The 54928-nt window shown below is 64.4% G+C and carries 57 protein-coding genes (2 of these 57 only partly in view); 32 read left to right on the top strand and 25 right to left on the bottom strand.

From position 1 onward, the window contains the following. From ACYJ11_RS07875 to ACYJ11_RS07865, 3 genes are all read right to left on the bottom strand, one after another. A protein-coding gene (locus ACYJ11_RS07875) for a tryptophan--tRNA ligase (RefSeq protein WP_461647351.1) crosses the window boundary here: on the bottom strand, window positions 1–1173 show its 5' portion. The gene continues 477 nt to the left of window position 1, outside the view; 1173 of the gene's 1650 nt are visible here — the first part of the coding sequence; its start codon is at window positions 1171–1173; the stop codon falls past the left edge of the window. A gap of 131 nt (window positions 1174–1304) precedes the next feature. Beyond that, a complete protein-coding gene (endA, locus tag ACYJ11_RS07870; protein WP_461647350.1) occupies window positions 1305–2315 on the bottom strand; it encodes a tRNA-intron lyase in 1011 nt (336 codons plus the stop codon). 87 nt (window positions 2316–2402) lie between these two features. After that, window positions 2403–3125 carry a PDDEXK family nuclease gene (locus tag ACYJ11_RS07865; protein WP_461647349.1) on the bottom strand — a complete coding sequence of 241 codons (723 nt, stop codon included), beginning with the start codon at window positions 3123–3125 and terminating at the stop codon, window positions 2403–2405. A gap of 118 nt (window positions 3126–3243) precedes the next feature. On the opposite strand from ACYJ11_RS07865, the gene ACYJ11_RS07860 reads away from it, so the two are divergent. Beyond that, complete coding sequence (locus ACYJ11_RS07860) at window positions 3244–3900, top strand: HAD family hydrolase (RefSeq protein ID WP_461647348.1); 657 nt, start codon at window positions 3244–3246, stop codon at window positions 3898–3900. Between the two features lie 191 nt (window positions 3901–4091). Here the strand turns inward: ACYJ11_RS07860 and ACYJ11_RS07855 are convergent, their stop codons facing one another. Both ACYJ11_RS07855 and ACYJ11_RS07850 read right to left on the bottom strand, forming a co-directional pair. Continuing rightward, the gene (locus ACYJ11_RS07855; RefSeq protein ID WP_229775227.1) at window positions 4092–4331 is read right to left on the bottom strand and encodes a hypothetical protein; all 240 of its coding nucleotides are present in this window, start codon (window positions 4329–4331) and stop codon (window positions 4092–4094) included. 205 nt (window positions 4332–4536) lie between these two features. Then, window positions 4537–6906, bottom strand: coding sequence for a DEAD/DEAH box helicase (locus ACYJ11_RS07850; protein WP_461647384.1), 2370 nt, complete (start codon window positions 6904–6906; stop codon window positions 4537–4539). A gap of 188 nt (window positions 6907–7094) precedes the next feature. On the opposite strand from ACYJ11_RS07850, the gene ACYJ11_RS07845 reads away from it, so the two are divergent. The 12 genes from ACYJ11_RS07845 to ACYJ11_RS07790 all read left to right on the top strand — a co-directional run bounded on the left by ACYJ11_RS07845 (window position 7095) and on the right by ACYJ11_RS07790 (window position 18390). Further along, on the top strand, window positions 7095–7928 hold the full coding sequence (locus ACYJ11_RS07845) for a class I SAM-dependent methyltransferase (RefSeq protein ID WP_461647347.1): 834 nt from the start codon (window positions 7095–7097) through the stop codon (window positions 7926–7928). A gap of 154 nt (window positions 7929–8082) precedes the next feature. After that, window positions 8083–9012 carry a lipoyl synthase gene (gene lipA, locus ACYJ11_RS07840; protein ID WP_461647346.1) on the top strand — a complete coding sequence of 310 codons (930 nt, stop codon included), beginning with the start codon at window positions 8083–8085 and terminating at the stop codon, window positions 9010–9012. 172 nt (window positions 9013–9184) lie between these two features. Next, the gene (gene pdhA, locus ACYJ11_RS07835; protein WP_461647345.1) at window positions 9185–10291 is read left to right on the top strand and encodes a pyruvate dehydrogenase (acetyl-transferring) E1 component subunit alpha; all 1107 of its coding nucleotides are present in this window, start codon (window positions 9185–9187) and stop codon (window positions 10289–10291) included. Continuing rightward, complete coding sequence (locus tag ACYJ11_RS07830; RefSeq protein ID WP_188976064.1) at window positions 10288–11286, top strand: alpha-ketoacid dehydrogenase subunit beta; 999 nt, start codon at window positions 10288–10290, stop codon at window positions 11284–11286. Before pdhA ends, ACYJ11_RS07830 begins: the two co-directional genes overlap by 4 nt. 3 nt (window positions 11287–11289) lie before the next feature. After that, window positions 11290–12936: a dihydrolipoamide acetyltransferase family protein gene (locus tag ACYJ11_RS07825; protein WP_461647344.1), complete on the top strand. Its 1647-nt coding sequence runs from the start codon at window positions 11290–11292 to the stop codon at window positions 12934–12936. Between the two features lie 145 nt (window positions 12937–13081). After that, window positions 13082–13390 (top strand): hypothetical protein, encoded by a 309-nt coding sequence (locus ACYJ11_RS07820; protein WP_461647383.1) that lies wholly within the window; start codon window positions 13082–13084, stop codon window positions 13388–13390. Between the two features lie 39 nt (window positions 13391–13429). Further along, window positions 13430–14848, top strand: a complete 1419-nt coding sequence (lpdA, locus tag ACYJ11_RS07815) for a dihydrolipoyl dehydrogenase (protein ID WP_461647343.1) — start codon at window positions 13430–13432, stop codon at window positions 14846–14848. 142 nt (window positions 14849–14990) lie between these two features. Next, window positions 14991–15620 carry a hypothetical protein gene (locus tag ACYJ11_RS07810; protein ID WP_461647342.1) on the top strand — a complete coding sequence of 210 codons (630 nt, stop codon included), beginning with the start codon at window positions 14991–14993 and terminating at the stop codon, window positions 15618–15620. 85 nt (window positions 15621–15705) lie between these two features. Further along, window positions 15706–16545: an aldo/keto reductase gene (locus ACYJ11_RS07805; RefSeq protein ID WP_461647341.1), complete on the top strand. Its 840-nt coding sequence runs from the start codon at window positions 15706–15708 to the stop codon at window positions 16543–16545. A gap of 104 nt (window positions 16546–16649) precedes the next feature. Next, a complete protein-coding gene (gene pheA, locus ACYJ11_RS07800; RefSeq protein ID WP_461647340.1) occupies window positions 16650–17465 on the top strand; it encodes a prephenate dehydratase in 816 nt (271 codons plus the stop codon). 62 nt (window positions 17466–17527) lie between these two features. Continuing rightward, entirely contained in the window at window positions 17528–17935 is a 408-nt protein-coding gene (locus ACYJ11_RS07795) for an Hsp20/alpha crystallin family protein (protein ID WP_461647339.1), read from the top strand. Window positions 17936–17937: 2 nt separating this feature from the next. After that, window positions 17938–18390: a peroxiredoxin gene (locus tag ACYJ11_RS07790; protein ID WP_461647338.1), complete on the top strand. Its 453-nt coding sequence runs from the start codon at window positions 17938–17940 to the stop codon at window positions 18388–18390. A 32-nt stretch (window positions 18391–18422) separates the two neighbouring features. On the opposite strand, the gene leuS is transcribed toward ACYJ11_RS07790, so the two are convergent. Continuing rightward, window positions 18423–21110: a leucine--tRNA ligase gene (gene leuS / locus ACYJ11_RS07785; protein WP_461647337.1), complete on the bottom strand. Its 2688-nt coding sequence runs from the start codon at window positions 21108–21110 to the stop codon at window positions 18423–18425. Between the two features lie 153 nt (window positions 21111–21263). After that, a complete protein-coding gene (locus tag ACYJ11_RS07780) occupies window positions 21264–22655 on the bottom strand; it encodes a sensor histidine kinase (protein WP_461647336.1) in 1392 nt (463 codons plus the stop codon). A 145-nt stretch (window positions 22656–22800) separates the two neighbouring features. Between ACYJ11_RS07780 and ACYJ11_RS07775 the strand changes: the two genes are divergently transcribed. Genes ACYJ11_RS07775 through ACYJ11_RS07765 form a run of 3 tightly spaced genes read left to right on the top strand, consistent with a single transcriptional unit; the run spans window position 22801 to window position 23418 of the window. Beyond that, window positions 22801–22986 carry a hypothetical protein gene (locus ACYJ11_RS07775; RefSeq protein ID WP_461647335.1) on the top strand — a complete coding sequence of 62 codons (186 nt, stop codon included), beginning with the start codon at window positions 22801–22803 and terminating at the stop codon, window positions 22984–22986. Beyond that, on the top strand, window positions 22986–23153 hold the full coding sequence (locus tag ACYJ11_RS07770) for a hypothetical protein (RefSeq protein WP_005536532.1): 168 nt from the start codon (window positions 22986–22988) through the stop codon (window positions 23151–23153). The genes ACYJ11_RS07775 and ACYJ11_RS07770 overlap by 1 nt, the downstream gene beginning before the upstream one ends. 43 nt (window positions 23154–23196) lie before the next feature. Then, window positions 23197–23418: a DUF7535 family protein gene (locus tag ACYJ11_RS07765; RefSeq protein WP_461647334.1), complete on the top strand. Its 222-nt coding sequence runs from the start codon at window positions 23197–23199 to the stop codon at window positions 23416–23418. Here the strand turns inward: ACYJ11_RS07765 and ACYJ11_RS07760 are convergent, their stop codons facing one another. Then, window positions 23419–24414, bottom strand: a complete 996-nt coding sequence (locus ACYJ11_RS07760; RefSeq protein WP_461647333.1) for an ornithine cyclodeaminase family protein — start codon at window positions 24412–24414, stop codon at window positions 23419–23421. Window positions 24415–24490: 76 nt separating this feature from the next. Here ACYJ11_RS07760 and ACYJ11_RS07755 point away from each other — a divergent pair, with 76 nt between their 5' ends. Next, window positions 24491–25354: a hypothetical protein gene (locus ACYJ11_RS07755; RefSeq protein ID WP_461647332.1), complete on the top strand. Its 864-nt coding sequence runs from the start codon at window positions 24491–24493 to the stop codon at window positions 25352–25354. A gap of 464 nt (window positions 25355–25818) precedes the next feature. On the opposite strand, the gene thsB is transcribed toward ACYJ11_RS07755, so the two are convergent. Next, window positions 25819–27498, bottom strand: coding sequence for a thermosome subunit beta (gene thsB, locus ACYJ11_RS07750; RefSeq protein ID WP_461647331.1), 1680 nt, complete (start codon window positions 27496–27498; stop codon window positions 25819–25821). 174 nt (window positions 27499–27672) lie between these two features. Beyond that, window positions 27673–28062: a DUF7383 domain-containing protein gene (locus ACYJ11_RS07745; RefSeq protein WP_188852210.1), complete on the bottom strand. Its 390-nt coding sequence runs from the start codon at window positions 28060–28062 to the stop codon at window positions 27673–27675. A gap of 117 nt (window positions 28063–28179) precedes the next feature. Between ACYJ11_RS07745 and mutS the strand changes: the two genes are divergently transcribed. After that, the gene (mutS, locus tag ACYJ11_RS07740) at window positions 28180–30990 is read left to right on the top strand and encodes a DNA mismatch repair protein MutS (RefSeq protein ID WP_461647330.1); all 2811 of its coding nucleotides are present in this window, start codon (window positions 28180–28182) and stop codon (window positions 30988–30990) included. Window positions 30991–30999: 9 nt separating this feature from the next. On the opposite strand, the gene ACYJ11_RS07735 is transcribed toward mutS, so the two are convergent. Then, entirely contained in the window at window positions 31000–31716 is a 717-nt protein-coding gene (locus ACYJ11_RS07735) for a helix-turn-helix domain-containing protein (protein WP_188976034.1), read from the bottom strand. Window positions 31717–31836: 120 nt separating this feature from the next. On the opposite strand from ACYJ11_RS07735, the gene ACYJ11_RS07730 reads away from it, so the two are divergent. After that, window positions 31837–32085 (top strand): HalOD1 output domain-containing protein, encoded by a 249-nt coding sequence (locus tag ACYJ11_RS07730; protein ID WP_049944030.1) that lies wholly within the window; start codon window positions 31837–31839, stop codon window positions 32083–32085. A gap of 78 nt (window positions 32086–32163) precedes the next feature. On the opposite strand, the gene nucS is transcribed toward ACYJ11_RS07730, so the two are convergent. Next, the gene (gene nucS / locus ACYJ11_RS07725; RefSeq protein ID WP_005536544.1) at window positions 32164–32883 is read right to left on the bottom strand and encodes an endonuclease NucS; all 720 of its coding nucleotides are present in this window, start codon (window positions 32881–32883) and stop codon (window positions 32164–32166) included. A gap of 9 nt (window positions 32884–32892) precedes the next feature. Continuing rightward, window positions 32893–33468, bottom strand: coding sequence for a DUF6735 family protein (locus ACYJ11_RS07720; RefSeq protein ID WP_461647329.1), 576 nt, complete (start codon window positions 33466–33468; stop codon window positions 32893–32895). 48 nt (window positions 33469–33516) lie between these two features. Between ACYJ11_RS07720 and ACYJ11_RS07715 the strand changes: the two genes are divergently transcribed. The 7 genes from ACYJ11_RS07715 to ACYJ11_RS07685 all read left to right on the top strand — a co-directional run bounded on the left by ACYJ11_RS07715 (window position 33517) and on the right by ACYJ11_RS07685 (window position 38426). Continuing rightward, complete coding sequence (locus ACYJ11_RS07715; RefSeq protein WP_005536546.1) at window positions 33517–33804, top strand: DUF7577 domain-containing protein; 288 nt, start codon at window positions 33517–33519, stop codon at window positions 33802–33804. 109 nt (window positions 33805–33913) lie between these two features. After that, window positions 33914–35209, top strand: a complete 1296-nt coding sequence (locus tag ACYJ11_RS07710; protein ID WP_461647328.1) for a hypothetical protein — start codon at window positions 33914–33916, stop codon at window positions 35207–35209. A gap of 30 nt (window positions 35210–35239) precedes the next feature. Next, window positions 35240–36223 (top strand): Gfo/Idh/MocA family protein, encoded by a 984-nt coding sequence (locus tag ACYJ11_RS07705; protein ID WP_461647327.1) that lies wholly within the window; start codon window positions 35240–35242, stop codon window positions 36221–36223. Window positions 36224–36340: 117 nt separating this feature from the next. After that, the gene (locus tag ACYJ11_RS07700) at window positions 36341–37135 is read left to right on the top strand and encodes an aldo/keto reductase (protein ID WP_188976151.1); all 795 of its coding nucleotides are present in this window, start codon (window positions 36341–36343) and stop codon (window positions 37133–37135) included. Window positions 37136–37141: 6 nt separating this feature from the next. After that, window positions 37142–37327 carry a hypothetical protein gene (locus tag ACYJ11_RS07695; protein WP_461647326.1) on the top strand — a complete coding sequence of 62 codons (186 nt, stop codon included), beginning with the start codon at window positions 37142–37144 and terminating at the stop codon, window positions 37325–37327. A 74-nt stretch (window positions 37328–37401) separates the two neighbouring features. Continuing rightward, complete coding sequence (locus ACYJ11_RS07690) at window positions 37402–37539, top strand: hypothetical protein (RefSeq protein ID WP_004516449.1); 138 nt, start codon at window positions 37402–37404, stop codon at window positions 37537–37539. 170 nt (window positions 37540–37709) lie between these two features. Continuing rightward, on the top strand, window positions 37710–38426 hold the full coding sequence (locus ACYJ11_RS07685) for a type 1 glutamine amidotransferase (RefSeq protein ID WP_461647325.1): 717 nt from the start codon (window positions 37710–37712) through the stop codon (window positions 38424–38426). Between the two features lie 23 nt (window positions 38427–38449). On the opposite strand, the gene ACYJ11_RS07680 is transcribed toward ACYJ11_RS07685, so the two are convergent. The 3 genes from ACYJ11_RS07680 to ACYJ11_RS07670 form a co-directional block, all read right to left on the bottom strand. Next, complete coding sequence (locus tag ACYJ11_RS07680; RefSeq protein ID WP_461647324.1) at window positions 38450–38917, bottom strand: cupin domain-containing protein; 468 nt, start codon at window positions 38915–38917, stop codon at window positions 38450–38452. 101 nt (window positions 38918–39018) lie between these two features. After that, a complete protein-coding gene (locus ACYJ11_RS07675) occupies window positions 39019–39183 on the bottom strand; it encodes a DUF6757 family protein (protein ID WP_004516452.1) in 165 nt (54 codons plus the stop codon). 54 nt (window positions 39184–39237) lie between these two features. Then, the gene (locus ACYJ11_RS07670; RefSeq protein WP_461647323.1) at window positions 39238–40014 is read right to left on the bottom strand and encodes a PHP domain-containing protein; all 777 of its coding nucleotides are present in this window, start codon (window positions 40012–40014) and stop codon (window positions 39238–39240) included. Window positions 40015–40160: 146 nt separating this feature from the next. Between ACYJ11_RS07670 and ACYJ11_RS07665 the strand changes: the two genes are divergently transcribed. Continuing rightward, a complete protein-coding gene (locus ACYJ11_RS07665; protein WP_004516454.1) occupies window positions 40161–40448 on the top strand; it encodes a DUF5789 family protein in 288 nt (95 codons plus the stop codon). Window positions 40449–40563: 115 nt separating this feature from the next. Here the strand turns inward: ACYJ11_RS07665 and ACYJ11_RS07660 are convergent, their stop codons facing one another. The 4 genes from ACYJ11_RS07660 to ACYJ11_RS07645 all read right to left on the bottom strand — a co-directional run bounded on the left by ACYJ11_RS07660 (window position 40564) and on the right by ACYJ11_RS07645 (window position 43394). Further along, window positions 40564–40974 carry a hypothetical protein gene (locus tag ACYJ11_RS07660; protein ID WP_421640573.1) on the bottom strand — a complete coding sequence of 137 codons (411 nt, stop codon included), beginning with the start codon at window positions 40972–40974 and terminating at the stop codon, window positions 40564–40566. Next, window positions 40971–41657, bottom strand: coding sequence for an RAD55 family ATPase (locus ACYJ11_RS07655; RefSeq protein ID WP_170096435.1), 687 nt, complete (start codon window positions 41655–41657; stop codon window positions 40971–40973). Before ACYJ11_RS07655 ends, ACYJ11_RS07660 begins: the two co-directional genes overlap by 4 nt. Window positions 41658–41730: 73 nt before the next feature. After that, window positions 41731–42438, bottom strand: coding sequence for an Nmad3 family putative nucleotide modification protein (locus ACYJ11_RS07650; RefSeq protein WP_461647322.1), 708 nt, complete (start codon window positions 42436–42438; stop codon window positions 41731–41733). Between the two features lie 50 nt (window positions 42439–42488). Further along, window positions 42489–43394 carry an acyltransferase gene (locus tag ACYJ11_RS07645; RefSeq protein WP_461647321.1) on the bottom strand — a complete coding sequence of 302 codons (906 nt, stop codon included), beginning with the start codon at window positions 43392–43394 and terminating at the stop codon, window positions 42489–42491. 138 nt (window positions 43395–43532) lie between these two features. On the opposite strand from ACYJ11_RS07645, the gene ACYJ11_RS07640 reads away from it, so the two are divergent. Together ACYJ11_RS07640 and ACYJ11_RS07635 are read left to right on the top strand one after the other, a co-directional pair. Continuing rightward, the gene (locus ACYJ11_RS07640; RefSeq protein ID WP_461647320.1) at window positions 43533–44546 is read left to right on the top strand and encodes a lysostaphin resistance A-like protein; all 1014 of its coding nucleotides are present in this window, start codon (window positions 43533–43535) and stop codon (window positions 44544–44546) included. Window positions 44547–44570: 24 nt separating this feature from the next. After that, the gene (locus tag ACYJ11_RS07635) at window positions 44571–45623 is read left to right on the top strand and encodes an aldo/keto reductase (RefSeq protein ID WP_461647319.1); all 1053 of its coding nucleotides are present in this window, start codon (window positions 44571–44573) and stop codon (window positions 45621–45623) included. 422 nt (window positions 45624–46045) lie between these two features. Here ACYJ11_RS07635 and radA read toward each other — a convergent pair whose 3' ends face one another. From radA to htpX, 4 genes are all read right to left on the bottom strand, one after another. Beyond that, complete coding sequence (gene radA, locus ACYJ11_RS07630; RefSeq protein WP_421640576.1) at window positions 46046–47095, bottom strand: DNA repair and recombination protein RadA; 1050 nt, start codon at window positions 47093–47095, stop codon at window positions 46046–46048. Between the two features lie 141 nt (window positions 47096–47236). Continuing rightward, window positions 47237–47695 (bottom strand): hypothetical protein, encoded by a 459-nt coding sequence (locus tag ACYJ11_RS07625; protein WP_461647318.1) that lies wholly within the window; start codon window positions 47693–47695, stop codon window positions 47237–47239. A gap of 1 nt (window position 47696) precedes the next feature. Continuing rightward, window positions 47697–48314 carry a PspA-associated protein PspAB gene (gene pspAB, locus ACYJ11_RS07620; protein WP_461647317.1) on the bottom strand — a complete coding sequence of 206 codons (618 nt, stop codon included), beginning with the start codon at window positions 48312–48314 and terminating at the stop codon, window positions 47697–47699. A 316-nt stretch (window positions 48315–48630) separates the two neighbouring features. Continuing rightward, window positions 48631–49509, bottom strand: a complete 879-nt coding sequence (htpX, locus tag ACYJ11_RS07615; protein WP_461647316.1) for a zinc metalloprotease HtpX — start codon at window positions 49507–49509, stop codon at window positions 48631–48633. 128 nt (window positions 49510–49637) lie between these two features. On the opposite strand from htpX, the gene ACYJ11_RS07610 reads away from it, so the two are divergent. The 3 genes from ACYJ11_RS07610 to ACYJ11_RS07600 all read left to right on the top strand — a co-directional run bounded on the left by ACYJ11_RS07610 (window position 49638) and on the right by ACYJ11_RS07600 (window position 52793). Further along, the gene (locus ACYJ11_RS07610) at window positions 49638–50531 is read left to right on the top strand and encodes an NAD-dependent epimerase/dehydratase family protein (RefSeq protein WP_461647315.1); all 894 of its coding nucleotides are present in this window, start codon (window positions 49638–49640) and stop codon (window positions 50529–50531) included. Window positions 50532–50614: 83 nt separating this feature from the next. Next, window positions 50615–51760: a 60S ribosomal export protein NMD3 gene (locus ACYJ11_RS07605; protein WP_461647314.1), complete on the top strand. Its 1146-nt coding sequence runs from the start codon at window positions 50615–50617 to the stop codon at window positions 51758–51760. Further along, window positions 51753–52793, top strand: a complete 1041-nt coding sequence (locus ACYJ11_RS07600) for a class I SAM-dependent methyltransferase (protein WP_461647313.1) — start codon at window positions 51753–51755, stop codon at window positions 52791–52793. The genes ACYJ11_RS07605 and ACYJ11_RS07600 overlap by 8 nt, the downstream gene beginning before the upstream one ends. Window positions 52794–53036: 243 nt before the next feature. On the opposite strand, the gene ACYJ11_RS07595 is transcribed toward ACYJ11_RS07600, so the two are convergent. Next, window positions 53037–54928: the 3' portion of a S9 family peptidase gene (locus ACYJ11_RS07595; protein ID WP_461647312.1), read on the bottom strand. Its footprint extends 235 nt past the window's final position; only the last 1892 of its 2127 coding nucleotides appear in the window; its start codon lies beyond the right edge, outside the window — the gene reads right to left on this strand; the stop codon is at window positions 53037–53039.

Here is a 54928-nt window from a genome sequence, read left to right as displayed (position 1 = left end):
CTCGGCCTCGGCGTGGTCCAAGTCGAAGGTGTCGATGTGCTCGTCGTACACCCGCTTTTCGCCGTCGATAGCCTCGATGAGCGCCTCGAAAGCCTCGTCTGTGGCGTTACGGTCGAGGAATCGGATCCGTGGTCGGAGCGGTTCCTTCCCGGCTTCGTCGAGTTTCGCGACGACGGACTCACGGGCGTTGGCGGGCGCTGGCTGGTGCTCGCGCAGCCAGTCGGCGGCCTCGCCACACCGAGGTCGGTCGGCGTCCTCGGCGTAGTCCTCGCGGGCGTCGTAAGCCTGCCGGAGCAGTGTCCGCTCGACCCCGTCGGCCTCGAAACTGGCGAAGGCTTCCGTCACGCCGAAGTACCGCATCCGCGCGGCGAGGTCCCGTGCCAGCCGCATGTGCGGGTCCTGATCCGGGCCGACGGGGATGACCGTTGGCTTGGGCTCGTCCAGTTGCGGATAGAGGATGTCGGCCATCTGCGTGACGACCGATTGCATGTGCGAGACATCCGTCTCGCCGTCGAAGTCGTAGATGGCCTGCAGCTCCGAGAAGTTCGCCTCCGCGCCGAGTTCAAAGGCGAGGTCCTGCACCTCACGGTTGTCGGACTGGCGGTACAGCGTGCCCTCGTCGGGGTCGAACCCGAGCGCGAGCAGCGACAACAGGTAGTTCGTCGCGTGCTCGTCGATTTCGTCCCACGACAGCCCGCGGGCGCTGTGGGCTTCAAGGTCCGCGATAAGTGCGTAGGCGTCCCCGCCCTGCTGTTGATGCCAGATGATCTCGTCGAAGACGAGCTTGTGCCCGATGTGCGGATCGCCAGTCGGCATGAACCCCGACAGCGCGGCGAAGGGTTCGTCGTTGCGCATCGCCTCGGCGACCGGTCGGTAGTCCCGGTGGCCGAAGATGACGCCCCGCCGCATCAGGTAGTGAGGGTTGGGGACTTCGGGGAGCACCTCGTCGAACTCCTCGATGCCGAACTGCTCGAACAGCTTACGGTAGTCGGCGATAGTCGAGGAGCCCCATGGGTCGAGCGTCGCCTCGTCGGCCCCTTCGGCCTCAGTGCCGCCGTCCGGTAGCACCGGGTCGCCGCCGGAGCGGGTGTCAGGCTCCCGCCACGCTCCGCCCGACTGGCGGCGGTCCTCGTCGGGCGATGCGTCGTCGTGGTGGGAGTCGTCCGTTGTCATGGGTGTGGTCGGCTCGCGGTGAGCCACGTTACAGGTGCTTTGGTTCCGGTCGGCGCAAAAAGGGTTCGTTTCGGTGCGCCGACCGGACCGGCGGACAGACACCAACCGGCCGACCACGGCGCTTGGTCAACTCAGGGGGTCAATCGCTCGACTGCGATCCACTCGATGTCGCCGTCACCGTCGTCCGTCGTGAGCGCGAACACCATCGTCTTCCGGACGCCGTGGGCGAGCCGCACGTCCAGTGCGAGATCCCGCGGCTCGAAGCGGTGATCGGCCGGCAGCACCCGCACCAGTAGCTCCGAGTGCCCGAGGTTGTCGGCACTTTCGACGTCAGCGTAGGTCCGGAAGTCCGCGCCGAACTTGAAGCCGGTCTTCGGCGCGACACCGCTCGCTCGCAGCGCCGCATAGACGGCCAGCCGGCGGTCGAAGCGGTCACCTTCGACCTCGCGGCCCCGCTCAACGACAGCGTCAGCCCCGCCATCGACCGTAAGCAAATCCTCCTGTGCGAGATACGCGGCCTCGACAAGCGAGAGCTGGACCGCGCCGTCGTCGCCGAGTCGCTGGCCGTAGAACGCCTGGTCGTACAGCTCCGCCGGCGGTTCCCAGCACACCACCCGCTCGGCGAGCAGCTCCCCCTCCGTCGTCGGGACGACAGCGTCGCTGGTCCCGTCGACATCTCGCCGGTCGGTATCGAGATAGGTGACTTCGCTCTCCTCATCGACGACCGCTAGCACGCAGTCGCCCAGCGCCGCGGCATCGGCGGTGTCGCGCTCGCCGATAACCCGGACGCGGTAGGCGACCTCGTCGTCCCACGGCCCCTTCCCGCGCGGGTAGACCACGAAGTCTGTGCCTGCGGCGTCATCGACCCATCCCTCGCGGGCCGGCGTGAGGTAAAAACCGCGATCACGGAGGTCTTTGTAGACGGCAAAGTCGACCTCAGAGACGGCCGCCGACCCGAGGAACGCCCGGAAGTCCATGCCGTCGATGCTCTCGATATCCCCGCGGTAGAGGAGGTGTGCGGCCTCCACCGGAGCCAGGTCGATGTCGCCGTTGCGGACCTTCCCGTACCCGCGCGAGTCGTAGAACCGCTCGCGCGCCTCGTAGCCGGCCCGCACGACATCGCCCTCAAGCGTCAGTTCCATGCTCTGACGTGACCCCCGCGGCGACAAAGCCCCTACGGGTCCGAGCCGTCAGCGAAACTGGATGGTACAGGTGTGGAGGCCCAGCCTTCACCCCCGTGCTTCGCAGGAACTGTCCAAACAGCGCGTGCCGCCAGCGGTTTCGAACAGCGGCAGGCCGCAGTCACAGTCGCCGACGACCACGCCGGACGGCATCGAGAAGCCGGTGTCACAGTCGGGATAGTGCTCACAGCCGGCGAGCAGACCGCCACGGCGGAGAATCAGCAGGTCGCCATCACAGTTGGGACAGTCCCACTCGCGGTCGAAGGCCGCGGTGACGGCGTCGTCCAGTGAGTCACACTCCCGGTCGAGGCACAGTTCGAAGGCTCGGCCACGTTCCACCCGAAGTGTCGGGAGTCCGCAGTCGTCACAGCGGCCGCCAGTGACCGCGGCATCGCTCGGAATCCCGTAGGCGGCGTCACAGCCGGTACAGGTGACCTCGCTTCGGGCACGGACCAGCGTCCCGGCACAGTCGGGGCAGTCGCGTACCGGGACACCGGCATTCGAGGCCGGGTAGCGGGCGCTACCGTGTTCCTCGTGAGTGACCACCCGGAGGAGTTCGTCGCCGTCGCGGGCAGTCACCGCTCCGTTGTCGATGGTGACGCTTTCGGCGCGCGTGAGCCACGCGACCGGCTGATATCCTTCGGCATCGTGAACGAGAACAGTGTTGTCCGGTTTGACGACGACGAGCACGTCGCCGCGCTGCTCTCGCTCGCGTGTTCCCTCGAAGACAGTCGTACACTCGCCAGCAATCACACGGGTTCCGTCGTGCATGGACCGTCCTGCCCGGGTTCCGGTACTTAAACCCTCAGTCGGTGAGCGGGGCTTCGTAGCGTGGTCGTCGCTGCCGGAGTCGCAACAGCCAAAGCCGTCGCCGGGCGACAGGGAGGCAATGAGCAAACCACCGGCCGCGGTCTGTTTCGATATGGACGGCGTGCTCGTCCAGTCCGAAGATCACTGGGTCCGTGCACAGCGCGAGGAGATCCTCCCAACGGCCGCACCGAACGACGATATCCCCCTGTCCGCGATTACCGGTCGGAACTACCGAGAAGTGTATCCGGACCTCGCCGCGGAGTACGACCTCGAAATCGGCCAGGAGGCATTCGAGAGACTGTTCGAGGAGCACGGCGAGCGGATTTACAGCGAAGAAGCAACCTTCCTCGACGGGGCACACGAACTGCTCGACGACCTGCGGGACGCCGGCGTGGCGCTAGCGCTGACGACCTCCGCACCGTGGGCCTGGATCGACGTGGCCGACGGGCGCTTCGACCTCCTCTCGAAGTTCGACGTCGCCATCAGCGCCGGCGACATCGACGGCCCCGGCAAGCCGGAGCCGGATATCTACGAGCGAGGTGCGGCGGAACTGGGCGTCACGCCTGAGGACTGCTGGGCCGTCGAAGATTCCACCGCGGGCGCACGTGCCGCCGTCGCCGCTGGGATGACGACTGTCGGGTTCCGCGGTGACGGTGACGAGACTGACCTGTCGATGGTCCACGAGATCGCGGACGACACCGCGTCGCTGCGACAGGTGCTGTTAGGCGGTGTGTAACAGCCGGTATAGCGTTTTTTCGGACATGGGGAGAGGGTCAGAGAAGGTGGGTGATCCGATACGGAACTGAACCAGAGACCGAGGGACAATACCGGGCAGGTGTTAGTACGGTGGGCAGAGATTCAAGGGCACGAAACCAGAAAGCTGCGTGCCGGAAATGCCAGCATGGAGGGGAGGAAGTCCCGGCCAGGTCAGGCGGGATCACCGTATCCTCGGCCCGCCAGCAGGCCGAAGACGTTGAGGGCAACGACACCCACGAAGATGAGGAAGCTCTGGCTGTCCAGTCCGCCCAGCAGCAGCGGCGGGTACGCCAGTGGCGTGACGATAGCCAGCCAGAACGCGATGAACTGTAGGGGACGAGTGAGCGATCGGAGGGCGGCGCTACTGGGGGCAGCTTCCATCGGGGAACGGAAGGGCGATGCACTGGACATGGTGGGCTTCCTCAGTTCTTCGTAAGAACCCAGACCCCCATATAAACGCCAGACCCTTGGGGAAAATTCGAACTCTTTTCGGAATATTAACCGGATTTCAGCACCTTTCAGCGATGTTTCACGGAGGAGAATAACGCTTCGAGAAGTGTTTATAAATTTTATCGAGAGTTCTAAGTTCGTTTCAGAGTGGCAATCGAAACGGCCGTTACCGAACGAGAACTGACCGAGTTTCGGTAATCGTCGGAAGCGGCAGCGCGGGGAACGCGACTTCGACAGTAAAGGTGAGTTCGTCGGCATCCGCGCCGAAGACAGCAACCGGAAGCGTGGCCTGACCGAGATACGACGGTTTGGCGGTCATCTCACGCCCGTTAACCGTGACCCGAAGGCCCGCGCGGGCGCTGCCGCCGGTGTTTTCGACCGTTACCTCCCGCATATCGTTGTCGCCGGGCGCGATTGTCTCGGGGAAATCGCCCCAGTCGATGGAGACGACAGGGAGGTCGCGGGCGTTGGCAAGCACTTGCTCGGCAACGCCCTCGGAGAGGCCGGCACGGACGAGGCCGTCTTCACCGGCTTCGACCACATCAGCGGGCGACGTGAGGCCCGCCGCGGCGAGCTTGCCCGCACGGCCGCTGGCAACACCGTCGATGGCTGTCAGCCCCACCGCGTCGGCGCTGATGCCGTGTTCGACGCGAGCTTCGACCCGACACGCGAGGTTTGCGTAGCGGGCCGGGCCCAGCGTGTCGACGAACTCCCGCATCGCGGCTAGCAGGCGAAGGGCGTTTTGGCGGATGACCCACGCGTCGCTTTTGAGTTCTGTGGGCGTCGTCCCGGTCATACCCGAGCGGAGGATGGCCAGCACCTTGCGCTGGCCGGCGTCGAGGCTGTCGTCGACGCTGTCTCCCAGAACTGCGTGGACGGCGTCTTCCTCGTCGGAGCGGGCACTGACACTATCGAACTCGGTTGCGCCGGCCACCGCAGTCAGCAGGTCGTCAGCGTCCACAGAGACGGCGGAATTCGGGTCTGCGGCGTCCTGACAGCGTTCGGCGACATCCGCAAACCGGCGTGCGGTCGACAGCCGGAGGTAGAACTTCGATGCTAGCTGGCCGAGCCGCGTCGGCTCGACGTTGAGGCCGTCCTGTTCGACGAAGCCCTCGTCGACGAGCGCCGAGAGCGTGTCGCTGACCCGGTTTCGGAGGTCGCTCCCGGCGTCATACTCGTCGGGAGCCGACTGCGAGCGGGCGTAGTAAAACGTGGTCGCGAGCCAGTCCATCACGTCGTCCACATCGTCGATGGTCCCGAGTGCGATTTCGGCGTTCAGGTGGGCGTCGAGTTCGGCGGCCAGCCGTGACTCAATCTCCTTGCCGTCCCGGAGCAGGCGGCGATACTTGTCGGCGTCCGAGCGGTCACAGACGACCCAGGCGTAGCCCATGTCGTCGTAGCCGGGCCGGCCCGCGCGACCGAGCATCTGGAGCACGTCGAGCGGGCTCATGTCGACCTCGCCTTCGAGCGGATCGTGCAGTTTGGTGTCGCGGATGACGACACAGCGGGCGGGGAGGTTCACACCCCACGCGAGCGTCGAGGTCGAGAAGAGGAGCTGAATCTTGCCCTCCTTGAACCACTGCTCGACTCTGTTCTTGTCCTCGCGCGCGAGGCCGGCGTGGTGAAAGCCCACGCCGTCCAGTACGGACTGGCGGAGCGTGTCGTTCGAGAGATCGGCGGCGTCGTTGTGGAAGTCGTAGTCCCCGCGTGCGCCCATGGGGATGTCGCGTTCGGTAATCTCGTCGCGGGCCTTCTTGGCGGCCTGCACCGTGTCTTGACGCGAGGAGACGAAGACGAGCGCCTGCCCCTCCTCACGGATGTGTGGCTCGGCGAGGTCGAGTGCCCGGTAGAGCCGCCGGTACTTGTCGGCGAAGGCGTTCTCACCGTGGGAGTAGGTCTTCACGTCGGCGTTGAGTGGGACCGGACGGTACTTCTCGCCGAAGGCGAACGTGGTTTCATCGGGCGCGTCGAGCCAGTCGGCCACGTCGTCGATGTTCGGCATCGTCGCCGACAACGCCACCACGCGCGGGTCACAGAGCCGACGGAGCCGCGAGACGGTGACTTCGAGCACCGCCCCCCGACGGTCCGAGTCCAGCAGGTGGACCTCGTCGATGACACAGCAGTCCACGTCAGTAATAAAAGAGTAGCGGCTGGTCTCGTGTTTCCGGGTGGCCGAGTCGGCTTTCTCCGGCGTCATCACGAGGATGTCGGCCCGCTCGGCGCGGCGGGGGTTCAGATCCCGCTCGCCGGTGACGACGTAGACGGAGTAGCCCAAGTCTTCGAACCGCTCCCACTCGCTTTCCTTCTCATTTGTGAGCGCGCGCAGCGGTGCGAGAAAGAGCGCGGTCCCGTCCTCGGCGAGCGTCTTGCAGATGGCCAGTTCCGCCAGCGCGGTCTTCCCGCTGGCCGTCGGCGCGCTGACGACGACGTTGTCGTCGCGGTTCAGCAGGGCCGGCAGGGCCGCCGACTGCATCCGGTTGAACTCCTCGAACGGGAACGCGTCGGCGAACTCGGGGAGCACCTCCGCGACCGCCACAGTCGGCTCGCTGTCGGTTCTGGATGACACGTCACAGTCGCAGTTCCGCGACGGCAAAGGCGTTTCTATGGGGGAGCGAACGTGTGCGAGAAGCGAGTCCATTCGCTGGTTTCGAAACATGGCCCCTCGATGCGAGCATCCCACACGGCTGCCCAAAAATTAACTCAGCCGGCTGATAGTGCGCAGGTATGCCTATCAGCGACCCCGAGAGCTATTACGACGAGAACGACGAGAGCGAGTGGGACCGCCTGACAGCCACGCTACACGGGCAGTTGGAGTGGTCGGGGACCGTTGCACAGCTCGAAGCAAACCTCCCCGACGCGGGACACGTCCTCGACGTGGGCGGCGGTGCTGGTCGGTACGCTGTCTGGCTGGCCGAACAGGGGTACGACGTCACACTCGTCGATCCCAGCGAGGGTCAGCGAGCTATCGCACAGGAAAAAGTCGCCGAGCACGGGTACGAAGGACGAGTGGCCGTCGAGGCGGGCGACGTACGCAATCTCGGGTTTGACCGGGACGTATTCGACGCGACGCTGTGTCTGGGTGGGCCGCTGTCACATGTACTCGACGCTGACGAACGGACGGCCGCTGTGCGGGAGCTTCACCGGGTGACAAAAGCCGAAAGTCCGGTGTTCGCCTCCGTCATGGGGCGGCTCAACTGGCTGGTGCTCTCGCTGGTCGGCAGGTCGGAACACCTCGTCAACGCGGACGAACTCGCCGAAACGGGCGATTACGACCGTTCGTTCGTGGCGCAACTCGATCACAATGCGGCGTTCACCGAGACCCATTTTTTCCGCGCCGACGAGTTCGAGGCACTGCTGGAGGCGGGCGGGATAACCGTCGAGACGCTGGTCGGACTGGAGGGGCTGGCGTCAGTACTCGCCGCTCCATCGCTCCGAGAGACCGCTGCCGAACTGTCAGCACACGAGCGGGCCGGTGTTCAGGCGCTCGTAGACGAACTCCGGACGGACCGAACGGTCGTGGATATGTCCGCACATATGCTTGCGGTCTGTCGTGCCTGAGGTGGGCACGCGGGCAGTAGCGGAGACATCCTTGAGTACGCAGGTGGCAGTCGTTTCGGCTGGGCCGTCTGACCGCCCGATTGTCCTTCCACACGGGTGTGACAGAGGACAGGACCCCCGCACGTTTTTGACCGACCCAACCTAACTCCCGGTAATGAGTCGTTCGCGCAAGCCTGACTGGCTGAAGATGCGGCCACCGTCGGGCGAGCGGTTCACCGATATCAAGCAGACGCTCCGGGATCGAAACCTCAACACGGTCTGTGAGGAAGCCAACTGCCCCAACCTCGGGGAGTGCTGGAGCGGACGCGACGGACCGGGGACGGCCACGTTCATGCTGATGGGCGACCGCTGTTCGCGGGGCTGTAACTTCTGTGACGTGGAGACGGGCGGGATGGACCCGCTGGACTCCGACGAGCCACAGCAGGTGGCCGACGCCGTCGCGGAGATCGGACTGGACTACGTGGTGCTGACCAGCGTCGACCGCGACGACCTGCCCGACCAAGGTGCAGGTCACTTCGCGGAGACGATACGGGCCATCAAAGAGCGTGACCCATCAATCCTCGTCGAGTGTCTCATCCCCGATTTTCAGGGTGAGCCGTACCTCGTCCGGAAAATCATCGACGCCGACCCGGACGTCATCGCCCACAACATCGAGACGGTCGACCGGCTCCAGTGGCCGGTCCGGGACCGCCGGGCGGGCTACGAGCAGTCCCTCTCGGTGCTTCGGCAGGTCAACCGCGAAAGCGACTGCTACAGCAAGACCAGCCTGATGCTGGGTGTCGGCGAGTACGCCCACGAGGTGTACCAGACGCTGTCGGATCTCCGGCAGGCCGGCGTCGACGTGGTGACGTTCGGCCAGTACCTCCAGCCCTCCCGCTCGCATCTGGAGGTCTCGGAGTACGTCCATCCGGACGCCTTCGACACCTGGCAGCGGGTCGCCGAGGAGGAGTTCGACTTCCTGTACTGTGCCTCGGGTCCGATGGTCCGGTCGTCCTACCGCGCCGGCGAACTGTTCGTTGAGAGCGTCCTGCGCGAGGGGCGAAGTGCCGACGAGGCGCGGGCAGAAGTGCGTGCGAACGACTGATACATCGGAGTTATCACTGATAAATTGGGTAGAATTAAAACCGGCTTAGCGCCGCTAAAACATCTATATGCTCAGTAATACCCACGTCGGATATATTTTTCAGCGCCGCGAAAGCTCTAAAGGTAGTGCGAGTGAACAGTCGTCGTATGCCACTTCGAGGGAGGCGGTTTCTATGAGTGTCCTCCAGCGCGACCCAGCGGACAAGGTACAGATTCTCGATGAAGACGGGACAGTGGTCGACGGCGCAACGATACCGGACCTCTCGGACGACGAACTGGTGGAGATGTACCGGTATCTCAAACTCGGCCGGCACTTCGACCAGCGGGCGGTGAGTTTGCAACGACAGGGCCGGATGGGGACCTACCCCCCGATGTCGGGACAGGAGGCCTCGCAGGTCGGCAGCGCCTACGCGCTGCGAGACGGTGACTGGGCGTTCCCGAGCTACCGGGAACATCTCGCGATGTACGTCAAGGGATGGCCCCTGTCGGACGACCTGTTGTACTGGATGGGGTCCGAAGCGGGTAATTCGCCGCCAGAAGACGTCCAAGCATTCTCGTTTGCGGTCCCGATTGCAACACAGATTCCACACGCGACCGGGGCCGCGTGGGCATCGAAACTCAAGGGCGATGACACCGCTGCCCTCGTGTACTTCGGTGACGGCGCGACCTCGGAGGGCGACTTTCACGAGGGACTGAACTTCGCGGGCGTGTTCGACGTGCCAGCGGTGTTTTTCTGTAACAACAATCAGTGGGCGATCTCAGTACCACGGGAGCGCCAGACGGCCAGCGAGACGCTCGCCCAGAAGGCTAACGCCTACGGCTTCGACGGCGTCCAGGTCGACGGAATGGACCCGCTGGCGGTGTATCAGGTGACCCGCGAGGCCGTCGACAAGGCACACGACCCACCAGAGGGTGAACTCCGCCCGACGATGATCGAAGCGGTGCAGTACCGCTTTGGCGCACATACGACTGCTGACGACCCATCGGTGTACCGCGACGACAGCGAAGTCGAGCGCTGGAAGCAAAAAGACCCAATCCCGCGGATGGAGGCATTCCTCCGGGACCAGGGCCTGCTCGACGACGAGCGGGTCGACGCCATCGACGAATCGGTTCAGGACGAGGTAGCCACGGCCATCGACGAGGCTGAGGCGACCGAGCGGCCGAAACCGGAGGAGATGTTCGCGGACGTGTACGCGGAGATGCCACAGCGACTCGAACAGCAACTGGACTACCTCGAAGACCTATGCGAGCGACACGGCGACGAGGTGCTACTGGAATGAGTACACAGGACGCAGACACACAAAATTTGACGCTCGTACAGGCCGTCCGTGACGGGCTCTACGGCGAGATGGAGCGGAACGAAGATGTGGTCGTGATGGGTGAAGACGTCGGGAAAAACGGCGGCGTCTTCCGGGCGACACAGGGGCTCCACGAGGAGTTTGGTGACGACCGGGTCATCGACACGCCGCTCGCGGAGGCCGGCATCGTCGGGACAGCCATCGGCATGGCCGCCTACGGGCTCCGGCCGGTGCCGGAGATGCAGTTCTCCGGGTTCATGTACCCCGCATTCGACCAGATTGTCAGTCACGCCGCCCGGCTTCGGAACAGGAGCCGCGGCCGATACAACTGCCCGCTGACTGTTCGCGCACCATACGGCGGCGGCATCCGTGCGCCGGAACACCACTCCGAGTCCAAGGAGGCGTTTTACGTCCACGAGGCGGGATTGAAGGTTGTCGTCCCGTCGACGCCAAAGGAGACGAAGGGGCTGTTGACGGCGGCTATCCGCGACCCGGACCCCGTTATCTTCCTCGAACCGAAGCTCATCTATCGATCGTTCCGCGAGGAGGTTCCCGACGACCCATACACGGTCGAGTTGGGTGAAGCGAAGACCCGCCGTGAAGGAAGCGACGTGTCCGTGTTCACCTGGGGTGCGATGACCCGGCCGACGGTCGAGGCTGCCGAGGAACTGGCCGAGGAGGGCATCGACGCCGAGGTGATCGACCTGCGAACGCTGTCGCCGATGGACACCGACGCCATCGTCGAGTCGTTCAAGAAGACCGGGCGAGCGACCGTCGTTCACGAAGCGCCCAAAACCGGCGGGCTGGCCGGCGAGATTATCGCCACCATTCAGGAGGAGGTTCTGCTGTATCAGGAGGCCCCCGTTACCCGAGTGACGGGCTTCGACGTGCCCTACCCGCTGTACGCGTTAGAGGACTACTACCTCCCAGAACCCGCCCGCATCAAAGACGGTATTAGAGAAGCAGTGGAGTTCTGACGCATGTTCGAATTCAATCTCCCAGACCTCGGTGAAGGGGTCGCAGAGGGTGAGGTGCTCACCTGGCGTGTCTCGCCGGGCGACACCGTCACCGAGGATCAGGTCCTCGCGGAGGTGGAAACCGACAAGGCCGCCGTCGACGTCCCGTCGCCGGTCAACGGCGTCGTACGGGAACTGCACGCTGAAGTCGGCGAGATGGTACAGACCGGCGAGGTACTCATCACCATCGAGGAAGAAGGCGACGCCGAAGCGGCTGACGCGGCGGCGGACAGTACGGACGAAGCCGAGTCGGCGGGAGGCGACACAGCGCAGTCCGATAGCGATGCGGACAAAGCCACAGCAGCCGCGACATCAGAACAGTCGGAGGCGAGCACAAGCACGGCCGACGGCCGTGTGTTCGCCTCGCCGAGCGTACGCCGACTCGCCCGTGAAGAGGGGGTCGACATCGCGGCCGTCGACGGGAGCGGACCGGGCGGCCGCGTCACCGAAGGAGATGTCGAGGCGGCCACAGCGTCAGCCGGCGAGACGGCTGACAGTGACGACGGCCCCACATCTGTCGTTTCGAAGGCGTCCGACGACGGGGACAGTCCGACTGCAGCGGTTTCACAGGGCGACGACGCGGGCGACACAGACGACGGAACCGCTGTCAAGTCAGCCGTCAGGAGCGTCTCCGGGGACGGACAGGAAGCCGCCAGTCGCGACCAGACGCTGGCGACACCGGCTACCAGAAAGGCCGCCCGCGAACTCGACGTGAACATCGACGCTGTCCCGACCGACCAGACGCGGGACGGCCAGCCATACGTCGACGAGTCGGCCGTTCGGACGTACGCGGAGGCCCAGCAGGCCGCGCAGGCGGCCGATGCCGAAGCCGTCAGCGCCGGAGGTGGTGCAGTGGGAACGACAGCCGAAGCGGGCGGCACTGGGGCCGAAGCGACGGCCGTCGAGACAGGCGACGGCGAGCGCCGCGAACCGTACCGTGGCGTCCGTCGGTCCATCGGTGAGCAGATGGCTCGTTCCCGGCGAGAGGTGCCCCACGCAACCCACCACGACCAAGTCGTCGTGTCCGGTCTCGTCGAGGCCCGTGAGCGACTCGCGCCACTGGCCGAGGAGCGCGATGTGACGCTGACGTACACACCGTTTGTGGTGAAATGCGTTGCCGCGGCGCTGGACCAGCACCCGGTTCTCAACACGGCGCTGGACACCGAAAACGAGGAAATCGTCTACAGAGACGCCCACAACATCGGCGTGGCGGCAGCGACAGACCACGGGCTTGTCGTCCCGGTCGTCAACGACATAGACGGGAAGGGTCTGGTCGAGCTCGCCGACGAGATTAACGACCTTGTCGGACGAGCCAGAGAGCGGGACATCGAGCGATCGGAGATGCAGGGCGGGACGTTCACCGTCACGAACTTCGGGGCCATCGGCGGCGAGTACGCCAGTCCGATCATCAACGTCCCCGAGACGGCGATTCTCGGGATCGGGGCGCTGAAAGAGCGGCCGGTGGCCGAAGACGGCGAAGTCGTCGCAAAACCCACGCTCCCGCTCTCGCTGGCAATCGACCACCGCGTCATCGACGGGGCCGACGCCGCGCGCTTCGTCAACACGCTCAAGGAATATCTAGCGGACCCGACGCGACTCCTGCTGGAGTAACTGTTCGGGTTCACAATCGAAACCGAAACAGGTCACTGGAACGACAGGGTTGGTGATGCCCTCCACGAGAGACACATGGATCTGGTACGGATTAGCCGCGCTGTTCGTCCTGCCGCCGGGGTGTATGGCTCTCTCCCGGCTGTCAATGGAACTGTTCGTGTCGTCAGCATCGGCCGGAGAGGGGAGTCTCGGAACGTTCCTCGGCGCGTTTGCCCTGACTGTCCTCGCCAGTTGGGCGGGTGTGCTGTTCAGCCTGCTTCTCACGGTCGGGCTCTTTCTCGACAGTCGACAGCTCCGGCGGACCGACGGGGACTGGACCCCGACACCGCTGTATGCGGTTGCCGGCATCGTCCACGCCGTGGGGACGACACTGCTCGCGGCGTTTGCGGTGTCGGTGCCGGTCATCGGGTACTACCTGTACCGGCGGCGGAGGCGAGAGACGACAGCAAACTGAAGGGCGATAGCTTTTCACGGACCCGGACGAGGCACCGCTATGGTCGTCGGAGATGTCACTACGGGAACGGAACTGCTTGTTATCGGCGGCGGTCCGGGCGGCTACGTCGCCGCGATCCGGGGCGCGCAACTAGGGCTGGATACGACGCTCGTCGAACGGGACGCCTACGGCGGGACTTGTCTGAACCACGGCTGTATCCCCTCGAAAGCACTCATCTCAGCCTCGGACGTCGCTCACGACGCCCGGCAGGCCGAGTCGATGGGCGTATTCGCGGACCCGGCCGTCGACATGGCCGGGATGACAGAGTGGAAAGACGGCGTCGTCACACGGCTGACACGGGGCGTCGAATCGCTGTGTAAGAACGCCGGCGTCAATCTGGTGGAGGGGACCGCCGAGTTCGTCGACGACGGGACGGTCCGGGTCGCCCACGGCGGCGAGGGACAGGGCTCGGAATCGCTGTCGTTCGAACACGCCGTCGTCGCCACGGGGAGCCGACCGATGACGGTCCCGGACTTCGAGTTCGACGGCGAACACATCCTCTCTTCGAAGGACGCGCTCGCGCTCGAATCGGTCCCCGAGAAGCTGCTCGTCGTCGGCGCGGGCTACATCGGCATGGAGCTCTCGACGGTGTTCGCGAAACTTGGCGCGGAGGTCACCGTCGTCGAGATGCTTGATGACGTGTTGCCCGGCTACGAGGACGACATCGCAGCGGTCGTCCGCGACCGCGCCGAGGAGCTGGGCATCGATTTCAACTTCGGCGAGGCGGCCGACGACTGGAAGGAGACGGACGAGGGCATTCGCGTCCAGACCGTCGATGAGGACGATACGGTCACCGAGTACAACGCCGAGAAGTGTCTCGTCGCGGTCGGGCGCGAACCGGTCACAGAGACGCTCGGGCTGGAGAACATCGACCTCCAGACGGACGAGAACGGCGTCATTCCGACCGACGACCAGTGCCGAACGGCCTTCGAGTCGGTGTTCGCAGTCGGCGACGTTGCCGGCGAACCGATGCTGGCCCACAAGGCGATGGCCGAGGGCGAGGTCGCTGCGAGAGCCGCCGCCGGCGAACCGGCCGCGTTCGATCATCAGGCGATTCCCGCCGCGGTGTTCACCGACCCCGAAATCGCGACCGTCGGAATGACTGAGAGCGAGGCCGAGGCGGCAGGCTTCGAGCCGGTCATCGGACAGATGCCGATACGGGCCAACGGCCGTGCACTCACTGTCAACGAGAAAGAAGGATTCGTCCGCGTCGTCGCCGACGCCGACGAGGAGTTCCTGCTCGGGGCACAGATCGTCGGCCCGGAAGCGTCGGAGCTTATCGCCGAACTCGGGCTGGGTATCGAGATGGGCGCGCGTCTTGAGGACATCGCCGGGACGATCCACACGCACCCGACGCTTTCCGAGGCAGTCCACGAGGCGGCCGCGGCGGCACGCGGCGAAGCGGTTCACACGCGCTGAGAACGCGCCAGGCTGGTTCGCAAAGGCCCAGATTAAAAACAACTCTGTGGGCGTTTACTGTCAGAGCGGCAGAGTTTTGCGCCGTGCAAAAGGGTTATATGATGGATTGAGTAAACTGTCGGTGAATAGGAACCGGTAAGATATGTCTACTGATCCACAGCCCGACGATACCATCGCCCAGGCGATCATTTCGGGGTCGACGTACGAGCGACTCCGCTACGAACGCCACTCGTATCTCAGACAGACCGTCCCGCGAACGCTCGCGCTCCAGAGCGCCCTGCTTGGTGCGCTGGCGCTGTTACTACCGATCTACGGTCTGTATCCGGACAGCACCGCGGCGTTTTTGCCATCGATCGACCCCGCCATCGCCTCGCCGAAAGTGCTGTTACTCGGACTGTTCGGCGGAGCCTTGCAGTTGTTCGGTGCGACGTTGCTCGTCGGGTCAGTCCTCTACCGGGTCCGGCTCGCCCCGCTGACCGAGCGACAGGCGCACGCGGCGCTCAACGCCGAGGACTTCGCCCGCTACGTCGGTCTCGGAACCGGCGGCCTGGCAATCGTGCTCTCGCTTTGCCTGTTCGCCGTGGGTCTGGGCGGCGGTGACGCAGTGTCCGCATACGTCGCGTTCACGGGTCGGAACCCGTTCGTCGACTCCGGGTTCGGCCTGTCGGTCGGGGCCGTGTCGCTGTTCGCCTTCGTCGCCAGCGTGACAGTTTTTTACGCCTCGCGATATCTCCTCGTTCACCTCGCGCTGTTCCACCGCAACAGCGAGTGAGCGGTCACCGTGGGGTATCGAACCGGTTGCGGTGACGACCTGAGTCGGCGGGGCTGTTTTCAGGCGTGCGGTCAACCGTGTTTATATGGTCACAAACGAGAGTGATACGTTCGATATCGGTGGGGAACTCACAGTCCGCCGGCTCGGCTTCGGCGCGATGCGGCTCACCGGCGAAGATATCATCGGCGAACCGGACGACGAGGCACACGCTCACAGCGTGCTGGAGCGAGCGGTCGAACTCGGCGTGGATTTCATCGATACGGCGGACTCGTACGGCCCGGGTGTCTCGGAGCGGCTCATCGGCGAGGCGCTCGATACCGAACGTGAGGACCTCGTCATCGCGACGAAAGGTGGTCTGCTCCGCAACACCGACGCTGACTGGCTGGCCCACGGCGACCCGGACTATCTGCGCAACGCCCAGTTGTGCTCGCGGGACCGCCTGCGGATGGACCCCATCGACCTGTACCAGCACCACCGGCCAGACCCCGACACGCCGTTCGAGGACTCGATTCACGCGCTCGCCGAGATGAAAGACGAGGGGCTGATCCGCCACGTCGGCGTCTCGAACGTCTCCGTCGACCAACTGGACCGGGCCCGCGACATCGTCGACATCGCGACTGTCCAGAACCAGTACAACGTCGCCCACCGCGACGACGAGGACGTGCTGGAAGCCTGCGAGAACTACGGTATTGGGTTCATTCCGTGGTTCCCGCTCGGCGCTGGCGACCTCGGCGACATCGACGGCATCGAGGAGATAGCGCAGCGCCACGACGCCACGCCGTACCAGATCGCGCTGGCGTGGCTACTGGGGCACTCGGACGTGACACTCCCGATTCCCGGCACAAGCAGCCTCGACCATCTTGAACAGAACGTCGCCGCGAGCGCCATCGACCTCACTGCCGAGGAACTCGCCCAGTTGTCCTGAAAGCGGCAGACGCCACCGGCATGGCGTCCGACGACCGCGACTGCGGCGGGACAGCGCTTGCCGATGACCACGGTTCTTTTGGTTCCTACCGCTGTACCCCGGGTATGACCACTGTTACCCTGGGTCCTGAGGGGACCTACTCCCACCGCGCCGCACAGGCAGTCACCGACGACGAGATCTCCTTCTCCGAGTCAGTGACCGCCATCGTCGAGGCCGTCGCCGACGGCGAGGCCGAACGTGGCGTGGTCCCCGTCGAGAACAGCATCGAAGGCTCCGTCACGGAATCGCTCGACGCCTTCGCGGAGTACGACGTTGCCGTCGTCGAGGAGATCATCACGCCGATCCGCCACGCCCTGCTCGCACAGGACGACTCATTCTCGCTGGTGGCCAGCCACGCCCAGGCGCTGGCTCAGTGTCGCGGCTGGCTCGACGAGCACTACCCCGGCGTCAATGTCGAGGCGGTCGCATCGACGGCCCGCGGCGTCGAGCGCGCCCGCGGTGACGCTGATATCGCCGCTATCGGCCACCCAGAGAACGCGACCAACGGCACCGAACTGAAAGTGCTCGCAGAGGACATTCAGGACCGGTCGTCGAACGCCACCCGCTTCGTCGTCGTCGCCCCCAAAAGCGAGCGCAGCGAGGCCGGCGGCAAGAGTTCCTTCATTGTCTACCCCGACGTCGACTACCCCGGGCTGTTGCTCGAACTGCTGCAGCCGTTCGCCGACCGCGACATCAACCTCACCCGCGTCGAATCCCGGCCCAGCGGCGAGCGGCTGGGGGACTACGTCTTCCACATCGACATCTCGGCCGGCCTCTACGAGCAGCGCACGCAGGAGGCCCTCGCTGATATCGAGGACATCGCCGGGAAGGGGTGGGTCCGCCGACTGGGATCGTACGACTCCAGGACAGTTGTCAACTGAGCCGGCGGGACACCGCCGGCCCCGATTCAAGCGTTAAGTCCCGGGCCTGTGTACCCCCACGTATGTCTGATCACGATCCGTTCAGCGAGATCGAGCGCGCGTTCGATATGCTGGGAGAGCAGTTCGGCGTCGACATGGGCGCTGTCCCGGTCGACATCGTCGACGAGGGCGACACCTTTGTCGTTCACGCGGACCTGCCCGGCTACGACAGCGAGGACATCGACGTCCAACTCGTCGAGGACCGGAAGCTCACAATCAGCGCCACGTCGAGCCAGGAGCGGGAATCGACCGACGGCCAGTACATCCAGCGCGAGCGTCGGCAGCAGTCGCTGAGCCGGTCGGTCCGCCTCCCCGAGGCCGTCGACGAAGCGGAGACCACCGCGAGCTACGACAACGGCGTCCTCACGGTACGGCTGTCGAAGGTCGTCCACAGCGAGGACGACGACGGGACGGATATCCCCGTCAACTGACGATGGTACTTGAACCCGGTACCGACGTGCCGACGATCAGAGCGACGAACCAACACGGCGACGCGGTCCAGCCGGGGTTTGAGGAGCCGACGGTGCTGTACTTCTATCCGGCGGACGACACCCCAGGCTGTACAATGGAGGCGGAACAGTTCGATGAGTACACACAGCAGTTCCAAGACGCCGGCGTCTCGGTGTACGGGGTCTCGACCGACGGCGTGGAGAGCCACCGCGACTTCGCCGAAGCGAACGGCCTCAGCTTCGACCTGTTGGCCGACCCCGAGGGACGGCTATGCGAGGCGTTCGACGTGCCGCTCGTCGACGGACGGAGCCAGCGGACGACGTACGTCATCGCGAAGGAACGTGTCGTCGCCGTCTACGAGCGGGTCGGCCCCGACGGCCACGCGGCGAGCGTCTTCGAGGACCTCGTCGATACTGGGCTGGTCAGCGCCGAGTAGGCCGCAGCAGGCGAAAATCGGACGACTGCGAGCTATTCTTCGATGTCGATGGCCGGGCGGCCGGGACCGGCTTTGCCGACGAGGTCGGGGTCTGCTTCCTCAGGACCCTGAACGATCACGTCAGCGCCGAACTCGCGTTCGACGAGCCACGCGGCCCGTTCGAGTGCCGCCTGCTCACGCTCGGGCGGCAGTTGCTCGTCCAGCGATTGCGCGCGGCCGGCCAGTTCCTTGGCGAAGTCCGCGGCCGCCTCGCCCTGCTCGCGCAGTTCCTCATCCTGCATGACGGTCCCGACGACGTTACCGTTGGCGTTCCGGGCGAGGTCGAGGACGCGGTGCTTCCACTGGGGTGCGACCGCGAGCGTGATCGTCTGCGGGTCCTCGATACCGACCGTCTCGACGATGTCGCGGATGTCCTCGCGGGTGTTCTCGACCAGCTGACGCTCCATCTCGTAGTCGTCGGGGGCTTCGGCGGCCGGCCACTCGGCCTCGGCGATGAGGTCGTCGTGGCCCAGTTCGGCCCACATCTCCTCGGCGGCGTGGGGGGCGACCGGAGCGAGCAGTTTCGCTGCCGTCGCCAGCCCGCGCTCGAAGGTGTCGGCGTCAGGGGTGGTCGCCTCCTGATACCGGCGCAGCAGCGACACCAGTTCACGCACGGCCTGCAACGCATGGTTGAACCGGAAGTCTTCGAACTCCGCCGTCGCGTTCGTTGCGGTGGCGTCGATTTCGCGGGCGACGTACTCCGCGATGTCGTCCCCGTTCTCAGGGTCAGCGTCAGTTCCTGTCTCCCCGTCGGCGTACTCCGAAACCAGCGTGTACACGTTCTGGAGGAAGCTATGGGCGGACTGGACGCCCTCGGGACTCCAGGCGAATTCCTTCTCTGGCTGGGCGGCCTCCATGATGAACAGCCGGGCCGTATCGGCCCCGTATTCTTCGATGATGCGCTGTGGCGAGACACCGTTGCCCAAGCTCTTGGACATCTTGTTGCCGTCCTCGCCCAGCACCATTCCCTGGTTCGTGAGGTTCGTGAAGGGCTCGCGGACGCCGTCGACCATGTCGAGGTCGTCCAGCACTTTCGTGAAGAAGCGGGCGTACAGCAAGTGCATCACGGCGTGTTCGATGCCGCCGACGTACTGGTCGACCGGCATCCAGTCGCTGGCCCGCTCGGCGTCGAAGGGGGCCTCCTCCATCTCCGGCGAGGTGTACCGCATGAAGTACCACGAGGAGTCGACGAAGGTGTCCATCGTGTCCGTCTCCCGCACCGCGTCGGCCCCGCAGTCGGGGCAGGTCGTCTGCTTCCATTCCTCGGCGGCGTCGAGTGGATTCCCGGTAGTGTGGACGAACTCCGGCAGTTCGACCGGGAGGTCCTCGTCGGGGACCTCGACGTAGCCACAGTCGTCGCAGTGAATCATCGGAATCGGCGTGCCCCAGTAGCGCTGACGGGAGATACCCCAGTCCCGGAGGTTGTATTCCGTCCTGTGTTCGCCGTCGAACTCCTCGACGAAGCGGTCGCGGGCTTCGGCGCTCTCCAGTCCGTCGAACTCGCCGCTGTTGACCAGCACGCCGTCCTCCGAATACGCTGCCTCCTGCACGTCGATGTCCTCGGGGTCAGCGTCGGCGTCTTCGGTCGGTTCGACGACCTGCACGATATCGATGTCGTGGGCCTCCGCAAACTCATGATCGCGCTCGTCGTGGGCCGGCACGGCGTACAGCGCGCCGGTCCCCACGTCGGTCAGCACGTAGTCGGCGACGTAGACAGGGATCTCTTCGCCGGTGGCAGGATTGGTCGCGTACTCGCCGGTGAACACGCCGGAGGTCACGTCCAGTTCGTCCTCGTCGGCTTCCTCGGCCATCTCGATGTACTCGGCGACTTCGTCGTTATCCTCGGCGATCTCCTGCGCGACGGGATGGCCGGGGGCCAGCGAGAAGAAGGTCGCTCCGTGGATGGTGTCCAGACGGGTCGTGAAGATGTCGACCTCGCCGTGGTCGCCGACCTCGAAGGCGACGCTCGCGCCCTCCTGTTTGCCGATCCAGTTGCGCTGCATCTCCCGGACGTTGTTCGGCCAGCCGTCGAGGTCGTCAAGCGATTCCAGCAGTTCCTCGGCGTAGTCGGTGATGGTGAAGAACCACTGGTCCATCTCACGGGCCTCGATGGGCGTGTCACAGCGCCAGCAGAGCTCCTCCTCGCCCTCGACCTGCTCGTCCGCGAGGACGGTCTCACAGGAGGGACACCAGTTCAGCTCGGCGGCCTGGCGCTCGACGAGCCCTTCCTCGCGGAACTGCTTGAACAGCCACTGGTTCCACTGGTAGTACTCCGGCTCACAGGTCGCGAGTTCGCGGTCCCAGTCGTAGCCAAAGCCCATCTCCGTGAGCTGGTCGCGCATCGAGTCGATGCACTGCATCGTCCAGTCCCGCGGGTTGGTGTCCCGTTCCTCAGCGGCGTTCTCGGCGGGCAGACCGAAGGAGTCCCAGCCCATCGGGTGGAGGACGCTCTCGCCGCGCATCCGCTCGAAGCGGGCGTAGGCGTCCGTGATAGTGTAGTTCCGGACATGGCCCATGTGGAGGCTTCCGGACGTGTAGGGGAACATCGCCAGGACGTACTCCGGGTCGGTCTCGTCGTCGTCGATCCGGAACACGTCGGCCTCGTCCCACGTGCGCTGCCACCGGGGCTCGATCTCCGTGTGATCGAACCCCCGCTCGCGTTCCTCACCGGTCGTGGTCATGATATCGGAACATCCGGCAGCGACCGTGCTATACCTTTCCCTTCGGGAGGCTATCAGGGTCCGCCACACGAGCGCACAGGCCGAGCGGGTGTGAATCCGGGGAACTGGCTTACCACAGAGCGGTACCGTCGCCGCAGGTCGACCAGCCGCCCGCTATCCGGGACAGTCGACGTTTCTGATGTCGAATCGAGCGCCGCCCGACTCGCTCTCCGACATCGAGATCGTCCAGCCCTGATCCGCGGCGACCCGGCGAGCGACGTAGAGTCCGAATCCGGTGTTCTCCGGGACGGCGGTGTGGCCCGCGTCGAACACACGCTCAGGCGGCTCGACATCGATTCCTGGGCCGTCATCGGCAACGAAGAAGCCGTCGGCCGTCGTGCCGACGGTGACGGTGACCGACGGTCCGGCGTGTTCGAGCGCGTTCTGGAACAGGATCTGGAGCAACAGCCCGGCGGACTCCTGATCGGCGACAATACGGGTGTCCCCGTCGAACGTCAGGCACGCCTCGCTGTCGGCGAGCGTGTCCCACACCTCCCGACTGAGACGGGAGAGCCAGACGTGTTTTCGCTTCGGAATCTGTTCGATCTCGTCGTGCTGGATAGACCCACTCGGGTCGCTCGTGGAGAGTTCGACCACGGTATCGATAATCGCAGAGATCTGTGAGAGCGACTCCTCGATGTCGGCGGTCGGCCCGTCGCAGTCGGCCAGCTCTTCGAGTCGCCCGTAGGCGATCTGGAGTTCGTTTCGGAGCTCGTGAGACGCCACGAGTGCGACTTTCACCATCCGTTCGTTCTGGCGGCGAAACGCGTGCTCGCGGAGCTTTCGTTCGGTGATATCCTGCGTGTGTCCGACGATTCCCCGAACGTCCCCGTCGGAATCGTACCACGGCATCTTGCGGGTGCGGACGTACGACGCGTCGAGATCGAGGAATTCCTCTACTTCGATCTGATCCGTTTCTTCCTCGATGACGTCCATTTCATCACGCAGGGCCGCTTTCGCGTGCTCATCAGCCAGTTCCGGAACTTCGACGTCGGTGAGGCCGAGTCGGTCGGTCGGCTCGTTGAACCCCCGGCCCAACAGGACGTGTCGAGCCTGCTCGTCTTTCGCGTACAGGTGATCCGGTATCTCGTTGAACAGGGAGAGCAACAGCGTCTCCATCGGGGACGGTGGCCGTCCGGCGACAGTCGGCGGCTCGGCGTCGAGGCTGTCCCGAACAGCCTCGGCGACGGCGTCTTCGAGATGTGCCGACGGCTCAACGGCCGTCACGTCGAGGGCATCCGGGACCGCCGCCGGGTCTTCGCCTACGACGATCACCGGTAGGTCGGGAAACAGCTTCCTGACGCCGTACGCGATATCGGTTCCCGACTGGTCGTCGACTGTTTCGGGCAGAACAAGCGCATGGAACGCCGAATGGGTGAGCGTGTCAAAGAGGGCCGTGAGATCCGACAGTTGTGTGATCGACGCCGGCGTCTCGGCGAGGGCGGATTCGAGAGCCGCTGTATCCAGCCCGTCGGTCGTGACGACTAAAACAGGTTTGCTACCCATGGTGCGTTCCCGGTAAGCGTACTGTTGCGTGTGGCGGATTGTCACTGTTTCGGGCGTGTCGAACCGGCAGCGTCGCCGGGACGCCGTCCGAGAGAGCGGCACCCCACACAAGATTTTTGCCGGACTCGCCAAGTGTCAGGGATGTATGGTACACTGCCCTGATTGTGAGGCCTCGCTCGAAACGGCCGACGACATCGATTTCGTCGAAGTGGACGCCGTCACCGGCTTCATCAAAGCCTCCAAGCGCTTTTACACCGCCAACTGCGCAGCCTGTGGTGTGACTATCGGTAGCGGCGTCGCCGGCGCGAAGTCCAACGGAGGTGCGGCCTGATGGTTCACTGTCCCGAATGCGATGCGGAGATGAACGCCCAGGAGGACGTGGAGTTCCTCGATATGGAGTCGACGACGGGCTTCTTTACGGCCTCGAAACGGTTCTACCTCGTTGCCTGTGACAACTGCGGGGCTGCCATCGGCAGCGGCGTCGCCGGTGCCATGTAGCCGCCGGGCCTAGGCTTATACACGTCTCAATGCAAGATAAGGTATGGCAAAATCACCTGACGACGACACGAAGGACAGCGGACGACTGCCGGCACCACTCCGGTCGGTCACGCCGGGGACCGGTAGCCGTCGCAACGAGGAGATGGACGTGTTCGGCTGGGGGATGCTCCTCGGCCTGCTCGTCCTATTGATGCCGCTCCTGCCGTTTATCGTCATCGTCTGGGGCATCTCGAAAGTGACCGATATGCTCACGCCCTCATCGTAATCAGGTCGTATCGGTATCGACGAGCGAGAACGTCGTCCCGTCACCGTCGGCATTCGCGTTCTCATAGACGACGTGTGCAGTCGCCACGTCTTGAATCGCCAGTCCCGTCGAGTCGAAGAGCGTGATGCTGTCGTCGTCGGTCCGTCCCGAGAGCGTGCCCGCGACGATGTCGCCGAGTTCCCCGTGAAGGTCGGCATCGGTCAGGACTCCCTCGCCCCACGGGACGTTGATCTCGCCGGAGTGAGTACACTGCTCGTAGTTGTCGATGACGAGTTTCGCGTCGAGCAGCGTGCGTTCGTCGTGTTCCTGCTTGCCGGCAGCGTCGGCCCCGATGGCGTTGATGTGTGTGCGTTCGCCAAGCCACTCCCGGTCCACGATGGGGGACTCGACGGGCGTAATCGTCGACAGCACGTCACAGCCGGCAGCGTCCTCGATGGTACCCGCCCGCACGTCAAATCGGTCAGTGAACGTGTCGACGAACGCCTGCTGTTTCTCCGTGTCCCGGTCGGCGACGACCACCGTCTCGATATCCCGGACCGACGAAATGGCCGCCAGTTGCGTGTAGGCCTGCGTGCCGGCCCCGACCAGACCAAGTGAGTCTGCATCGGCGACGGCGAGGTGGTCGGTGGCGACGGCGGCCGCCGCCCCGGTCCGCAGGCGCGTCAGGACGGTGCCGTCCATCACGGCCAGCGGGAACGCCGTCTCGGGGTCCGAGTAGATGAGCGTCCCGAGGACGGTCGGCAGGTCGTGATCCCGGGGGTTGTCCAGATGGACGTTGACCCACTTGATCGCGGCGGCGTCCCACGTCTCAGCGTTGACGTAGGCCGGCATCGACCTGAAGTCGCCGTTGTACTGCGGCAGGTCGATGTAGGACTTGGCCGGCATGATGGTGTTCCCCCTAGCATCGGCGGCGAAGGCCGCGGCGACCGCGTCGATAACTGCCGGCATCGTCGCGTGGTCCTCGACCGCGTCCGCGCCGAGAAGCAGCGTCTGCATATGGTATGTTGACACTCGACGATATTTAGCCCTCCGCCGTCACAGGGGTTATGTCGCCACACAGCCAGTCACGAGTATGCGTCGCCGGGCGGCGATTGCCGTGCTCTGTCTCTGTCTGCTGAGCGCCGGGTGTGCCGGGCTGTTCGGAGACGACACGGCCGCCAGGGAGACGGTGACACCAGCACCGGTCCCGACTGCAGATGCACCGACATCTCCAGCACAGCGTGCCCCGGGCGTCGTCGGCGACCGCGTCGTCAACGCTACCGCGCTCGGCCGCGCCCACGTCAACCAGCTCTCGAACACCTCCTACCGAGTCCACCACACCAGGACCGTCATGAACGGCAGCGGCCTGCACAAGCGCGTCCGGACCCATGCCAGTATCAGCGCTGGCTACGAGTCGTACACAGCCACCCGAACGATATCCGGACAGCGTGTGACACCGCGTGAGATCCACAGTACCTGGCGGGACGGCCGTGCGCTCAGACGGACAACGGTTAACGGGTCGACATCAGCGGAGGTGGTCGCGGACAGTCGTGGTATCGGTGGCCCGCCGCGCTCACCTCGGGCCGCACTGTTCTTCGAACCCACGTTCAATGGGCGTCTCATAGCCTTGTTTTCCGCCACCAACATCACGTCTATCCGCCCCGGCGACGAAGTCATCAAGCAACTGTACGGGGTTTCGCTGTATCGCATCAAGGGAACCGGGTCGACCGACGACAGCGCGATTGCCACCCGCCCTGTCGACCGTGTGACCAACGCCTCCTTCTCGGCAACCGTGACGCCGAGCGGCATCGTCCGGAGCTACGCGCTCCAGTACACGATCAACAACGGAACAGATACCCGCCGAGTAACCGAGATCCTCCGCTACAGTGACCTCGGGACGACAGACGTGGTGTTCGACGACCGACGCCGTCAAAACCGAACAACACAGCCCGACTGATGCGAGCGACGGCTGGACGCTGTCGAAGTGTCCAAAACGGAGAGCGGTCCCCACCCGCTGTCACCAGTCCGTCCCACCAAACGGACCGGGACAGTCGATACTTCGCAGTAAGATACCTAACTGTGTCTCCAGTTTCACGTCTCGATATCGGCGATGTCACAGCGTCGCCGTAGTTGGAGGCTGACTGTAATCGATGAAACGATCGTCTGCAGGTCGGTTCGAAAGCGACGCACGCCCAGCGGAGTTGCGTGGGCGTTCGTTCAGAAAGTCTGCTTTTGCTCAACTACGGTGCTCGCGGGTCACTTCGTCGTCGGGCGGCGGTGCCGCCCGACTGCCTGCGGGACCTTCGGTCCCGCTCTGTTCCCCGCTCGCAGTAACGAGGTTCTTCGCGTTGCTCAGAACCTCGCGGTTCGCGGCTTTCGCCGCTCGCTATTCGAGGGCCCTCACTTCGTTCGGCCCCTCGCTTACATCATGCCGCCCATGCCGCCACCCATGCCGCCCATACCGCCAGGAGCGCCACCGGGGCCGCCGGGGCCGCCTTCGTCGCCGCCGGAGGTCGAGAGCTCGCCGGCAGCGATGATGTCGTCGATCTTGAGGACTAGGTTCGCGGCCTCTGCAGCCGAGGAGATCGCCTGTCGCTTGGCGTGTGCTGGCTCGACAACGCCGGTGTCGAGCGTGTTCTCGACGTCACCTGAGAAGACGTTCAGGCCGGCGCTGACATCGCCGTCCTCGTGGGCGGCGCGCAGGTCGACCAGCGTGTCGATGCTGTCGAGACCGGCGTTCTCGGCGAGCGTGCGCGGGATAATCTCCAGCGCGTCGGCGAAGGACTCGATAGCGAGCTGTTCGCGGCCTTCGACGCTGTCGGCGTAGTCGCGGAGCCGGCGGGCGACTTCGACTTCGGGTGCGCCGCCGCCGCCGAGGACGCTGCCGTTGGCGACGGTGGACGCGACGACGTCCAGCGCGTCTGTGACACCGCGTTCGAGTTCGTCGACGACGTGGTCGGTCGAGCCACGGAGCAGGAGCGTGACGCCGTGGGCACCGTCGCTGCTGCCTTCGACGTAGAACAGACCTTCGGCGTCGTCGCGGGTGACGGAGCCGTGACCCAGGTCTTCCGCGGTCGCCGAGTCGAGGTCGGAGACGATGCGGGCACCCAGAACCTCTTTGAGGAACTCGATGTCGGACTTCTTGGCGCGGCGGACGGCCAGAATACCCTTCTCGGCAAGGTAGTGCTGGGCCATGTCGTCGATGCCCTTCTGGCAGAAGACGACGTCAGCGCCGGTATCTGCGATCTGGTCGACCATCTGCTTGAGCTGCTCCTCTTCCTTGTCGAGGAAGTTCTGGAGCTGGCTCGGGTCGTCGACGGAGAGCTGGGCGTCGACTTCGGTCTCGTCGAGTTCGATGGCCGTGTCAACGAGCAGGACGTCGGCGTCGTCGACTTCGGTCGGCATCTCCTCGTGGACCGGGTCCTTGTCGATGACCGCGCCTTCCAGCAGCTCGGAGTTGCCGGCGGAGCTGCCGGTCTGGGTCTCGATGTTGAGGTATTCGAGGTCGGCGACGACGGAGCCGTCGTCGGCCTCGACGGTCACGGCGTTGACCGCGTCGACGATGATCTGGGCGAGCAGCTCCTTGTTGAGCTCCGCGCCCTTGCCCGTCATCGAGGTCTCGGCGACCTTGTTCAGGAGTTCCTCGTCGTCAGGATCGACTTCGGTGGCGATGTCGTCGAGTTCGTCCTTGGCCTGCGTGGCGGCCATGTTGAACCCTTTGATGATCGCCGTCGGGTGGATGTCCTGTTCGAGGAGGTCCTCGGCGTTCTTGAGGAGTTCGCCTGCGATGGCGACGGCGGAGGTGGTACCGTCACCGGCCTCATCTTCTTGTGTCTCGGCAACCTCGACAATCATCGAGGCTGTCGGGTTGTCGATGTCCATCTCCGAGAGGATGGTGACGCCGTCGTTCGTGACGGTGACGTCACCCATCGAGGAGACGAGCATCTTGTCCATCCCCTTCGGGCCGAGCGTCGAGCGTACTGACTCGGCGACCGCGCGAGCGGCCGAGATGTTGTGTTCCTGCGCAGACTTGTCCTTCATCCGCTGGGAGTCCTCTCCCAGGATGATCATCGGCTGGCCCTGCATCTGGCGTTGGCTCATAATCAAGCGAAGATTGTATGTGGTTCTATATAAAAGTAGGGGTTATAGGACGCTCGACGGTCACCTGTTGACGCGGCCAGAACAGGTGAAATCACCCGACTGAAGGAGTACTGACCGGTAGTGATGGTAGCTGTTGGCACGCCACATCAGAACGACGGCGACCTGTTTATATATTCACTCGATTGGTTCCGTCCAGTGGACCGTAACCGACCCAACGACGAATGCGTCCTTCGAATCGGTGTCCCGCCGGAACTGAATCGTGTTCTCTCCGAGGTGCAATTGCTCGGGCGCGATCGTGTCCATCCAGAGCTGCCACCCCTCACCCGGCGCGATGTCGAACCCCGATAGCGGTTCACCGTTGACGACGATTTCGTGGTCGAAATCCTCGACATCGTAGACCTGCATCTCGACGTACGGGTCCGCCGCCGACGAGGTGGGGATATCGAAGGAAACCGGATCGGTCGAATCGCCGGTGTATTCCGCCCACGGAACGTCGAGCGAGTCCGCCGACGGGCCGAGGTGCTGCTGGAACTGACAGAGCGCGTAGTTGGCGCGACGTGACATACAAGCTACGTCTCCCGGGCAGCATAAAAATCAGTGGCCGGTCGCGCTCTACTCCGCGCAATCGCGGCACGGGCAGGAGAGCGGAGCGCCTATGAGTGGCCGGCTGTTGCCTCCGGTATGGACGCTGCGCTTGGCCCGCCCGAGAAGATGGCCGAGCTCGAGGAGGACCTGACGCCGATGATGGCACAGTACTACGAGCTGTGCCGGCAGTACGACGACGCCCTAGTCCTCTTTCAGGTCGGGGACTTCTACGAGGCCTTCTGTGCGGCCGCGAAACGGGTCGCCCGGCTGTGTGAGATCACGCTGACCCAGCGCGAGGACTCGACCGGCGAGTACCCGATGGCCGGCATCCCTATCGACAACGCCGAGTCGTACGTCGAGACGCTGCTGGACGCGGGCTACCGGGTCGCCATCGCCGATCAGGTCGAAGACCCCGACGAGGTCAGCGGCGTGGTCGAACGGGCAGTAACGCGAATCGTCACCCCCGGCACGCTCACGGAGAGCGAACTGCTGGGCGGGGCAGACAACAACTACGTCGCCGCCCTGACCGCCGGCGAGCGGTACGGGCTGGCGCTACTGGATATCTCGACCGGCGACTGCTACGCGACCAGTGTCGGCTCCGAAAGCGCCGTCGCCGACGAACTCAGCCGGTTTGGCCCGGCAGAAGCTATCGTCGGGCCGGACGTCGACGTGGACCGGGACGCCGTCTTCGGGCCGGCCTGTCTGGTGACGCGCTACGACGCGGACGCCTTCGCCCGGGATCGCGCCGAGGACCGCGTGGGGGAGTACTTCGGCCCGCCGGAGCGCCTGCTCGCCGGCGACGCGGAGATCCGGGCCTGTGGCGGCCTGCTGGCCTACGCGGAGTACACTCGGGGCAGCAGCGGCGCAGTCGGCCCGGACGGCGAGCCGGTCGATCCGGACGTGGACCCCGCCGGCACGCTCGACTACCTCAATCACCTCACGCGGTACGACCCGCGGGAGTACATGCTGCTCGACGCCGTGGCCGTCGAGAGCCTCGAACTGTTCGAGCGGCGCTCGGTCCGAGGCCACGAGAACCGCACGCTCGTGGACACGGTCGACGAGACGGCGTGTGCGCTGGGGCGGCGGAAACTGACCGACTGGCTCCGCCGGCCGTTGCTCGACGCGGACCGCATCGAGGCCCGCCACGGCGCGGTCGCGGAACTCCAGCGCGACCCCGCCACCAGAGAGGCGCTCTCGGACCTGCTCGCGGAGGTGTACGACCTCGAACGGCTCATCTCGCGCGTCTCGCGTGGGCGGGCGAACGCTCGTGACCTCCGGTCGCTGGCCGCTACGCTGTCGGTCGTGCCGGACATCCGGGACCACCTCGCCGACGCCGACGCCCGCCTGCTTGCGGACCTGCACGCGACGCTCGATCCGCTGACCGAGACCCGCGAAGAAATTGAGGCGGCGATTCGCCCGGACCCGCCACAGCAAGTGACCGAAGGCGGCGTCGTCCGGGAGGGCTACGACGAGGAACTGGACCGGCTCCGCTCGACCGAGCAGTCCGGCAAGGCGTGGATCAACGAACTGGAAGCGAGCGAACGCGAGCGGACCGGCATCGACTCGCTGAAGGTCGGTCACAACTCCGTTCACGGCTACTACATCGAGGTGACCAACGCCAACCTCGATTCCGTCCCCGAGGACTACCAGCGCCGCCAGACGCTGAAAAACAGCGAGCGCTACTACACGCCGGAGCTCAAGGAGCGCGAAGAGGAGATCCTACGCGCCGAAAGCGCGGCCGACGATCTGGAGTACGACCTGTTCTGTGCCGTCCGGGACGAGGTGGCCGACGAGGCCGAGCGTGTCCAAGCGCTTGCCGACCGCCTCGCCCGTCTCGACGTACTGGTCTCCTTCGCCGAGGTCGCGGCGCAGTACGACTACTGCCGGCCGACCGTCGGCGGCGACGGGATCGACATCACCGCCGGCCGCCACCCGGTCGTTGAGCGGACCGAGGACGCCTTCGTCCCCAACGACACGCATCTGGGGAGCGGTCCGGTTCGGGAAAGCGGCGACTCGGAGCCGGACGAGGGTGACACGGCAACCGACGAACAGGGCGAGGGTGACGCCCCTGACATCCAAGACCCGTTCCTCGCCGTCGTTACGGGACCGAACATGAGCGGGAAGTCGACGTATATGCGGCAGGTCGCACTCATTTGCTTGCTCGCACAGGCGGGCGGCTTCGTTCCCGCGAAGGCGGCCGACCTCCCGATCCTCGACCGCGTGTTTACCCGCGTCGGAGCCAGCGACGACATCGCCGGTGGCCGCTCGACGTTCATGATCGAGATGACCGAGCTGGCAACGATTCTGGACGCGGCAACCGAAGACTCGCTGGTCCTGCTGGACGAGGTCGGCCGCGGCACGTCGACAGCTGACGGGCTTGCTATCGCCCGCGCCGTCACCGAACATCTCCACGACAAGGTCGGCGCGTACACGCTGTTTGCGACCCACCACCACGACCTAACTGCCGTCGCCGCGGCGCTGCCCGGCGCGACCAACCGCCACTTCGAGACCAGCCGCGAGGACGACGACGTGCGCTTCGACCACGAACTCGCACCTGGTCCCGCAGCGGCCTCCTACGGCGTCGAGGTGGCGAGCATGGCCGGTGTTCCCGAATCCGTCGTCGAACGGTCGCGGGGCCTTCTGGTGGATGCCGAGGCGGCTGACTCCGACACGGATTCCGCCGCCACGGAGACGACTGGCCCGACAGGGAACGGAACAGCGTCGGCCTCGACCAGAGAGGGTGGAGCGGACGGCCACACGCAGGAGACGCTTCGGACGAACGGGGCCGCCGTCGAGGAAGAGTTCCCGGAATCAGTGGTACAGCAGTTGGCCTCGCTCGATGTCGCGACGATGACGCCGATAGAAGCGATGAACGCGCTCGCCGATCTACAGGACCGACTCGAATAACAGCAGCAGTCAGCTATCTCCGTCAGCGACCCGTTCCTCGTGCGGGCAGGCGAACATGGTCGCGACGAGTTTCTGTTCGGCAGCCCGCAGATGCTTGTGGAGCGTTGGCTCCGAGATGTCAAGGATTTCAGCCAGGTCCGCGGCCGTCGCCTCGCGGGGCCAGCTGTAGTAGCCCGCTTCGTGGGCCGTCGAGAGAACCTCCTGCTGGCGGTCAGTCAGTGACTCGATGTGGGACGCGTAGTTCTGGAACCCGAACAGCGGGACGATAGACTCACGCTGTTTCTTCGCCGCGAGTTCGGCCTCCGGATGGGCCGTCAGGAACGAATCGATAACCGACCCCGTCTCGATTTGACCCGGGACATCAGCTACGACAGTCCCTTCACCATCGACACTCCGGACGGTCTGTGGTACCGCCCCGACATCCGCAAGCGAGACAACGGGACAGTTATTTCGCACGTCGATTTCGACGAGCCCACCGTCGCTGGTGCGTTCAAGCACCCGCGCCTCACCGCCATTGGCGTCTTCAATGCGCTCGACAAGCCGGCTGGGGCGAGCACCCTCGACTGAAAAAAACTCCGCGTACATGTCGTCCGTCTGCGGAAGGCATTTTTCAAGAATCACTGCACACGATTCGGTTTTAGACACCGACACAAAGGGATACGACCCATCAGAGAGGGCAAACTCCACACGGGTTACCGCCCGGCTGTCGCCAAGCTGTCGGGACATACACAGGTGTAGCCGGCATCCCGTGAAGAATGTTGGCATACATCGTGGTTCGGCGTTTACTATGCTAGCCACACTGAACTTTACATCTGCAGAATAAATTCGACGTGAGGTCAGCGAACCGTGTCTGGAAGATCACCAACTGTTATAGAAGTCCACGGCACCGATCAGTCTATCATCACCGCAGTCGTTCGTGCCGTGGCAACCGCGGAGAGACAGCCGGTCGAGACGCTCCCGCCACTGGCTGACACTATCAATCCGGATGCACTGACGGCGTGCATCACCGATTCGAACACCAGCGGACACGTGGCGTTCGACTACAGTGGCTATCGTGTGGTCGTCGACACCGATGGAACAGTCACTGTAGAGTAGTCCGCCATCCGACTGTGTGGCGACTGCGGCAGTCAGTACAGTTGCAGGACGGACGCGCGGGCCAAAATCGAATGTCAGTTACGGTGGCTCCAGCGAGACGAACTCCAGTCCTTTCTCGGCGAGCAGCTGACGCGCCCGGTCAGTCACCGACGGAGCCACGAGGATACCCCGGACTTCAGTGTCGGCGTGCAGGTCGCGTTCTAACGCATCGACGTACCGGCCCAGCTGGCCGACGGCGTCGGGACCCACACGCCGGCGCTTGAGTTCGAGTATTGTCGTCCGGCCGTCGGCGTCCTCGCCATAGATGTCGACCGCACCGGCGGGTGTCTCGCGTTCGGTCGCAAGCGGCGTAAAGCCCGACTCGACCAGCGCCGGTTCGTCGAGGATACGGTCTTTGAGGTCGGCTTCCGTCCCCGTGAGCGCGAGGTCTTTGGAGTCGGTTACGTCAAAGGCGGCAGCGTGGGCGACTGTCTCGAAGGTCACTTCGAGCAACTCCTCGGGGGACGACCGCGTGGAGCGGACGACCAGCGAACCGTCGTCGACGCTGATACTGTGCTCACAGCCCGGCGGCTGCCAGTTCACCGGCTGTTGGCCCTCGTCGGTGTGGACCAGTGCGGCCCCATCGGGCTTGAGCATCACGTGGCGGTCGCCAAGCCCCAGCGAACTGGCCGCTCGTCCTTCGTATTCGACCGTACAGGTACCGACGAGCGTCACCAGCGCGCCGCGGTCGGCGTTGCGCGACGCGAGGTCTAGCGCGTCGGCGGGGTCGGGGTAGGTCAGCGTCTCGACGGCAGTCACGGATGGCGATTAGCGGTCCCCGTGTAAAAAGGACGCGTCGTCGGGGCAGTGCACGGACGAAGCGCGGTCTCGGAGCGACGCGAGTAGGGCACGCCGGACGGCTGCCGGGTCACAGCCTGCGCTGTCGAGGGCGCGACACGCCTCGTCCTTACGGTTGACCCACCACCGCCAGAACGCATCGGGGTCGGCAGTGCGAGCGAGGGCGACATCGTCGAGGTCCGACAGCGTCGGGTCGAGCCAGCAGACGGCATAGGTCCGAACCGACCCGTCGAGCACGACCAACTGCTCGTAGGTAGCATCGATGGCAGCGAGGACGGCAGCGGGCGTCCAATCGTTCCCGAGCGGTCGAGACTGTGCAATGGGGTCGGCGTCGACCCCCCAGTGTGCACTTCGGCAGTCGTAGCGGCCGTCGGGACGGGCGACAGCCACGAGCGTTCGGCGACCCATCAGGAACCACCGAGCGTGTGAGCGGGCATGAGTTCCCGTGGCTGCGTGGTCGTATTTGAACGCTAGCCCACAGCGTACCCGTCTACTCGCCAAGTAGTCACAGGGGATGATTCCGAACTCGCCGAAATTGCCGTCCATTGGTAACTCGGCACAACCCTCAAGTAGTACGTTCACGTATCGTTACATATGATGGTGAGCGAGTGGCTCTACGGCGCAATCGCGCTTCTCGTGGGGCTCCACGTCCTGACTATGCTGTACGCGTACCGGCACCGGGGTGACCCAGCCGGTGCGACCGGTCAGGGCGATACTGAACCGCGCCGTGGCAGCGCCACCGACGACAGCACTGAATCCATCGACTGTCCCCACTGCGGGGCGAGGAACGAGCAGGACTACCAGTTCTGCCGGCAGTGCACCGCCGACCTGACGAGCGGTAGCCCGCAGCGCCAGCCGACGGACCGAAGCCAGCCGTACTGACACCGTCGCAAGGCTGGGGTCGAACCAGCCGGCTTGAGCGCTGTTGTCGGCCAAAGAATTTATTTCTCCGACGAGATATTTGAATATACTGTCACGAACGGGGTCAACTGTGGAAACTGTTATTGACGTACGTTCCTCGGGTCGACCGGAGAGATTCGACCAGGCGAACGCCGACGGGCTGTTCGGGCGCAAGCGCCGTCTTCAGCAGCCGCTGGGGCAGTACTTAGAGGAGACAGAGACGCCGCAGTATCTCGCGTACAACGATCGGTCCGGCGTCGTCACTGCCCAGGGGAACAACGAGTCGCTCACGCCGACTGACGACTACCGCGCGTATCTGCTCGCAACCAACGTCCGTGTCATGTTCGTCGTCGGCGACGACGACGGTGACCAGACCATCTCGCTCCCCTACGAAGACATCGTGGCCGTACGCTGTACGTCGGAACTCCGCACGTCGACGCTCGAAATCGTTACCGTCGATGAAGACCACTGGGCGTTCGAGTGCAAGGGCGACCTGACGCCGGTTCGGGAATTCGTCGACGAAGCCACACAGGTCTGGACACGCACGCTAACCGAGCTTGATCGGGCAGAGTCCCAGGTCGAGGCTGCTGTGACAGCACTGGATGCGACAGACTTCGATACAGCAGCCACGCATATCACGGCCGCACAGGAGGCGCTCGACAACGGGCGAGAGCGAGTCGAAGCACTGGGAGAGGGGGCGGCAGCGAGTATCGAAGAGCGTCGCCAGTCAACGCAGGCACAGATCGACACGTGCCAGCGGCGACGCCACGTCAGCGCGGGCGACGAGTACCGTGACACGGCCCGGCGCGCATGGGAAAACCGGGCGTACGAACGAGCCGCGGATGCGTACGCACGGGCCAAGGCCGAGTACGAACGAGCGCTGGCCGTAACGGCATCGGAGCCGCCCACAGAAGTCATTACGGACGCTCGGAACGCGGTCGAAGCGGAGTACACTGAACTCCTGTCGGCCCCGGTCGACGCGGCACAGGTGGCTGCGAGCGCGGCCAGAGCCGCGGCAGACCCGGCAGCGCGGGCCACACACTGGGAAGACGCCCTCGACCGCTACCGGACGGCGTACGAACTGGACTGGGGCCGTGACCGCCGCTTCGACGGTGACCGGGCGTCGCTCCGACAGGCGCTCGCGGACATCGCCGTCGAACTGGTCGATGCACATCGTCAGGCGGGGCGGCAGGCGCTACGGGAGGTCGACGACGAGTCAAAGCAAGACGGTTCCGGGCCCGCGTGTGATAGTGCAGCAGCCCACTTCGAGCGCGCACGCGAGGTTGCCACCGAACTCGTGCCCGACAGACGCGAGCCGCCGGCGGACGAACTGGCCGCCGCGTCCGAACAGGGAGTCAGCGTCGAGACAGAGCCGAAAGGTCGGTAATTGTTTATTAGCGGGGCGTCGGGTATCGGTATGCGCTTTGGGATTATTTCAACGGCAAAAATAGCACGCGAGGACGTGATTCCGGGTATCCAGAAGTCGGACCACACGGTCGCGGCAATCAGCTCCAGAACGCAGGAGCGTGCCAGTACGGTAGCCGACGACCTCGGTATCGACGGTGCCTTCGGCGACTACGAGACGATGTTCGCCGAGGCGGACATCGACGCGGTGTACAACCCGCTTCCGAACGCGCTCCACGCCGAATGGAGTCAGCGGGCCGCCGACCACGGGCTCGACGTGCTCTGTGAGAAGCCACTGGCCGTCGACACCGCCGAGGCAGTGGACCTCTTCGACTACTGTGCCGAACAGGGCGTCACGCTGATGGAGGCGTTCATGTACCAGTTCCACCCGCGGACCCGCCGGGCCAGAGAGATCGTCGAAAACGAACTGGGCGAGGTACACACCGTCGACGCGTCGTTCAAGTTCGCTCTCTCGGACCACGAGGACATCCGGCTGGACTCGGAGCTGGCTGGTGGGAGCCTGATGGACGTGGGCTGTTACGCCGTCAGCGCGGCCCGGGGCTTCCTCGGCGAGCCGGACCGGGCATTTGCGCATGCCCGGGATTCCCGGGACAGTGGGGTTGATACGAACCTCAGCGGCGTCCTCTCGTACGACGACGGGCAGGTCGCCTCGATTTCCTGTGGGTTCGACGGGCCGAGACGGGAGTCCTACCGGGTCGAGGCAGACGACGGCTGGCTCGAAGCGAAGGACTGCTTCGGCCCGGACCACGACCAGTCCGTCTCGCTGACGTACAGCGTCGACGGCCGCGAGGTCACCGAGACGTTCGAACCGGTCGACCACTACCAGTTGCAGGTCGAGGCGTTCGCGGACGCCATCGAGAGCGGTGAGACGCCGCCCATCGACCAAGCTGAGACACTGAGGAACATGCGCGCCATGGACGCGCTGGCCCGGAGTGCAGACACCGGCGAACCAGTTGAGGTCGCCAGTCCCGAGTGAGAGACGACCGGATGTGTACCGTCCCGCGACGAGCGCGAAACGGTTTTGACTGCCGCGAGTGAGACACGTACTGTGACACCCCCAACAGCGACACTCCCGAGTGGCGACGAACTGCCGATGGTCGGCGTCGGGACGTGGGACATCGACGGCGATACCGTTCAGGAGTCCGTTCGGGCCGGACTCGACGCGGGCTACGCCCACGTCGACACCGCCGAGGGCTACAAGAACGAGGGCGAAATCGGCGAGGCCCTCGCCGACTACGACCGCGAGGACGTGTTCCTCACCTCCAAGGTACTGCCGAAACATCTCGACTACGAGTCGGTCATCGAGGCCTGTGAGGCGTCGCTCGACCGTCTCGGGACCGACTATCTCGACCTGTATCTCGTTCACTGGCCTAACCCCGCGACCTCCATCCGTGAGACGATGAACGCGATGGCGACGCTCCACGATCAAGGAAAGATCCGCAACGTCGGCGTCTCGAACTTCAGCGCGTACCAGCTCGGGGCCGCCCAGCACGTCGCCGACGTGCCCATCGCCGTCAATCAGATCGAGTACCACCCCTGGAACACACAGGACCAGGTCGTCGAGTTCTGTCGCGACACCGACACTGTCGTCGAGGCGGCCGCGCCGCTGGGTCGGACTGAGGTGTTCGCGGACGACGTCATTCAGGATCTGGCAGCGAAATACGACAAGTCACCGGCCCAAATTATCCTGAAGTGGGCGGTCGAGAACGACGTGGTGGTCCTGCCGAAGTCCTCCTCGCCCGAACACGTCCGCCAGAATTTTGACCTGTTCGACTGGGACCTCGACACCGCCGACCGCGAGCGTATCGACGCCATTGAGCGCGAGCAGGCGGTCTACGACACCGGCATCAACGACTGGGACAACGACACCTACGGCATCTCACAGTAGCCCCAGATGGTTGAACCGCCCGCACTGGACCGCTGGGACGCCACAGCCGCGGCAAGCATCGCCGCTTTGCTTGTCGTGGCGTACGTTCTGGTTCCGGACCCGACGGTCCAGTACGGGACGTGGCTGGTCGTCTTTTGCATCTGGATGGCCTGGTTCGTCTCTTTCGGTGCCAAATGGTTATACGGCCCCTAGAGAGGTGCGTTGAAGCTTTTACTCGATTCCGTGTCAGCGGAGATTTATTTACTCCCGCTCTCTATACACACTCGATGCCCCGTATCGAAGTCTCGGAAAACCTGTACCGGCAGATCGAGAGCGAAGCCAACAACGACGACTTCAACGACACGCTGTGGAAGATGGTGGGCTCCTATCGGCGGACGAACAACCCGGAAGCGGACCAGACGTAACACGTATCCCAGTCGTCGACGACCCGTAGCGAGACAGTTCTGAATGGCCAGTCGTTTCCGATAGCCGCCGTTCCAGCGATCGCATCGTCGCCGGCGTCCCCGTCACTGCGAGCGGCAATCACTGCCGTCGGTACGTACGTTTTTACGATTCGAACCGCTCCGTACTGGTAATGAGGCCACGAATCGCCCTGCTGAACGCGGCCCACGACGGCGACGACAATCGTCGGAACTTCCGGCGGGAACTCGACGCCGACCTCGTGGAATACGACGTGACCGAACGCGAACTGCCCGACACATTCGCGTTCGACGGCTGTCTGGTCACGGGCAGTCGCGCGTCCGTCTACTGGGACGAACCCTGGATCCGGGACCTCGAATCCTGGGTCACGGACGCAGTCGACCGCGACATCGCGTTCCTGGGCGTCTGTTTCGGCCACCAGCTGCTTGCACACGCACTCGGCGGCACCGTCGAACCGATGGACGAGTACGAGATCGGCTATCGGACGGTCGAACACGACGGCGAGAACGAACTGCTCGCCGGCGTCGACGAGTCCTTCACCGTCTTCACCACGCATTCGGACCGCGTCGCCGAGGTGCCGCCGGGCGCGAACACGTTCGCCGAGAACGACTACGGCGTCCACGGGTTCCGGAAAGAGAACGTCTTCTCGGTGCAGTTCCACCCCGAGTACGATCCCGAGACGGCGGAGACGGTGACGAAAGGCAAAGACGAGCAACTCACCGACGAGCGTATCGAAGCGGTACTAGACGGCGTCACCGAAGAGAACTACCGCGCCGCCTGTGAGGCCAAGCGACTGTTCGACAACTTCACTGAGTTCGCTGCGCGTCACGCGGATGACGGGACCGGTGCTGCCGCCGCTGCCGACGACTAGCTCATCGACGTGGCTGTCGACGGTCAGGTGAAGCGGCCGGTTTCGGCGTCACATTCTGCACAGCGTGTCACGAGCGCGTCGCGGTCATCCGTCATCTCGACGTAGTTGTGCGTGCGACCGCCACAGTCGTCACAGTGCCGGAGCATATCTGTGTCGCCCATTTCCTGTGGTGCGCCGAGCGCGAGCGCGACGACACGCTCGTCGCCGTCGTTGCGGCCGCGTTGCCACTCGCCAGGAGCAAAGCGGATGGCCTCTCCGGCCTCAACGCGTACGTCGCCGTCCTCCGTCTCGAACGTCGCTGTGCCCGACTGGACGAGAAACACCTCCTCCTGATTCGGGTGGCGGTGGTAGCCGAAGCCGAAGGACTCGCCCGGTGCCAGTTCGTAGTAGTTCAGCGCGATGTCGTCGGTGCCGAGCGGGCCAGCGAGCGCCCGCTTGACCGACGCCGGCCCCATCCGCGATTCGACGGCGTCAAGACTGACTTTCTCCATAGTTGCCATGTACGGCGGACAGTCCTTAACGGTTAGTCAGGCCGGGTCACAGCGGTGACACGGAGGACACCCACAGTAGGAGTAGAGAAACGGAGCGTCGGTCACTCACGTCGGTCTATATCGAGTTCCTCGTCGAGATCTTCAAGCCAGTCGGCGTCTTCCAGTTCCGCCATCTGTTCACGGAAGTGTGTCTTGCAGACACCGACCTTGACACCGTCGTTCTCGACGGCGATGTCAGCTTCACGGTCGCAGTAGTGACACTGCATACCTGAATTATATACCCGGACGACATTGAACCCTCGGGTTCCGTCTGCCGGTTGTCAGACGTTGAGCGCCGTTTCGACTCGGTCCCAGGCGGCGGCGTCCAGACCAGTGTCACCCAGTGTTTCCCCGTGGGCGTCGCTGCCGCCCGTCGGGACGAGGTCGTACCGCTCGATAGCATCGTCGACAAGGCTGTCGTCGACAACGCGGCCGTACGGGTACCACCGTTCGACGGCATCGAGCGACGCACACTTGGACAGCGCGGCCGCCGTATCAGGGTATCTGAACGGGTGCGCGAGGCCGACCAGCCCGCACGCGTCTGAGAGAACGGCACACCCGCGCTCGAAGGACGGGACCTCCCGTGGGACGTAACAGGGGCAGTCATCGCCGATGAGTTCGTCAAACGCGGACTGAAAGGTGTAGTCCGACACCTCGGCGATCCCGCGGGCGATGTGGGGCCGACCGAGGCCGTCGCGCGGCTCGACGGGTAGCGAGACGCCTAGACGGTCCTCGACGCACTCGATGATGCGCGCCCCGCGCTCGCGACGATCCCGCTGGATGCGTGCACACTCGGCCCGGAGTTCCTCGGTCGGGTCGACGCCGTAGCCCAGCAGATCCAGTCGCTGGGTCCCGGTCTCAACGCGGAGTTCGATACCGTGGAGAAGCGTCACACCGTCGCGCTCGGTGACAGGGCCATCGATTTCAGGCTGGAGACGGTCGTGGTCCGTGACGGCGACGACCTCGACGCCCGCTTGTCTCGCAGCGGACGGGACCGCATCGAGCGTGAGCGTCCCGTCGGAGCGGGTCGTGTGTACGTGCAAGTCAGCGACGACCATACCACTTCCACATCTCCCAGCAGGAAGCCGCTTCTGGTCAGGTCATGAGTCGTGGACACACAGAACGTGGGTTCCTTATACGCATTAAGGGACATTATGATTATCTATAGTGAAGGTTTATTAGGAACCATGAACTTTCGATAGATATGCGAATGCTAAGCAACGCAACGGACGCCTTCCAATCGTACGACTACCCGGTTTCCGCCGAAGAAATCATCGAGGGCGACGGGGACATGGAACTCGAACTGCCAAACGGCACCGAGCGGCTGGGCGATGCACTCAGTCGGTCGGCCCCGGAAACCTTCGAAAGCGCGGAAGACGCCGAATTTGCGGCGTTCTCGGGTGTGTCGAGTAAGGCCATCGGCCGGAAGGGCTACTCCGACCGCGACCCGATCTGCATGGGCGAAGACGGGCCGGACCAAGTTTCCTTCTAACGGCCCAATACGGCCTGCAGTCACCCCAGCTCTGGACGGGTTTCCCGTCTCCATCGTTTTTTACACAGGCGAGCAACAGCGCTATCGCTGTCGGTGAGTACACACACTAGAGCGACTACCTGTCGAGAAAGTCCGGTCTGTCGACGGCGTCAGTGCTGTCGACTGACTGCCTGTCCAACAGCTCCGAGGAATCGAGCGCCGAGGGCAGGCCGTCACGGCCCCCAGTCGGCACGTCGTCTTCGTCGATGTACGTCTTCTCGCCGTTGATCAGGTCTGCCCAGAGGGCGTCCTGGTCAGCGCTGGTTGTCTCCGCCGCTTCCTTCGCTTCGTTGCGCCCTTCGTCGTACGCGAGTTCGACCATGCTCTTGTGGTACGCCGAGTTCATCTCGGCGTAGATGGCTTCGAGTTCCTCGCGGTTGAACTCCCCGAGGCGCTCGGCGACACCGATGGCGTAGGCCCGGTCGGTGGCCTCGTCCTTGTCGAGAGTGTCCCAGTCGGTGCCGAACTCACGCTCGTAGCGGCTCATGTCTCCACTTTCCGGTCAGTATGGACCTGCAGTCCGGCGTCAGAGAAAGAGATCTCACGGATGTCACAGTCAATGGCGGTGCCCCGCATCTTGATAACCTGAACGCCGCGGGTCATGCTGCCGTTTTCGAGGAAGTTGTGGAAGAAGACGACGCCGTGGGCAAGGTAGTGTTCGTCGCTGTAGGAAGACGGGTCGGTCATCTCAGAGATGAGCAGCGTCGTCGCGTCCGTCTGTTTCAGCGCGGAGAGAAAGCCCGTGATTTCGTCTTCGACGTCGTTCATGAAGTGCTGCAACAGCATCGTCGAGTCGATGACGACCCGCTGGATGTCGTTCTGTCTGATGTAGGCGACGAGCCGGTTCGTCAGGCCGCCCTCGCTGCCGAACTGCGTGATAGTTCGCTTCCCGCTCTCGGTGACGAGGTTGAGGAACTGGATGGCATCAGACTGCATGGCCCGGTCGAACCCGAACTCGTAGCCGGCCATGTCCTGCATGAGTTCCGTCTTGGTCTCGTGCATCGTCACGTACAGGCACGTCTCGCCCTCTTTGACGCCCTGTGTAATGAACTGTGAGCAGAACGTAGTCTTCCCGCTACCCGGCGGGCCGCTGACCACATAAAGGCGATTCGGGAGTAACCCCCCCTCGATGAGTTCGTCGAAGCCGGGGACCCCACTAGAGAGACGCATATCAGCTACCTGAGTCCGTCTGGACATATGCTTTCACATTCTATTTTCACCGGTGATAACTTATTCGGCTGCGTCAGTGTTCGATAGCGCTGGGGTGGCTATCGGCCAATTCAAGCAGTCGCTCCGTACCGGCCTCGTCGAACCGCATCGGCCGTCGCCACCACGGCCCCTTCCCCGAGTCGGACGACAGGTCGGTTACCAGTTCGTTCGCATCGGTGCCGCCGCTCGGTGTCGACAGCGGGACGACTGTGTCGTACAGTCGTGACTCCTCAGCGTTGCCGCGAATGAGAACGCGAGCGTCGAAGGGGTCGCGTTTCACGTGGGCGTTCGAGGCGAACTGGGCCTGCTCCTTGGACGGGAGTTCCCGGTACTCGTCACCGGTCACCGCGTCGCGGGCGAGTCGGAAGTGGCCGATGACGTGCGCCCCCCACTCCGGCGAGGCCCAGCCCGGGCACTCGCCAGCCACCGATAGCGTCGCATAGAAAAACAGGTAGTCACCGGCCGACAGATCCGACAGCGGGCCCGCTTTCACGCCGTGTTCGTCGCCATACGTGTAGCGTTCGCCGCCGGCCTCCGGGAACTCCGGGTCGAAGTGGACCGGCTGGTCGGCCACCGCGGAAACGTCGGTCCCCAAGTCGAGGTCACCGTAGGTCGGTACGGGCTCGCTGGTTGGTTTCGATTCGGGGATCGGGATGTACTCGAACGAGCCGTCGGGAAACAGCGGGCCGCGAAAGCCGGGCTCGTTCGTGTTGGCTCCGACGTTGATGGCGACGCTTCGCATATGTGACCGTCGGCGGGTGCAAGCAAAGGAGTGACGACGCGTCCCGCCAACTACTGGCGGTCCGGCGGCGAGAGGTCGCGCTGGAACTCGTCGAACTGGTCGAGGTCGTCGGGGAGGTCATACGACAGTTGCCGCTCGGCGCGGCGGTCGACGTTCGCCCCCTCGATCGGTTCTGCGACGGACTCCCAGCCGTCCTTGACGGTCAGGGATTTCGCCGGCGTGCCGGCGGCGATGTGGTGGCTGGGGATGTCCTTGCCGGCGATAGACTTCGCGGCGAGGATGGCGTTTTCCCCCACCTTCACGCCCGCTCGAACCATCGAATCGTAGGTCAGGCGAACGTCGTCTTCGATGACAGTGTGGTAGAGATCGACGTGAGTCTGGTCGACGGCGTCGTGGTCGTGACTGTAGACGTGAGTGTCGTCGGAGATGGAGACGCGGTCGCCGATCGTCAGCTTCCCGCGGTCGTCAAGGTGGACATCGTCGTGGACCACGACGTTATCGCCGATCTCAATGTTGTGGCCGTAGGTAAAGGAGATGCCTTTGAAGAAGCGACAGCCCTCGCCGCAGGACTCGAAGAGGTGGTCGGCGAGCATCCGTCGGAACCGGAGCGCGAACTCGACGTTGTCCGCCATCGGCGTCGCGTCGAACTGCCGCCAGAGCCACTGGAGATGCTTCGAGCGTTTGAACCGCTCCTCGTCTTTCTCGGCGTAGTACTCGCTTTCGAGGGTCGTATTACAGGGGTCATAGCCCTGAAGCCGGACCCGCTCGGCCGGGGAAATATCCGCGCCGTCCTGCCAGCGCTCGTAGGCGTCCCGGTCGCCGTGGAGATCGACCAGCACGTCAGTGACAACATCGCAGGTGTCCTCGTCGCCGGAGAGGCGTTCGTCGACCTCGTCGATGAACGCCCTGAGCCCCTCCTCGGCGAGCGGTGGCAGCGACACGTGACGCTTCGTCATGTCGAGTACGTGGCTTCGCGGGCAGATAGGGGTTTCCGTTACCCGAGCCCTACCCAGTAACACCTGTGTCATGACACCAAACACCACATACTTCGGCGAGCAAGTCACAATTAAGACGCCGCCGTTCCAGACGACGACATGGTCAGGTCGGACTTCATCATGGAGATACGGCGCTACATTGTCAATCCCGGGGAGCGCCGGCTGCGGGCGCCGTGGCGGGTCACGCTCTGGGTATTTCTTGCCGGGTTCGGCCTCGTCCTCCTCTCGGGGGTGGTCGCAGTGGCATCGTCGGTAGTGCGCATGACGCCGACGGTCGCTGTCGTGCGCCAGATCGCGATTTTTGCTTCCGGAACCGTCGTCGCCGTCGGGATCGGCTATCTGCTCGATCGACGGACGCTCCCGGATTACGGACTGGGATTCGACCGCCAGTGGTGGCGTGACGCGGCCTTCGGTCTCGTGCTCGGGGTGGGGCTTCCCGCGCTCATCCTGCTCGTCGAGGTGGCAATCGGGTTCGTCAAGGTCAGCGTCGCCCTCGCAACCATCGATAGCGGGCCGCTCCCGCTGACCGCGTTCGGACCGCCGGTCGCCGTCTTCCTTCTGGGAGCGTTCTTCCTCGTCCAGGCAACTACCGAGGAGGTACTCGTCCGTGGATACCTCCTGACAAACACGGCTGAGGGGCTCGCCGGGTGGGTCGGCAAGCGGGGCGCGGTCATCACTGCAACGGGACTGACGGGCGCACTGTTCGGCGTCCTCCACTGGACGAACCCCAGCGCGTCGCTGCTCAGCGTGACCAACATCACCCTTTATGGGCTCCTGCTCGGTGCGTGTTACGTCCTGACCGGGCGACTCGGGGTCGCCAGCGGTTTCCACGTCGCCTGGAACTACACGCTGGCACTGCTTGGCTTCCCCGTCAGCGGCCTCCGGATGGGTGTCGCCTTGCTCTCTACTGATGCGACTGGTCCCACGGTGGTGACCGGCGGCGAGTTCGGCCCTGAAGGGGGACTCGTCGCCCTTCCGCTGCTCGCCGTCGGCGGAGCCGGGCTGTACTGGTGGGTCCGCCGCGAGTACGGCGCAGTGGCACTGCTGGAGGACATCGCAATCCCCGACCTCCGCGTCCGGACGCGGTCCGACACCACAAACCAAGACGGCTAAGTGGACAGCGCCGCTAAATCGGGTATGGAATACGCGACACTCGGAAACTCCGGCGTCGAGGTCTCGGAAGTCGGATTCGGTGCCTGGGTCGTCGGCACGGACTGGTGGGGCGACCGTACTCACGACGATGCTATCGACATGGTCCAGCACGCGCTCGACCAGGACGTGACGTTCTTCGACACCGGCGACGTGTACGGCCACGGCGACAGCGAGGAGATCATCGGAGAGGCGCTGGCGGAACACCGCGACGAAGTGACGGTGTCGACGAAAATCGGATACGACTTCTACAACAACCCACAGGCCGGCCACGGCGAACTCCCGAAGAAAATCACGCCCGAGTGGGTCCACACCGCCTTCGACCGCTCGCTCGACCGTCTCGGCATGGACCACGTCGAACTCCTGATGCTCCACAACGCCAACGTCGACGAGGTCGACGAGGACGTGCTGGAGGCGCTCGACGAACTCCGTGAAGAAGGGAAAGTCGACGCCATCGGCTGGGCGCTCGGCCCGTCGATCGGCTGGCTTGCTGAGGGCGACGCCGCGGTCGCAAACGAGTTCGACGCACTCCAGACCGTCTTCAACCTCTTCGAACAGACTCCCGGCCAGCACTTCATCGACACCATCCGCGAGCAAAACGCCGATACGTCGGTGCTCGCTCGCGTCCCACATTCCTCGGGCCTGCTGAACGAGCAGGTGACGCCGGAGACGGAACTCGGTAAAGGCGACCACCGCTCGCACCGACCGACCGAGTGGTACGAGACCGGCTGGGAGAAGGTCGAAGAAATCCGGTTCTTAGAGCGTGACGGAGCACGAACGATGGGCCAGGCCGCCATCCAGTGGCTCCTCTACAACGACGAGGTGGCGTCGGTCACTCCGACGTTCCGGACGAACGCCGATATCGACGAGTGGGCCGGCGCACCCGACACGCCGCCGCTCAGCGACGAGGAGTACGACCGCGTGCAGGAACTGTACCGGGACAACTTCGGTATCGACCGCGACGACGGAATGGACGCCCTGCGCTCGTCGGTCGGCGGTGCGGACCTCGAAGACACCGGGATGAAATCTGCTGGGGACTGACAGCGAGGCGTTGGAGCGCCGACGCACAGACCAAGCAGGCGACTGATTCTACCGCTACTCACCTGCTTTTCGTACCGTCCGAACAACGACGGTTTGGCACTGAAATCTCCAGTCGACAGTTTACCCCCGAAGGACACCGACAACCAGACAGCCATCTGTCGGTTCTCGGCTGCCACCCCCTTGTTTCAACAGGAGATGTCCCGCCGTCTTGCGATTGGGGTGGCGGAGTTTCACATTCACCACGGTGCGTCTGACGAGCGCAAGACGCCAGACGGGAGCCGGTTCGAGATGAAACGAAGGGGTTCGAGGCGCGGGAGCAGTCCACATACCAGTCCGGATGACAGCTGTTGTAGGTGTCAGAGACTGCTAGAAAAATGGTTTGCAGTTGTGGGTCGGCGATAACCGCTACTGCTAGAGCCCGGCTACTCGTTCAGCAGGCCGTCTTCTTCGACACGCATGACACCCTCGCCGTCCGGGAGGTTCGGCGCGTCGACGAGCTTGACGATGCGCTTGTTCCCTTTGGACTTGCGGAGGTACATCCGGAACGTGGAGGTGTGGCCGAGGATGTTGCCACCGATGGGCTGGGTCGGGTCGCCGAAGAAGGAGTCCGGGTTCGATGCGACCTGGTTCGTAACGACGACGGCGGTGTTGTTGAGGTCGCCGACCCGCATCAGGTCATGAAGGTGCTTGTTGAGCTTCTGCTGGCGGTCGGCAAGTTCGCCACGGCCGACGTACTCAGCGCGGAAGTGAGCGGTCAGCGAGTCGACGGCGAGCAGGCGAACGGGGAACTCCTCTTCCTGACTCTCGCTGGCGATCTCCTGTGCCTTCTCGGCTAGCAGGATCTGGTGATTGGAGTTGAACGCCTTCGCGACGTGGATCTTCTCCAGCACAGAGGCGACGAGGTCATCGAGCAGGTCCTCGTCGGTGGGGTCCGCGTCGGCCTCCTCCTCGACGATGCCGTGGAGGACCATCGTGTCCGCCAGTACCTCGTCGTCGAGGCCCTTGACCATCTGTTCGATACGCTCGGGTCGGAACGTATCCTCGGAGTCGACGAAGATAGCGCTGCCTTCCAGCCCGCCGTGTTCGGCCGGAAGCTGGACGTTGACCGCGAGCTGGTGCGTTACCTGGGACTTCCCGGCTCCGAACTCGCCGTACACCTCGGTGATGGACTGGGTTTCGACGCCGCCGCCGAGCAGGTCGTCGACCTCATCGACGCCCCAGGAGAGCTTCCCAATCTGTTCGCGGCGTTCGAGCACCGTCGATCCGGTTTCGAACCCACCGATATCGGCCGCTTCGCGGGCGGCTTGGATGATGTCTGCCGCCGACGATTCGCCGATGTCGGCCGTGTTCGACAGTTCACCGGGCGAGGCGACCGCAATCCCTTGGTAGGAGTCGTAGCCGTTGTCTTCGAGTTTCTCTGCTGTTGCCGGACCGACACCCGGCAGCTCTTCGAGGTCCTCACTTGCGGACATGGACGTGCCTTGTGCGTCCGGGGGTATAAAGCCTCGTTAACACCAGAGTGAAAGTGAAAGTGTGGGACGGAAGCGGGACGGTTCGGAGCGGAATCGGGAGTTTTAGATAGGGAGGCGAGTCCCAGTGCGGTCGTAACGGACTCAGGCCGGACCCGCCCGACCGAGGGAGAAGAGCAGCAGCGCCCCCAGCAAAAAGAACCCAGTCAGCACCGTCTCTGACACTGGCAGAATCCATTCGCCGAACGCGCCGACAAGGAGGAGGGTAATGGCAGCTGTGCCGGGAAGCGGTCTAGTGCGGATCGAGCGCCAGAGCAGCCACAGCGACCACCGGAGACCGTCAAGCTGTGAGATAGCGTGTGTGACCAGTGAGCGGTTCGCGTCTGGGTTCTCGGCGGCCTCGAACGTCTCGAGGTCCCCGCGAGCGACCGTCACCACCTCGCCGGTGTGGACCCGACGGCCGGCCGCGTCGCCGACCAGCAGCAGCGTCACGGAATCATCGGCCGTGCCGACGACGCGGTAGACGCCATCGGGAACGCGGCTGTCGCGGCCGGCCTCAGTCGGCCGGACGTGAGTGCCGGGATCGACGCCGCTGTCAGCCATGTCACTCCCAGGGGTGGTAGCCGGGGCGATCCGGCCACAGTGGATACCAGTACTCCTTGTCGTCCTCGACGGCGATCTCGTCGCTGAGGTTGCTGTCCAGTTTGAACTCCGCGGACGTGTTGCGCTCGTGGCTGTCGTGAGGGTCCGGGGCGAACGGGTAGTACGCGCCCCGCCGGAAGGAGTACACCCAGTAGACGGTCTGGTTGTCGCGCGTGTGCTCGAACGAGAACAACGCCGCGAGCAGGCGCGAGCCGTAGCGCCGCTCGACGAGCGTGTCCGCCGCGAAGTGAATCGACGTGAGCAGGTCCTCGAAGTCGTTGTCGTGGAGTACGACCCACTGATAGCCGTGGTCGTCGGTCTCGAACGTCGCCCGCGTGCCCGTCTCGACCATCCCGGCGTCGAGAATGGATTCGACCTCGTCGATAGCGTCCTGAAAATCCGTACTGTCGACATCGGCGAAACACAGCGCTGCCTCGCCGGTCGGTTCGTACCCCAGATCGGCCTCCATCGTGATGTAGGCGGTACTCATCCCGAACAGGTCGTCGGGGTCGGCGTCCCGCGTCGCGTCGGCCTCGGCTTTCACCCCGAGAACGCTCTTGAGTCCGTCGAGCAATCCCATATGTGAACCCCTACGGGCCGGAGACCAAGGTGGTTTGCGTCTCGGCTAGTTGATGTGGTTGTGTCCGAAGACAAGGACAACTATTCTAACAGCCGGAAAGCCCCACCCAGCCTGGATTGACCAACCGCTTACGGGCGGGACTGAAAGGGGCGAGACACTGGGCGTTCGAGGCGAAGCAAGCACTGGAGCGAGTGAAATGAGCGAAGGGCGCAGCGAGTCGCAGGAGCCCAGCGTCTCGGGGCTTTCTGGCTCTATACAGTAGCTACTGCGAGACGGCACACTCCCTCATACCTGTAAGTCAAAAAGCCAACTATTGCTAGCGGCCTTCGAGTTCGCGTTCGAGGTCCTGCAGCCGGTCAATGCGCTTTTCCGTCGTGGGGTGGGTGCTGAACAGTCGGCCGATCCAGCCGACGTTAATCGGGATGATGAAGAAGGCGTTCATCTCAGCCTGGTCGCGCATATCCTCCTTGGGGACCTTGTCCATCCGGCCGTCGATTTTCATCAGTGCGTTCGCGAGGGCGGCGGGCTTGCCGGTAATCATCGCGCCGCCGCGGTCGGCGGCGTACTCGCGGTAGCGGCTGAGCGTCCGGATCAGGAGGAACGAGATGACCCAGACGACCAGCGAGATGAGGATGGCGACGATGACGGGCACCTGCTGGCCACCGCGCTCGCGGCCGCCGCTGAACAGCCAGCCCCATCGGACGATGAGGAAGGCAATCGTCGAGAGGAACGACGCGATAGTCATCACCATCACGTCGCGGTTCTTGATGTGAGCCAGTTCATGGGCGATGACGCCCTCCAGTTCGTCCTGGTCTAGCGTGTTCATGATGCCCGTCGTCACGCAGACGGCCGAGCTGTCTTTCGACCGGCCGGTGGCGAAGGCGTTGGGCACCCGAGAGTCAGCGACGGCGACCTTCGGCTTCGGGAGGTCGGCCTGCTGGGCCAGGCGGTCGACGGTCCGGTGGAGTTCCGGATACTCCTCCGGTTCGACCGTCCGGGCACCCATCGAGTACAGGGCGAGCTTGTCGCTGAAGAAGAACTGCGCACCGAGGAACAGTCCCATGACAACTACGATAAGGGCGAGATTACTGAAATACAGCGTGAGCGCTCCAAGGAAGACGATGTACAGCGCGAACAGCAGGAACATCGTCAGGGCCATCCGGCCACGGAGCCCCCAGTCTGTTTGCCACTCCATACTTATTGGTAGACGGTCGACACTCTAAAACCTCGCTATCATGGGAAAGCGCCACACGGCAGAGCCAGAGGAGCCGTCAACAGGGCAGCTGTCCACACGCATTTACTCACCGGACAACAATCGGGTATATGATCGACACAGTTGTCGTCACTGGCGGGCGCGGACGCTCCGGGCGCTGGATCTGTGACCACCTCGCCGGCGAGTACCACGTTGTCTGCGTGGACCTAGACCACCCCGGCTGGGAGATTCCGACGCGGGAGCACATTGATTTCAAGGCTGTCGACGTGACCGAGGGGGTCGAGGTCCGGGATCTGTTCAGCGAGGTCGACCCGGACGCCGTCGTCCACTGGGCTGCGCTCCCAGCGCCGGAGCGACACGCGGGCACGCGAGTGTTCGACACTAACATTTCGGCGACGTACAACGTCATCGACGCCGCAGGTCGCGCCGGCGCGGATGTCGTCTGGGCGTCCTCCGAGAGCGCCTACGGGCTAGCCTTCGCCGAGGAAACGCCGCTCCCGGCGTATCTCCCCATAGACGAATCCCATCCGACCGCGCCGGAGGACCCGTACGGCACGTCGAAGGTCGCCGGCGAAGAAGTAGCGAAGATGGTCGTCCGGCGCGATGGGATTGACGTGGCTTCGATACGGCCGTCGTGGATTCAGTACCCCGGCGAGTACAACTGTCGGGATGTGGCCACGGGCGACCTCGCCGATGGCACCGGTAACTGCTGGTCATACGTCGACGTACGCGACGTGGCGACAGCCGTCGCGGCGGCGCTCGATGCTGACCTCGGCGGGCATGAGTCGTTCAACGTCGCCGCCGCCGAGAACTACGTCGGCCGGCCGACGGCTGAACTCGTCGAAGAGCAGTGGAACGAGCGTCCCGCGGAGTGTAAACTGGACGGCGACCAGTCGGCGCTCTCGACCGCGAAAGCACAGGGGCTGTTGGACTGGGAGCCCGAATACAGTTGGCGCGAGGCTGCCGACGCCGACATTGCAGCACCGACACTCACGGGTGAGTAATCGGAGGTCGTACTGGCCCGTTTGCGGAGTAGTCGCGGTGGCGGAACACACGGCTTAAACGGTTCAGTACAGTAGGACCGGTAATGAGCCGGTCGGGAGAGTTCTGTCCACGCTGCGGTGACGAGATACCGGAGGGCACTGACGAGCGCCCGGAGCTTGCGGGTGCTGGCGGCCAGCGCAACTCCGAGCACGTCCTCTGTGACGCCTGTTACTTCGAGGAGTTCGATCTTGTGGACGCCCCCGACACTATTCAGGTACGGGTCTGTTCGCGGTGTGGCGCGGTCCACAAGGGGAACCGCTGGGTCGACATCGGCGCGGAGGACTACACCGACATCGCCGTCGAGCAGGTCAGCGAGGCGCTGGGTATCCACGTCGACGCCCAGTCGGTCGCCTGGCAGGTCGCCCCCGAACAACTCGACAAGAACAACATCCGGATGCACGCGGAGTTCTCCGGGGTCATCCGCGGGACGCCGGTCACCGAGGAGGTCACCGTCCCCGTCCGCATCTCCCGGCAGACGTGCAAGCGCTGCGGGAAGATCGCCGGCGGTTCCTTCGCCAGCATCGTGCAGGTGCGAGCCGACGGCCGCGATCCGACCGACGACGAGCGCGAGCGCGCCGAGGAGATCGCGGAGGAGTACATCGCCGCTCGTGAGGAAACGGGCGACCGCAACGCATTCATTACCGAGACCAAGTCCGTCGACGACGGGCTGGACATGAAAATCTCGACGAACCAGATGGGGCTGGGCATCGCCAAGCGCATCACCGCCCAGCTCGGGGGCTCCTACTCCGACTCACGGCGTCTCATCTCCGAGGACGAAGACGGGCAAGAGCTGTACCGGATGACCTACGCGGTCCGCCTGCCCCGCTACCGCCAGGGCGAGGTCATCGACCCGGAGGACGGCGACGGGCCGGTACTGGTCCGCTCGGTCCAAGGGAACCTTAAGGGCGTCCGCCTGGCGACCGGCGAGGACTACGAAGCCAGTTTCGAGGACGGCGAGACCCCCGACGCCCGGCGGCTGGGGTTCCGCGAGGACGCCCAGACGACGACTCTCGTCGCCGTCGAGGACGCCAATGCCGTCCAAGTGCTTGATCCCGAGACCTTCGAGAGCAAGACCGTCCCGCGACCGGACTACCTCGACACCGACGCCGACGAGGTGCCGGTACTGAAGAGCCACGCCGGGTTGCACATCCTCCCAACCGAGGGAGACGACACAGAGACCGATGAGTGATGGTTCAGGGGCGCAAGACGACCAGCAGCTAGCCGTCGTCGTCGCCAAACCCCGCTCGCAGGTCGCTATCGAATCCCTGCAGGCCGAGGGCGTCTACGACGATACCAGAAGCGTCACCGAGTGGACCGCGGACAGCGTCGCCGTCCCGGTGACTGCCCCGCCACAGGAGACGCAGTTCCGAGAGGTCGTCCGGCAAGTCGGCGAGCGCCGCCTCCGAACGCTCGACGACCACCTCCGGGAGCGCGGCTGGACCGACGCGGAAATCGATGCCGCCCCGAGTTCCTGGGCCGTCCTTGGCTCCGTCGTACTCGTCGACATCGGTGACAGCCCCCGACCCGCGGAGGTCGGCGAGGCGCTGTTGGCCCTCCACGGCGAGGCCGGAACGGTGCTGGCCCGCCACGGCATCTCCGGCGAGCATCGCGAACCCAGCGTCGAGGTCATCGCCGGCGACGGCGACACCGAGACGGTCCACACCGAACACGGCACGCGCTACGCGATGGACCTCGCGGAGGTGATGTTCTCCCCCGGCAACAAGGCCGAGCGGGCGCGGATGGGTGACACTGTTGACCCTGATGAGCGCGTCTTGGACATGTTCGCTGGCATCGGTTACTTCACCCTCCCGATGGCCCGCGCCGGCGCACAGGTCACCGCCGTCGAGCGCAATCCCACGGCGTTTCGCTTCCTGGTCGAGAACGTCATGCTGAACGACGTGGACGAGCGCGTACACCCCTACCGGGCCGATTGTCGGGAAGTCGTACCGGGCTTTGCCAGCGAGGGTCGCGCCGACCGAGTAGTGATGGGCTACTACGAGGCACACGAGTACCTCGACAGCGCGCTCGACGCACTCGCGCCCGGCGGCGTCCTCCATATGCACGAAGCAACACCAGACGCGCTCGTGTTCGACCGACCGATAGAACGGCTGGAAGCGGCCGCCGCCGAAGCCGACCGGGATGTCGAAGTGCTAGACACTCGGCGCGTCAAGGAGTACAGCGAGGGTGTCGCCCACGTCGTCGTGGATGCTCGGGTGCAGTAGGGAGTCTTTACGCAAGCAATCCAGATCAGCGGACGAGTAACAGGCCCCGAACAGACGGTCGTAACGCCTAATTAGGCGAGTGCTCAAGAAGAGAGTATGGACAGACAGCAGATTATCAGCATCATTCTCGTCGGCCTGATGGTCGGGTCGTCGGTGGTTTACGGGTTAGCCTTCGCCTTCTTCTAATCCAAGGGTCTGACAGCGGCTGTGTCCGACGGACGGGACGAAAGCCCGGGTCAGTGGTCACCGAGCGTCGCTAGCCGAATCTTCGGTCGTAACGTCGCCTGCCTCCCGACCTGGGTCGAATCGGGTAACCCATTCATCAAGCGTTTCGAGGCGGTGTATCGCCCGGTCCGGGTTACTGACGCTGTGGTGTTCGTCGGGGTAGACGACGAGCTTCGAGTCGACGCCACGTTTCTTGAGCGAACGGTACAGTTGCTCGGACTGGGTTGGCGGACAGCGCCAGTCCTCCTCACCGGCGGTGAGGAGCAGTGGGGTCTCGATGTCGCCGACATCAGTAATCGAGGAAGCTGCCTCGTACGCATCCGGGTTCTCCCAAGGGAGGCCGTAATCGTGTTCGAACCACTTGTGAGTGTCGTCGGTACCGAACGCCGAACGTATATCGTAGATGCCGTGTTCGGCGAGACCTGCGGCGAATCGGTCAGTGCGAGTAACGAGATATGCAGTGTTGACAGCTCCCTGGGAGAACCCACCAGCGAAGAGTCGGTCGGGGTCCGCCCAACCGCGCTCAACCACTTCGTCGACGCCTGCGAGCAGGTCCTCGACCTCGACGCCGTTCCAAGCTCCCCGTAACGATTCACAGAACGACCGCCCGTACGAGGTCGAGCCCCGGTAATTGACGTGTAAGACGAGATACCCACGCGTCGTCCAGAAGCTTGTACGGAGATCGAAACCCGGCTCGTCGTAGGCCATCGGGCCACCGTGGATCCACAACAGCGTCGGCCGGGGATCCGGGTCGAGCGGATCGAACTCCGGGGGGTAGTGGGCGATACATTCGACCTCAGTCCCGTCGTCGCTTTCAACGGTGAGCCGGGTCGTCTCCGGGTGCGCATACTCCGCAAGGACGCCATCGTTGAGTGCGGTGAGTTGCCGCCGCGGGTCCGGCCCGTCATCATCGACATCGAGTCCGTCGACGGGCATCGCGTAGACATCCGTCCCCTCCGAAGAATGACTTCGAACTGCCGCGACCGTTCCGCCACCGACGTCGAACCGGCGGTGTGCTTCGTCGTTTCGCTGTCGGTCGAAGACGCGTTCGTGGCCGCCCGTCGCGTCGAGGCGAACGAATCTGGTCCGCCCTTCGTCACCGATACTCGCAAGCAGTGTCGTATCGTCTACCCACGTCGGTGCGCCAGGCCGGCTAATCGTTCGGTCAAGGCCCGCGGTGACGACGCGATAGTCGTCCGGGGCCTCGGCCACGCAGACGTCACCGGGTACGTACGGGTTCTCGGGGTTTTGTGCACCAAACGCGAGGCGCTCGCCATCGGGACTCCAAGTTGGTGCGGCCGCCGAGTACTCCCCCGAAGTCACCTGTTCGACCTCATCACTCTCGATGTCGACGATGTGAACATCATAGACGTTCGTATCGTCGCCGTTCTCGCCGTGGTACGCACAGAAGGCGACTCGGTCGTCCGTCGGGTGCCAGGCGGGCTGGAGACCGAACATCGATTCGAATATCCCGCCGCCGTGGGCGTCATCGAGACGGTGCTCTTGACGTGTGTCGACATCGACGACGAACAGGTAGCTCGTCACCGTATCGAGCCAGCCCTCGCCGTCGAACTTGTGCTGGAGGCGTTCAGTTTCTATCGGGCCGTTTTCCTGGCGCTGTTCGAGGTACGCCTGTTCCTCGTCCGTCGGGTCGCGCGCTGATACGACGAGCCGTTCGCCCGCCGGTCCCCAGTCGAAGTCACGAACGCCGTGTTCTCGTTGGGTCACCTGTCGTGCGTCACCACCCAGTTCGAGGTCGTACACCCAGACCTGCGGTTTGGGTCCATCGTCGGCGCCAGGGTCGTTCGCCTCGGCCGTCTCGTCGTCCGTCTCAGTGTCCGATTCGTCAAGCTCGCCATCGTTATCGCGACCGACGCGGAGTGCTAGGTCGTCGTCACGAACCATCACCA

This window comes from Haloarcula sp. H-GB5 (genome assembly GCF_054850705.1).
The sequence above is the reverse complement of the archived record's forward strand: the minus strand, read 5'-3'. Positions and strand labels throughout refer to the sequence as shown.

What these genes read in the sequence shown, in the direction of transcription:
- endA (WP_461647350.1), bottom strand. Translation starts at nt 2,315, where the DNA reads ATGGAACTGACGCTTGAGGGCGATGTCGTGCGGGCCGGCTACGAGGCG.
- ACYJ11_RS07865 (WP_461647349.1), bottom strand. Translation starts at nt 3,125, where the DNA reads ATGCACGACGGAACCCGTGTGATTGCTGGCGAGTGTACGACTGTCTTC.
- ACYJ11_RS07860 (WP_461647348.1), top strand. Translation starts at nt 3,244, where the DNA reads ATGAGCAAACCACCGGCCGCGGTCTGTTTCGATATGGACGGCGTGCTC.
- ACYJ11_RS07855 (WP_229775227.1), bottom strand. Translation starts at nt 4,331, where the DNA reads ATGTCCAGTGCATCGCCCTTCCGTTCCCCGATGGAAGCTGCCCCCAGT.
- ACYJ11_RS07845 (WP_461647347.1), top strand. Translation starts at nt 7,095, where the DNA reads ATGCCTATCAGCGACCCCGAGAGCTATTACGACGAGAACGACGAGAGC.
- lipA (WP_461647346.1), top strand. Translation starts at nt 8,083, where the DNA reads ATGAGTCGTTCGCGCAAGCCTGACTGGCTGAAGATGCGGCCACCGTCG.
- pdhA (WP_461647345.1), top strand. Translation starts at nt 9,185, where the DNA reads ATGAGTGTCCTCCAGCGCGACCCAGCGGACAAGGTACAGATTCTCGAT.
- ACYJ11_RS07830 (WP_188976064.1), top strand. Translation starts at nt 10,288, where the DNA reads ATGAGTACACAGGACGCAGACACACAAAATTTGACGCTCGTACAGGCC.
- ACYJ11_RS07825 (WP_461647344.1), top strand. Translation starts at nt 11,290, where the DNA reads ATGTTCGAATTCAATCTCCCAGACCTCGGTGAAGGGGTCGCAGAGGGT.
- ACYJ11_RS07820 (WP_461647383.1), top strand. Translation starts at nt 13,082, where the DNA reads ATGGAACTGTTCGTGTCGTCAGCATCGGCCGGAGAGGGGAGTCTCGGA.
- lpdA (WP_461647343.1), top strand. Translation starts at nt 13,430, where the DNA reads ATGGTCGTCGGAGATGTCACTACGGGAACGGAACTGCTTGTTATCGGC.
- ACYJ11_RS07810 (WP_461647342.1), top strand. Translation starts at nt 14,991, where the DNA reads ATGTCTACTGATCCACAGCCCGACGATACCATCGCCCAGGCGATCATT.
- ACYJ11_RS07805 (WP_461647341.1), top strand. Translation starts at nt 15,706, where the DNA reads ATGGTCACAAACGAGAGTGATACGTTCGATATCGGTGGGGAACTCACA.
- pheA (WP_461647340.1), top strand. Translation starts at nt 16,650, where the DNA reads ATGACCACTGTTACCCTGGGTCCTGAGGGGACCTACTCCCACCGCGCC.
- ACYJ11_RS07795 (WP_461647339.1), top strand. Translation starts at nt 17,528, where the DNA reads ATGTCTGATCACGATCCGTTCAGCGAGATCGAGCGCGCGTTCGATATG.
- ACYJ11_RS07790 (WP_461647338.1), top strand. Translation starts at nt 17,938, where the DNA reads ATGGTACTTGAACCCGGTACCGACGTGCCGACGATCAGAGCGACGAAC.
- leuS (WP_461647337.1), bottom strand. Translation starts at nt 21,110, where the DNA reads ATGACCACGACCGGTGAGGAACGCGAGCGGGGGTTCGATCACACGGAG.
- ACYJ11_RS07780 (WP_461647336.1), bottom strand. Translation starts at nt 22,655, where the DNA reads ATGGGTAGCAAACCTGTTTTAGTCGTCACGACCGACGGGCTGGATACA.
- ACYJ11_RS07775 (WP_461647335.1), top strand. Translation starts at nt 22,801, where the DNA reads ATGGTACACTGCCCTGATTGTGAGGCCTCGCTCGAAACGGCCGACGAC.
- ACYJ11_RS07770 (WP_005536532.1), top strand. Translation starts at nt 22,986, where the DNA reads ATGGTTCACTGTCCCGAATGCGATGCGGAGATGAACGCCCAGGAGGAC.
- ACYJ11_RS07765 (WP_461647334.1), top strand. Translation starts at nt 23,197, where the DNA reads ATGGCAAAATCACCTGACGACGACACGAAGGACAGCGGACGACTGCCG.
- ACYJ11_RS07760 (WP_461647333.1), bottom strand. Translation starts at nt 24,414, where the DNA reads ATGCAGACGCTGCTTCTCGGCGCGGACGCGGTCGAGGACCACGCGACG.
- ACYJ11_RS07755 (WP_461647332.1), top strand. Translation starts at nt 24,491, where the DNA reads ATGCGTCGCCGGGCGGCGATTGCCGTGCTCTGTCTCTGTCTGCTGAGC.
- thsB (WP_461647331.1), bottom strand. Translation starts at nt 27,498, where the DNA reads ATGAGCCAACGCCAGATGCAGGGCCAGCCGATGATCATCCTGGGAGAG.
- ACYJ11_RS07745 (WP_188852210.1), bottom strand. Translation starts at nt 28,062, where the DNA reads ATGTCACGTCGCGCCAACTACGCGCTCTGTCAGTTCCAGCAGCACCTC.
- mutS (WP_461647330.1), top strand. Translation starts at nt 28,180, where the DNA reads ATGGACGCTGCGCTTGGCCCGCCCGAGAAGATGGCCGAGCTCGAGGAG.
- ACYJ11_RS07735 (WP_188976034.1), bottom strand. Translation starts at nt 31,716, where the DNA reads ATGTCCCGACAGCTTGGCGACAGCCGGGCGGTAACCCGTGTGGAGTTT.
- ACYJ11_RS07720 (WP_461647329.1), bottom strand. Translation starts at nt 33,468, where the DNA reads ATGGACGGCAATTTCGGCGAGTTCGGAATCATCCCCTGTGACTACTTG.
- ACYJ11_RS07715 (WP_005536546.1), top strand. Translation starts at nt 33,517, where the DNA reads ATGATGGTGAGCGAGTGGCTCTACGGCGCAATCGCGCTTCTCGTGGGG.
- ACYJ11_RS07705 (WP_461647327.1), top strand. Translation starts at nt 35,240, where the DNA reads ATGCGCTTTGGGATTATTTCAACGGCAAAAATAGCACGCGAGGACGTG.
- ACYJ11_RS07700 (WP_188976151.1), top strand. Translation starts at nt 36,341, where the DNA reads ATGGTCGGCGTCGGGACGTGGGACATCGACGGCGATACCGTTCAGGAG.
- ACYJ11_RS07695 (WP_461647326.1), top strand. Translation starts at nt 37,142, where the DNA reads ATGGTTGAACCGCCCGCACTGGACCGCTGGGACGCCACAGCCGCGGCA.
- ACYJ11_RS07690 (WP_004516449.1), top strand. Translation starts at nt 37,402, where the DNA reads ATGCCCCGTATCGAAGTCTCGGAAAACCTGTACCGGCAGATCGAGAGC.
- ACYJ11_RS07685 (WP_461647325.1), top strand. Translation starts at nt 37,710, where the DNA reads ATGAGGCCACGAATCGCCCTGCTGAACGCGGCCCACGACGGCGACGAC.
- ACYJ11_RS07680 (WP_461647324.1), bottom strand. Translation starts at nt 38,917, where the DNA reads ATGGAGAAAGTCAGTCTTGACGCCGTCGAATCGCGGATGGGGCCGGCG.
- ACYJ11_RS07675 (WP_004516452.1), bottom strand. Translation starts at nt 39,183, where the DNA reads ATGCAGTGTCACTACTGCGACCGTGAAGCTGACATCGCCGTCGAGAAC.
- ACYJ11_RS07670 (WP_461647323.1), bottom strand. Translation starts at nt 40,014, where the DNA reads ATGGTCGTCGCTGACTTGCACGTACACACGACCCGCTCCGACGGGACG.
- ACYJ11_RS07665 (WP_004516454.1), top strand. Translation starts at nt 40,161, where the DNA reads ATGCGAATGCTAAGCAACGCAACGGACGCCTTCCAATCGTACGACTAC.
- ACYJ11_RS07660 (WP_421640573.1), bottom strand. Translation starts at nt 40,974, where the DNA reads ATGAGCCGCTACGAGCGTGAGTTCGGCACCGACTGGGACACTCTCGAC.
- ACYJ11_RS07655 (WP_170096435.1), bottom strand. Translation starts at nt 41,657, where the DNA reads ATGCGTCTCTCTAGTGGGGTCCCCGGCTTCGACGAACTCATCGAGGGG.
- ACYJ11_RS07650 (WP_461647322.1), bottom strand. Translation starts at nt 42,438, where the DNA reads ATGCGAAGCGTCGCCATCAACGTCGGAGCCAACACGAACGAGCCCGGC.
- ACYJ11_RS07645 (WP_461647321.1), bottom strand. Translation starts at nt 43,394, where the DNA reads ATGACGAAGCGTCACGTGTCGCTGCCACCGCTCGCCGAGGAGGGGCTC.
- ACYJ11_RS07640 (WP_461647320.1), top strand. Translation starts at nt 43,533, where the DNA reads ATGGTCAGGTCGGACTTCATCATGGAGATACGGCGCTACATTGTCAAT.
- ACYJ11_RS07635 (WP_461647319.1), top strand. Translation starts at nt 44,571, where the DNA reads ATGGAATACGCGACACTCGGAAACTCCGGCGTCGAGGTCTCGGAAGTC.
- radA (WP_421640576.1), bottom strand. Translation starts at nt 47,095, where the DNA reads ATGTCCGCAAGTGAGGACCTCGAAGAGCTGCCGGGTGTCGGTCCGGCA.
- ACYJ11_RS07625 (WP_461647318.1), bottom strand. Translation starts at nt 47,695, where the DNA reads ATGGCTGACAGCGGCGTCGATCCCGGCACTCACGTCCGGCCGACTGAG.
- pspAB (WP_461647317.1), bottom strand. Translation starts at nt 48,314, where the DNA reads ATGGGATTGCTCGACGGACTCAAGAGCGTTCTCGGGGTGAAAGCCGAG.
- htpX (WP_461647316.1), bottom strand. Translation starts at nt 49,509, where the DNA reads ATGGAGTGGCAAACAGACTGGGGGCTCCGTGGCCGGATGGCCCTGACG.
- ACYJ11_RS07610 (WP_461647315.1), top strand. Translation starts at nt 49,638, where the DNA reads ATGATCGACACAGTTGTCGTCACTGGCGGGCGCGGACGCTCCGGGCGC.
- ACYJ11_RS07605 (WP_461647314.1), top strand. Translation starts at nt 50,615, where the DNA reads ATGAGCCGGTCGGGAGAGTTCTGTCCACGCTGCGGTGACGAGATACCG.
- ACYJ11_RS07600 (WP_461647313.1), top strand. Translation starts at nt 51,753, where the DNA reads ATGAGTGATGGTTCAGGGGCGCAAGACGACCAGCAGCTAGCCGTCGTC.